The 57,671-nt window shown below is 39.4% G+C and carries 54 protein-coding genes, 2 pseudogenes and 1 other annotated feature (2 of these 57 cut by a window edge); of the genes and pseudogenes, 7 read left to right on the top strand and 49 right to left on the bottom strand.

Features of this window, described 5'->3' with window-relative positions:
* Nucleotides 1-67, top strand: partial view of a small, acid-soluble spore protein tlp gene (locus ACIQ0H_RS03145; RefSeq protein ID WP_403410782.1) — the 3' portion only. Its footprint begins 155 nt before the window's first position; 67 of the gene's 222 nt are visible here — the last part of the coding sequence; its start codon lies beyond the left edge, outside the window; its stop codon occupies nucleotides 65-67.
* Between the two features lie 278 nt (nucleotides 68-345).
* Here the strand turns inward: ACIQ0H_RS03145 and ACIQ0H_RS03140 are convergent, their stop codons facing one another.
* The 6 genes from ACIQ0H_RS03140 to ACIQ0H_RS03115 all read right to left on the bottom strand — a co-directional run bounded on the left by ACIQ0H_RS03140 (nucleotide 346) and on the right by ACIQ0H_RS03115 (nucleotide 8,799).
* A complete protein-coding gene (locus ACIQ0H_RS03140) occupies nucleotides 346-1,821 on the bottom strand; it encodes a protein adenylyltransferase SelO (protein ID WP_403410779.1) in 1,476 nt (491 codons plus the stop codon).
* A 292-nt stretch (nucleotides 1,822-2,113) separates the two neighbouring features.
* Entirely contained in the window at nucleotides 2,114-2,944 is an 831-nt protein-coding gene (locus ACIQ0H_RS03135) for a MerR family transcriptional regulator (RefSeq protein WP_403410776.1), read from the bottom strand.
* Nucleotides 2,945-3,364: 420 nt separating this feature from the next.
* The gene (gene speB, locus ACIQ0H_RS03130; RefSeq protein ID WP_403410773.1) at nucleotides 3,365-4,324 is read right to left on the bottom strand and encodes an agmatinase; all 960 of its coding nucleotides are present in this window, start codon (nucleotides 4,322-4,324) and stop codon (nucleotides 3,365-3,367) included.
* Between the two features lie 70 nt (nucleotides 4,325-4,394).
* Complete coding sequence (locus ACIQ0H_RS03125; protein WP_403410770.1) at nucleotides 4,395-5,573, bottom strand: iron-containing alcohol dehydrogenase; 1,179 nt, start codon at nucleotides 5,571-5,573, stop codon at nucleotides 4,395-4,397.
* A gap of 55 nt (nucleotides 5,574-5,628) precedes the next feature.
* Nucleotides 5,629-7,122 carry an aldehyde dehydrogenase family protein gene (locus ACIQ0H_RS03120; protein ID WP_403410767.1) on the bottom strand — a complete coding sequence of 498 codons (1,494 nt, stop codon included), beginning with the start codon at nucleotides 7,120-7,122 and terminating at the stop codon, nucleotides 5,629-5,631.
* A 288-nt stretch (nucleotides 7,123-7,410) separates the two neighbouring features.
* Nucleotides 7,411-8,799 (bottom strand): APC family permease, encoded by a 1,389-nt coding sequence (locus ACIQ0H_RS03115; protein WP_403410764.1) that lies wholly within the window; start codon nucleotides 8,797-8,799, stop codon nucleotides 7,411-7,413.
* A gap of 885 nt (nucleotides 8,800-9,684) precedes the next feature.
* Nucleotides 9,685-9,913, top strand: a binding site (T-box leader).
* A gap of 69 nt (nucleotides 9,914-9,982) precedes the next feature.
* On the opposite strand from ACIQ0H_RS03115, the gene ACIQ0H_RS03110 reads away from it, so the two are divergent.
* On the top strand, nucleotides 9,983-11,344 hold the full coding sequence (locus ACIQ0H_RS03110; RefSeq protein ID WP_403410761.1) for a sodium-dependent transporter: 1,362 nt from the start codon (nucleotides 9,983-9,985) through the stop codon (nucleotides 11,342-11,344).
* Nucleotides 11,345-11,419: 75 nt separating this feature from the next.
* Here ACIQ0H_RS03110 and ACIQ0H_RS03105 read toward each other — a convergent pair whose 3' ends face one another.
* The 4 genes and pseudogenes from ACIQ0H_RS03105 to ACIQ0H_RS03090 all read right to left on the bottom strand — a co-directional run bounded on the left by ACIQ0H_RS03105 (nucleotide 11,420) and on the right by ACIQ0H_RS03090 (nucleotide 15,966).
* On the bottom strand, nucleotides 11,420-11,944 hold the full coding sequence (locus tag ACIQ0H_RS03105; RefSeq protein WP_403412334.1) for an S-layer homology domain-containing protein: 525 nt from the start codon (nucleotides 11,942-11,944) through the stop codon (nucleotides 11,420-11,422).
* Nucleotides 11,945-11,983: 39 nt separating this feature from the next.
* A pseudogene (gene ggt, locus ACIQ0H_RS03100) lies at nucleotides 11,984-13,768 on the bottom strand (gamma-glutamyltransferase); the annotation flags it as partial.
* Nucleotides 13,769-14,326: 558 nt separating this feature from the next.
* A complete protein-coding gene (locus tag ACIQ0H_RS03095) occupies nucleotides 14,327-15,037 on the bottom strand; it encodes an NAD(P)H-dependent oxidoreductase (RefSeq protein WP_403410758.1) in 711 nt (236 codons plus the stop codon).
* Nucleotides 15,038-15,096: 59 nt separating this feature from the next.
* Nucleotides 15,097-15,966 (bottom strand): DMT family transporter, encoded by an 870-nt coding sequence (locus ACIQ0H_RS03090; RefSeq protein WP_403410755.1) that lies wholly within the window; start codon nucleotides 15,964-15,966, stop codon nucleotides 15,097-15,099.
* Between the two features lie 129 nt (nucleotides 15,967-16,095).
* On the opposite strand from ACIQ0H_RS03090, the gene ACIQ0H_RS03085 reads away from it, so the two are divergent.
* The gene (locus ACIQ0H_RS03085) at nucleotides 16,096-16,965 is read left to right on the top strand and encodes a LysR family transcriptional regulator (RefSeq protein WP_403410753.1); all 870 of its coding nucleotides are present in this window, start codon (nucleotides 16,096-16,098) and stop codon (nucleotides 16,963-16,965) included.
* Between the two features lie 210 nt (nucleotides 16,966-17,175).
* On the opposite strand, the gene ACIQ0H_RS03080 is transcribed toward ACIQ0H_RS03085, so the two are convergent.
* The 19 genes and pseudogenes from ACIQ0H_RS03080 to ACIQ0H_RS02990 all read right to left on the bottom strand — a co-directional run bounded on the left by ACIQ0H_RS03080 (nucleotide 17,176) and on the right by ACIQ0H_RS02990 (nucleotide 31,432).
* On the bottom strand, nucleotides 17,176-17,469 hold the full coding sequence (locus tag ACIQ0H_RS03080; RefSeq protein ID WP_403410750.1) for an RNA polymerase alpha subunit C-terminal domain-containing protein: 294 nt from the start codon (nucleotides 17,467-17,469) through the stop codon (nucleotides 17,176-17,178).
* A gap of 95 nt (nucleotides 17,470-17,564) precedes the next feature.
* Entirely contained in the window at nucleotides 17,565-17,894 is a 330-nt protein-coding gene (gene csaA / locus ACIQ0H_RS03075) for a chaperone CsaA (RefSeq protein WP_403410747.1), read from the bottom strand.
* Between the two features lie 50 nt (nucleotides 17,895-17,944).
* Nucleotides 17,945-18,547, bottom strand: coding sequence for a LysE/ArgO family amino acid transporter (locus ACIQ0H_RS03070; RefSeq protein ID WP_403410744.1), 603 nt, complete (start codon nucleotides 18,545-18,547; stop codon nucleotides 17,945-17,947).
* Nucleotides 18,547-19,185: an O-methyltransferase gene (locus tag ACIQ0H_RS03065; RefSeq protein ID WP_403410741.1), complete on the bottom strand. Its 639-nt coding sequence runs from the start codon at nucleotides 19,183-19,185 to the stop codon at nucleotides 18,547-18,549. The genes ACIQ0H_RS03070 and ACIQ0H_RS03065 overlap by 1 nt, the downstream gene beginning before the upstream one ends.
* Nucleotides 19,172-19,507 (bottom strand): hypothetical protein, encoded by a 336-nt coding sequence (locus tag ACIQ0H_RS03060; RefSeq protein ID WP_403410738.1) that lies wholly within the window; start codon nucleotides 19,505-19,507, stop codon nucleotides 19,172-19,174. Before ACIQ0H_RS03060 ends, ACIQ0H_RS03065 begins: the two co-directional genes overlap by 14 nt.
* Nucleotides 19,508-19,889: 382 nt before the next feature.
* Nucleotides 19,890-20,288, bottom strand: a complete 399-nt coding sequence (locus ACIQ0H_RS03055) for an Rrf2 family transcriptional regulator (protein WP_403410735.1) — start codon at nucleotides 20,286-20,288, stop codon at nucleotides 19,890-19,892.
* Nucleotides 20,289-20,529: 241 nt separating this feature from the next.
* Nucleotides 20,530-21,435 carry an NAD(P)/FAD-dependent oxidoreductase gene (locus tag ACIQ0H_RS03050; RefSeq protein ID WP_403410732.1) on the bottom strand — a complete coding sequence of 302 codons (906 nt, stop codon included), beginning with the start codon at nucleotides 21,433-21,435 and terminating at the stop codon, nucleotides 20,530-20,532.
* A 48-nt stretch (nucleotides 21,436-21,483) separates the two neighbouring features.
* Nucleotides 21,484-21,651: pseudogene (locus tag ACIQ0H_RS03045) on the bottom strand (transcriptional regulator); the annotation flags it as partial.
* A 230-nt stretch (nucleotides 21,652-21,881) separates the two neighbouring features.
* Nucleotides 21,882-22,262, bottom strand: coding sequence for a hypothetical protein (locus ACIQ0H_RS03040; protein WP_403410729.1), 381 nt, complete (start codon nucleotides 22,260-22,262; stop codon nucleotides 21,882-21,884).
* A gap of 65 nt (nucleotides 22,263-22,327) precedes the next feature.
* Nucleotides 22,328-22,843, bottom strand: a complete 516-nt coding sequence (locus ACIQ0H_RS03035; protein WP_403410726.1) for a DNA topology modulation protein — start codon at nucleotides 22,841-22,843, stop codon at nucleotides 22,328-22,330.
* A gap of 161 nt (nucleotides 22,844-23,004) precedes the next feature.
* On the bottom strand, nucleotides 23,005-23,250 hold the full coding sequence (locus ACIQ0H_RS03030; protein ID WP_403410723.1) for a hypothetical protein: 246 nt from the start codon (nucleotides 23,248-23,250) through the stop codon (nucleotides 23,005-23,007).
* A gap of 104 nt (nucleotides 23,251-23,354) precedes the next feature.
* On the bottom strand, nucleotides 23,355-23,615 hold the full coding sequence (locus tag ACIQ0H_RS03025; protein WP_403410720.1) for a hypothetical protein: 261 nt from the start codon (nucleotides 23,613-23,615) through the stop codon (nucleotides 23,355-23,357).
* A 312-nt stretch (nucleotides 23,616-23,927) separates the two neighbouring features.
* A complete protein-coding gene (locus tag ACIQ0H_RS03020; protein ID WP_403410717.1) occupies nucleotides 23,928-24,797 on the bottom strand; it encodes a cation diffusion facilitator family transporter in 870 nt (289 codons plus the stop codon).
* Nucleotides 24,798-25,203: 406 nt separating this feature from the next.
* Nucleotides 25,204-26,085: an aminoglycoside phosphotransferase family protein gene (locus ACIQ0H_RS03015; protein WP_403410714.1), complete on the bottom strand. Its 882-nt coding sequence runs from the start codon at nucleotides 26,083-26,085 to the stop codon at nucleotides 25,204-25,206.
* 347 nt (nucleotides 26,086-26,432) lie between these two features.
* Nucleotides 26,433-29,039: a cation-translocating P-type ATPase gene (locus ACIQ0H_RS03010; RefSeq protein ID WP_403410711.1), complete on the bottom strand. Its 2,607-nt coding sequence runs from the start codon at nucleotides 29,037-29,039 to the stop codon at nucleotides 26,433-26,435.
* A 341-nt stretch (nucleotides 29,040-29,380) separates the two neighbouring features.
* Entirely contained in the window at nucleotides 29,381-29,572 is a 192-nt protein-coding gene (locus ACIQ0H_RS03005) for a hypothetical protein (protein ID WP_403410708.1), read from the bottom strand.
* Between the two features lie 12 nt (nucleotides 29,573-29,584).
* Nucleotides 29,585-30,193: an ABC-2 transporter permease gene (locus ACIQ0H_RS03000; protein ID WP_403410705.1), complete on the bottom strand. Its 609-nt coding sequence runs from the start codon at nucleotides 30,191-30,193 to the stop codon at nucleotides 29,585-29,587.
* Nucleotides 30,186-31,055, bottom strand: coding sequence for an ABC transporter ATP-binding protein (locus ACIQ0H_RS02995; RefSeq protein ID WP_403410702.1), 870 nt, complete (start codon nucleotides 31,053-31,055; stop codon nucleotides 30,186-30,188). The genes ACIQ0H_RS03000 and ACIQ0H_RS02995 overlap by 8 nt, the downstream gene beginning before the upstream one ends.
* A complete protein-coding gene (locus ACIQ0H_RS02990; protein ID WP_403410700.1) occupies nucleotides 31,055-31,432 on the bottom strand; it encodes a GntR family transcriptional regulator in 378 nt (125 codons plus the stop codon). Before ACIQ0H_RS02990 ends, ACIQ0H_RS02995 begins: the two co-directional genes overlap by 1 nt.
* 608 nt (nucleotides 31,433-32,040) lie before the next feature.
* Here ACIQ0H_RS02990 and ACIQ0H_RS02985 point away from each other — a divergent pair.
* Both ACIQ0H_RS02985 and ACIQ0H_RS02980 read left to right on the top strand, forming a co-directional pair.
* A complete protein-coding gene (locus ACIQ0H_RS02985; RefSeq protein ID WP_403410697.1) occupies nucleotides 32,041-32,682 on the top strand; it encodes a FusB/FusC family EF-G-binding protein in 642 nt (213 codons plus the stop codon).
* 121 nt (nucleotides 32,683-32,803) lie between these two features.
* Nucleotides 32,804-32,995: a hypothetical protein gene (locus ACIQ0H_RS02980; RefSeq protein ID WP_403410694.1), complete on the top strand. Its 192-nt coding sequence runs from the start codon at nucleotides 32,804-32,806 to the stop codon at nucleotides 32,993-32,995.
* Nucleotides 32,996-33,007: 12 nt separating this feature from the next.
* Here ACIQ0H_RS02980 and ACIQ0H_RS02975 read toward each other — a convergent pair whose 3' ends face one another.
* Entirely contained in the window at nucleotides 33,008-33,889 is an 882-nt protein-coding gene (locus ACIQ0H_RS02975) for an alpha/beta fold hydrolase (protein ID WP_403410691.1), read from the bottom strand.
* A 150-nt stretch (nucleotides 33,890-34,039) separates the two neighbouring features.
* On the opposite strand from ACIQ0H_RS02975, the gene ACIQ0H_RS02970 reads away from it, so the two are divergent.
* Nucleotides 34,040-34,741: a MerR family DNA-binding transcriptional regulator gene (locus ACIQ0H_RS02970; protein ID WP_403410688.1), complete on the top strand. Its 702-nt coding sequence runs from the start codon at nucleotides 34,040-34,042 to the stop codon at nucleotides 34,739-34,741.
* 327 nt (nucleotides 34,742-35,068) lie between these two features.
* Here the strand turns inward: ACIQ0H_RS02970 and lpdA are convergent, their stop codons facing one another.
* The 7 genes from lpdA to ACIQ0H_RS02935 all read right to left on the bottom strand — a co-directional run bounded on the left by lpdA (nucleotide 35,069) and on the right by ACIQ0H_RS02935 (nucleotide 43,007).
* Nucleotides 35,069-36,466 (bottom strand): dihydrolipoyl dehydrogenase, encoded by a 1,398-nt coding sequence (gene lpdA / locus ACIQ0H_RS02965; RefSeq protein WP_403410685.1) that lies wholly within the window; start codon nucleotides 36,464-36,466, stop codon nucleotides 35,069-35,071.
* A 92-nt stretch (nucleotides 36,467-36,558) separates the two neighbouring features.
* Complete coding sequence (locus ACIQ0H_RS02960; protein ID WP_403410682.1) at nucleotides 36,559-37,161, bottom strand: TetR/AcrR family transcriptional regulator; 603 nt, start codon at nucleotides 37,159-37,161, stop codon at nucleotides 36,559-36,561.
* A gap of 135 nt (nucleotides 37,162-37,296) precedes the next feature.
* Nucleotides 37,297-37,935, bottom strand: a complete 639-nt coding sequence (locus tag ACIQ0H_RS02955) for a 2OG-Fe(II) oxygenase (RefSeq protein ID WP_403410679.1) — start codon at nucleotides 37,933-37,935, stop codon at nucleotides 37,297-37,299.
* A gap of 582 nt (nucleotides 37,936-38,517) precedes the next feature.
* A complete protein-coding gene (locus ACIQ0H_RS02950; protein WP_403410676.1) occupies nucleotides 38,518-39,471 on the bottom strand; it encodes an ROK family protein in 954 nt (317 codons plus the stop codon).
* Between the two features lie 25 nt (nucleotides 39,472-39,496).
* On the bottom strand, nucleotides 39,497-40,192 hold the full coding sequence (locus ACIQ0H_RS02945; RefSeq protein ID WP_403410673.1) for a copper homeostasis protein CutC: 696 nt from the start codon (nucleotides 40,190-40,192) through the stop codon (nucleotides 39,497-39,499).
* 83 nt (nucleotides 40,193-40,275) lie between these two features.
* Complete coding sequence (locus ACIQ0H_RS02940; RefSeq protein WP_403410670.1) at nucleotides 40,276-41,439, bottom strand: ROK family transcriptional regulator; 1,164 nt, start codon at nucleotides 41,437-41,439, stop codon at nucleotides 40,276-40,278.
* A gap of 191 nt (nucleotides 41,440-41,630) precedes the next feature.
* The gene (locus tag ACIQ0H_RS02935; protein WP_403410667.1) at nucleotides 41,631-43,007 is read right to left on the bottom strand and encodes a M17 family metallopeptidase; all 1,377 of its coding nucleotides are present in this window, start codon (nucleotides 43,005-43,007) and stop codon (nucleotides 41,631-41,633) included.
* Nucleotides 43,008-43,075: 68 nt separating this feature from the next.
* Between ACIQ0H_RS02935 and ACIQ0H_RS02930 the strand changes: the two genes are divergently transcribed.
* Nucleotides 43,076-43,444: a DUF3899 domain-containing protein gene (locus ACIQ0H_RS02930; protein WP_403410664.1), complete on the top strand. Its 369-nt coding sequence runs from the start codon at nucleotides 43,076-43,078 to the stop codon at nucleotides 43,442-43,444.
* 54 nt (nucleotides 43,445-43,498) lie between these two features.
* Here the strand turns inward: ACIQ0H_RS02930 and ACIQ0H_RS02925 are convergent, their stop codons facing one another.
* The 12 genes from ACIQ0H_RS02925 to ACIQ0H_RS02870 all read right to left on the bottom strand — a co-directional run.
* Nucleotides 43,499-44,371 (bottom strand): sugar phosphate isomerase/epimerase family protein, encoded by an 873-nt coding sequence (locus tag ACIQ0H_RS02925; protein ID WP_403410661.1) that lies wholly within the window; start codon nucleotides 44,369-44,371, stop codon nucleotides 43,499-43,501.
* 121 nt (nucleotides 44,372-44,492) lie between these two features.
* Entirely contained in the window at nucleotides 44,493-45,422 is a 930-nt protein-coding gene (locus tag ACIQ0H_RS02920; protein WP_403410658.1) for an ABC transporter ATP-binding protein, read from the bottom strand.
* On the bottom strand, nucleotides 45,419-46,486 hold the full coding sequence (locus ACIQ0H_RS02915; protein WP_403410655.1) for an ABC transporter ATP-binding protein: 1,068 nt from the start codon (nucleotides 46,484-46,486) through the stop codon (nucleotides 45,419-45,421). Before ACIQ0H_RS02915 ends, ACIQ0H_RS02920 begins: the two co-directional genes overlap by 4 nt.
* A gap of 18 nt (nucleotides 46,487-46,504) precedes the next feature.
* The gene (opp3C, locus tag ACIQ0H_RS02910; RefSeq protein ID WP_403410652.1) at nucleotides 46,505-47,650 is read right to left on the bottom strand and encodes an oligopeptide ABC transporter permease; all 1,146 of its coding nucleotides are present in this window, start codon (nucleotides 47,648-47,650) and stop codon (nucleotides 46,505-46,507) included.
* Nucleotides 47,650-48,582 (bottom strand): oligopeptide ABC transporter permease, encoded by a 933-nt coding sequence (opp3b, locus tag ACIQ0H_RS02905; RefSeq protein ID WP_403410649.1) that lies wholly within the window; start codon nucleotides 48,580-48,582, stop codon nucleotides 47,650-47,652. Before opp3b ends, opp3C begins: the two co-directional genes overlap by 1 nt.
* Before the next feature lie 237 nt (nucleotides 48,583-48,819).
* Nucleotides 48,820-50,490: a peptide ABC transporter substrate-binding protein gene (locus tag ACIQ0H_RS02900; RefSeq protein WP_403410646.1), complete on the bottom strand. Its 1,671-nt coding sequence runs from the start codon at nucleotides 50,488-50,490 to the stop codon at nucleotides 48,820-48,822.
* Between the two features lie 139 nt (nucleotides 50,491-50,629).
* On the bottom strand, nucleotides 50,630-51,622 hold the full coding sequence (locus tag ACIQ0H_RS02895) for an asparaginase (protein WP_403410643.1): 993 nt from the start codon (nucleotides 51,620-51,622) through the stop codon (nucleotides 50,630-50,632).
* A 321-nt stretch (nucleotides 51,623-51,943) separates the two neighbouring features.
* Nucleotides 51,944-52,984 carry a Gfo/Idh/MocA family protein gene (locus ACIQ0H_RS02890; RefSeq protein WP_403410640.1) on the bottom strand — a complete coding sequence of 347 codons (1,041 nt, stop codon included), beginning with the start codon at nucleotides 52,982-52,984 and terminating at the stop codon, nucleotides 51,944-51,946.
* Between the two features lie 66 nt (nucleotides 52,985-53,050).
* Nucleotides 53,051-53,212, bottom strand: a complete 162-nt coding sequence (locus ACIQ0H_RS02885) for a hypothetical protein (protein ID WP_403410637.1) — start codon at nucleotides 53,210-53,212, stop codon at nucleotides 53,051-53,053.
* 146 nt (nucleotides 53,213-53,358) lie between these two features.
* Complete coding sequence (locus tag ACIQ0H_RS02880; protein ID WP_403410634.1) at nucleotides 53,359-55,353, bottom strand: alpha-amylase family protein; 1,995 nt, start codon at nucleotides 55,351-55,353, stop codon at nucleotides 53,359-53,361.
* 459 nt (nucleotides 55,354-55,812) lie between these two features.
* The gene (locus tag ACIQ0H_RS02875; RefSeq protein ID WP_403410631.1) at nucleotides 55,813-56,796 is read right to left on the bottom strand and encodes a Gfo/Idh/MocA family protein; all 984 of its coding nucleotides are present in this window, start codon (nucleotides 56,794-56,796) and stop codon (nucleotides 55,813-55,815) included.
* A protein-coding gene (locus ACIQ0H_RS02870) for a Gfo/Idh/MocA family protein (RefSeq protein WP_403410628.1) crosses the window boundary here: on the bottom strand, nucleotides 56,793-57,671 show its 3' portion. The gene runs 120 nt beyond the window's last position; 879 of the gene's 999 nt are visible here — the last part of the coding sequence; its start codon lies beyond the right edge, outside the window; it ends in the stop codon at nucleotides 56,793-56,795. Before ACIQ0H_RS02870 ends, ACIQ0H_RS02875 begins: the two co-directional genes overlap by 4 nt.

The following is a 57,671-nucleotide window of genomic DNA, read 5'->3' as shown; positions in this document are numbered from 1 at the left end:
AGGAATCAAAAATTTAAAAGAGGAAATCCGTGAGAAAGATAAATCTCGTATTAACGGATATTTTTAACAATATGTTGACAGTCATGAATTCCCCTATTTCACTTTAATGCACTAGGTACGTCCAGCATAAGCCTGACTACTTCCCTATCAGGCTTATGGCTCCCCGTTGTTTGTCCCTCGTCCCTTGGAATTCCCCTCTCTTTCATTCATTTCTACGAAACGATACGCTCCTCATACGGACATGATAAAGTTAATTAAAAAATAAATAAAAAACGCCAAAAACCAGACAGGATTCCAACTGTCTGGTTTCTTTGATTGCTTTCGAGATAAACGAATAACAACCGATTATGTCCCACAATACGTTTGGTAAGGGCTGGCTGTAGGTGCAGGAGGCGTACAATACTCTACCTGCTCCAGTGAATGGGCGTATGGGTTTAAAAGAACAGCCTGTAGCTGCTCCATCACACTGTAGTCTCCGTGTTCCACTGCGGCTTCTAGTGCAGCTTCCACCCGATGGTTGCGAGGGATCACTGCTGGATTGCTATCACGCATAATTTGACGGGATGCTTCTTTAGTTATCGGTTGCCTGTCTAGCCTTTCTTGCCATAGTTCGTGCCACTGTACAAATTCCGGCGCTCCAAATAGGTCCTGTCCCTCCAACGTATCGAAAGTAAATGCACGGAATGTGTTGGTATAGTCTGCCTGATACTTTTCCATCATGCGAAGTAAATCCTCAATAAGGATTTTATCCCGTGGCTCTTCGTTGATGATTCCCAGTTTCTCCCTCATTCCCTTGAGCCAATTTACGTGAAACTGCTCCGGAAATTCTGAAAGGGCATCTTGGGCCAGTTCAGCCCCCTCTGAATACTCCTCATGTAGTAGCGATATAAGACTTTCAGCAAATCGTGCGAGATTCCAGCCGACAATGGACGGTTGATTACCATAAGCATAGCGACCTTGAACGTCAATCGAACTAAAGACCGTTGCCAGGTCATAAGTATCCATAAAAGCACAAGGACCATAATCGATCGTCTCTCCACTAATGGTCATATTATCGGTATTCATCACACCGTGGATAAAACCAACGAGTTGCCATTTTGCCACCAATGCGGCCTGTCGCTTAATCACTGCTTGAAGCAGCGCAAGGTACCGATTCTCATCCGCCACAACGTCTGGAAAATGGCGCTGCAATGCATAGTCAGCCAGTAGACGGAGCCCGTCATCCGTGCCCCATTTTGCAACGTATTGAAATGTCCCAAAGCGTAGATGACTGGATGCCACACGAGTCAGAATAGCTCCAGGGAGATACGTTTCGCGAACTATGGATTCACCCGTTGTCACCACCGCTAAACTACGGCTGGTTGGAATACCAAGCGCATGCATCGCTTCACTCATAATATATTCGCGTAACATCGGACCAAGTGCCGCCCGTCCATCTCCCCCACGGGAATAAGGCGTTCGACCTGATCCTTTTAGCTGGATATCAAATCGCTCACCTAAAGGAGTGATTTGTTCGCCAATCAGCATAGCCCTGCCGTCCCCTAGCATCGCAAAATGACCAAATTGATGCCCCGCATACGCTTGAGCCAGCGGCTTGGCACCTTCAGGAATCCGATTCCCGGCAAGTACCGCTATCCCTTCTTCACTTTGTAACGTTTGAATATCCAGTCCTAAAGATGTTGCTAAGGATTCATTGAGAATGATTAACTTCGGTGACTGAACAGGGTTTGGCGTCATCGTTGTAAAAAAGGATTCAGGCAGTTGTGCATAACTATTCGCCAAGTTCCATCCTGTTTCGTTTGGTTCTGTTCGCTTTTTCATTGGATCTCCTTTTTTGCTTATCATTTTCTTACATCATCATTCATGATACTTCGATTAGTGTCTGCTTCTACTAATTGATTATACCTTTTCTACGCATCAATGGTCGCTCTAGGGGTTGAAATCGGATTCGTATGCTAAAAAATCTCAATCATGAAGGGACTGTAAATGAATTAGAATAACCTTGCTAACGCTTGTTGTTTTGGACGTTTTGCTCATTAAAATTCTTCAACAACAAAAAGACCACCTTCAACTCTTAAAGGAAGCAGTCTAATCTTAACAATTTATTTTTGACTCATAGTTTTCGGACGGGCACTTGAATTTCAAAGATGATCTCATTCGGTTTATCTGTAATCGTGATATCTAGATGCATGATTTGTAATGCATCACCAATGATTTGATAACGGTTTGTTTCAAGGTGATTAAGGATTTTTCTTAAACTCTCACTTCGGCTCGACAACAACTCACCATTATAACGAATACATGCAAACACTCCGCCAGGAATTGTCATCTGATAGGTATTTGGTATACTTTCCTTGTTTTTTGCCACAATAAAAATTGTAGACGGCTCTTCAAAGCGTTCTAATCTAAGGTTTGATTCTTCAATAATGATTCCTAGTCTGTTACTAGCAAGAATTGGGGTCTTCTCCGTTAACATATTCTCCAAATTTAAGACACCATAGCAAAGCTCAAAATTGTTATTAATTTTCTCATTCAAAGTCAACAATTGCCTGGTTTTTATCTTACGAAATACGACTTGTTGAAGATCACTTTCTTTTTCCACTCGTTCTAGATAAATAATTTTCTCCCTAATGCTTTCTTCTAGTTCGTTCAATTCGTTTAGTTTTGCAACCAGTTCTTCATGTTTGTCTTTCAATATTTCCAACGATTTACTAAAATTCCGTTCATTAAGGTATTCCTTTATTTCATCCGTGGTCATCCTAAGCTGTCGAAGCTCTTTAATGGTACCCAAAATTTCATATTGAAAAATGGAGTAATATCGATAGCCAGAGTGAGGATCCACAAATTGCGGCTTGAACAAGTCAATCCGGTCATAATGACGCAACGCCTCCGCAGTTACCCCGCGTAGCTTTGCCATCTCACCAATGGTCAGTTTCTCTTTCAACTAGCTTACCTCCTCAATAATTATAGACTATCAACCTTGTTATATTAGGAATTTCAAAAAACTTACCGCCTTCAATATTTTTAAGTTTGATGAGTTTCTTAGACACTCAACAAGCTAAAAAGAAAGTGATAAGTTTTAACTTAAATTATTTTCTTACTTCTTTCAAATTCGTAAAAAACAAATTTACACGCCCTATTGACAAGGCTTATTAATAGCTATCCAAGGCCAATCTCCAAGTTTATCGTTATACGCTCCTATAAACAAAAGGGAGTAGATCGCTTAGTAGTGGGAAGAATAAGACTTTGCAGACTGAACCTTTAATACACACTATGCAATCTACTCTGACTATTTGTCAAGGACAATCCTTTAGGCTATTTCTGCGATTAACCAAAAGAGTGAATAAACCTAAATCATCTCGGCTTAACAATTATTCTCTTTCTCTTTTAAAACATAGCTGAGTAGATCCAACATAATACGAGCTGCTACTTGCCCTGTCATACCGGTAGGATCATAGGGAGGCGCTACTTCGACTAAATCGAAACCAATAACATCTCCCCTTTTCGCAATTCCTTCTAATAATTCGTTTACTTCATCGTAAAGGAGACCGCCTGGGGAAGGTGTGCCCGTCCCAGGAGCAATTGACGGATCCATTCCATCGATATCAATAGTCACATAATATTTTTCCCCTGCTGGTAGCTGCGCTAGCACTTCTTCAATCCCCATCTTGCGCATTTGGCGCGGAGATAGAATCACACTTCCATAATCTCTTGCAGCATCAACATCCTCTTTTTTACTACTGCTAATGCCACGGATACCAAATTGGAATATTTTCTGTACATGATCCAACTCCGATAAACGACGAATACAGTTGCCATGACCATAGCGCATGCCAGAGCGGTGATCCGCCCAATCCAGATGAGCATCAATTTGAATCACATGAAACGGACCTAAGTCTTCCAATCCTTTCCCCACTGCCGCTGTGATGGAATGGTCTCCACCTAACACGACTGGCATGGCACCTTTTGAGACGATTTTACGAATTGCTTGTTCTGTGTTGTGGTGGCATTGCATCAGGTCACCATGCACCATATCGACATCGCCGCAATCCACCACGTTCCAATCTGGTCCAAGATACGTAATATCATTTTCAATGTCATACGCACCCTCTAATCCAAAACTGTATAGCGTTGACCCTTCTCTAATTCCTCGTGGTCCCATTCTAGCACCCGACTTCCATTGGGTCCCCATGTCATTCGGCACGCCGATGACCGCTACATCGGCATCTAGCTGGTCCAAATCTGGGCAAATCGGATACTTGCCAAACGTACATATTCCTGTGAACGGTAAATTCAAAACTTGTTTCTCATCTAGACTCACCATCATTATTACCCCTTTGCTAGCTTAGATTCTCACGTATGCACAAGGAATTCACCTTTGCACTGTAAGTTTTTCATATACCTGTCACAAGTTGCTTTCCATACGTTTTTTGGAACAATGTCAAATAGTCATCTTTCGATAATTTTCGAGAATTGGTAATGGTACATAAATGATTAAAAGCCCCTTCAGCGAGGAATGGGAAATCTTCAGGATTAACATTAGCAAGATCTCGGAATTTTGGAATGCCAATTCTACTGGCGAGTTCATGCAGCAAAACAACACCTTCTTGGGCAATTTCCTCCACAGTTTTCCCTTCAGCTTTCGCACCCAGCTTTACAGCTACCGTCGCATGTTTTTCTGGATTGGAAGAAATATTATATTCAAATACATGCGGGAGGAAAATCGAGTTCGCCACTCCATGCGGTGTGTCATACAGCCCTCCAAGCGGTTCAGCCATTGCATGCACGGCACCAAGATCAGCGTTGTCAAATGCCATACCCGCAATCATACTTCCCACAAGCATGTTTTGCCTTGCCTCTATATCCTTACCGTTTTCTACAGCTACCGGTAGATATTTGGCGATTAACTCTATTGCATATAGACTAAGCGCATCAGAAATCGGTTCAGCAACATTAGCTGTATACGCTTCAATCGCATGTGTAAGTGCATCCATCCCAGTAGCAGCCGTAATCGACTTCGGCAATGTTAGCGTCAATTCAGGGTCCACAATTGCTAGTTTAGCAGCTAGTTGGATATCAAGAATCGCTTCTTTCTGCTTGGTGATTGTATCCGTAATGACAGAACCTGTCGTTACTTCACTTCCTGTTCCTGAAGTGGTTGGGATACAAATAAGCGGTGTGATTTTTCTTTCAAGCTTATCAAAACCATAATAATCTTTCAGCTCCCCATCGTGTGTGAAGAGTACGCCAATCGCTTTAGCTGTATCCATGGAGCTTCCGCCACCAAGGCCTATCAACAAATCGATATTGTCATCTCTGAACTTTTCGTATGCCTTGACGCAATCGACGTCTTTCGGGTTTGGTGTAATTTCATCATAAACGAGATACGAGACCCCTTCCTGATCCAAAGTATCTGTGATCCTGTCCAAAATCCCCGTTTGGGCAAGCCCTTTATCGGTAATGATAAGGACTTTTTCACCGCCAAGCTCTTTCGCTCTTTTCCCTACATTGTTAACAGTCCCATTTCCAAATTCAATAGAAGTCGGTACATTAAAATTAAATTCCCATCTCATAACGCATTTCCCCTTTCTATTTTTAAAGTCATTCTTACTAGTGAATATCTTCCTATCAATTACTTTGAACAGTTCGTGATCCCTCAAACCAGTTTGTTGGACAGACATCTAAGTTAATATTGATTTGCTTCACTTCCGAAAATTCATCCAAACCGAAAGTGCCCAATCCGCGGCCAAGTCCACTTTGCTTATAGCCTCCCCAAGGTGCTTCAGCGTAAGCAAGATTGAAGGCATTAATCGATGTAATACCTGCTCTAATTTTTTTAATAACCCGTAATGCTTTAGCATCATCTTGGGAGAACACGCCTGCTGCTAGACCATATGGAGTATCGTTTGCAAGTTCAATAGCCTCTGCTTCATCTTTGAACCTTTGGATAACCAGTACAGGACCAAAGATCTCTTCTCGCACGATTTGCATGTTAGGCGTTGTATTAATAAATATTGTTGGCTCAACAAAATACCCCTGTTCAAGTCCATCACTTGTAATCCGTTTACCACCACAAACCAATTCTGCACCTTCATCAATGCCGGCTTGGATATAGTTCAGTACTGTATTCATGTGGCCTTCACTAACAAGGGCACCCATGTCTGTCGCTGGATCGTCACCACGGCCGACCTGAATTTCCTTGGCTTTACGAATCAGGCTTTCAACGAATTTGTCATGAATACTGTCCTCAAGAAGCAAGCGGGATCCTGCATTACAGACTTGCCCAGCATTTACAAATATGCCGTAAAGTGCATAGTCAACCGCTGTCTCAAAGTCTGCATCTGCAAAGATGATATTTGGTGATTTACCTCCTAATTCAAGTGCCGTTTTCTTAATATTTTCTGATGCTGCTTTCATGATGGATCTGCCTGTCGCTGTGCTGCCAGTAAATGAAATCATATCGACTTTATTACTCTCGGCCAATTTATTACCGACAGTCGAACCTCCACCTGTCACCAAATTTACAACGCCGGCTGGAATGCCTACTTCTTCAAGAATTTCGAACAACTTAACAGTAGTAATTGGTGTTATCTCAGATGGCTTGAACACAATCGTATTTCCTGCTGCGAGTGCTGGCGCAATTTTCCACGCCCCTGTCAATAACGGGAAGTTCCAAGGGGCGATCATGCCGCATACACCTACAGGTTCACGGACAATCAGTCCCTGTACCGGATCGGCAACTGTATACGTTTGATCGCTTGGTTTTGTGACAAGGTCACCATAGTAACGAAAACAAGCGACGGCATCGGCAACATCAAACTCGGCTTCCCGTAGAGGTTTACCGACATTCATCATTTCAAGCGCACTCAGCTCTGCTGCATTTTCCTCAAGTTTATCTGCAATTTTAAATAAATATGAAGCTCGTTCAGAAGTAGGCAAATCTGACCAAATTCCGGAATCAAATGCACTTCGCGCAGCATCAATAGCATCCCGCGTTTCTTCCACACTTGCCCTTGTTGCTTCTGCAATCACTTCGTTATTGGCCGGATTGATAATCGTGCATGTTTCCTGATCAGTAGCATTTAACCATTCACCATTAATAAACATTTTCAACTCTAGCAATTTAGTAACCCCCTAATTAATTTTGAAGAATTTTTAAAACTATTATTTAACCTCTCCCATCAATCGAGCAACTACAATGAATGATAGAAGTGGAATAACATTACATATTTTCATTAAACTCTCGTATTACTATTAATTGTTTTTTAATAAAATTATTTATCCTATCGTTTTAAACGTTTCCATCCTTATATTTTCCGAACCAGCTGACTTCATTTTCGAAACCCAACCTTTTCGAATAGCATCACCCCTTTCAAGGGCCGCTCCTCACATCGTGAAAGCCCTTACATTTTATTGTACCTTTTCCATATAGACTTCCTCAGAGATCATCTCTTCCTCTGGAATAATCTCCTTATCGAAACTGAACTCGGGTAATTGCTGTTTGAAAAACTTCGTCATATGAAGGAGATAACCCAAACCACATGCCACCCAAATACCTCCAAGAATCATCGCGTCCAACTCTAAGTGCGACCATAACCAAAGCGTAAACCCTGCACCAAGTAAAGGCATAAATAGATAACGCATATGTTCGCTAATAGAAGAACGCCTACGATTTCTAATAAAATAGTGGAAGATGACAGACAAATTAACAGATGTGAATGCAATAAGCGCCCCAAAGTTAATAAACTTAATAACTTGATCAAGGGTTAGCACAATACCCAACAAAGAAATGGTCCCAATGACAATAATCCCTGTTGATGGAGTTTTAAAGCGTGAATGGATATGCCCAAATACTTTTTTAGGTAATACAGAATCCCGCCCCATTGCGTACAACACACGAGATGCGCTAGTAGTTGAAGCCACACCAGAAGAGAAATTACCTAAAATTACCGCGGTTACAAATACGGATTTGAACACATTCCCACCGACTAAATAAACTACTTCCATAGCTGCAGAATCCGTGTTTGCAAATGAAAAACCAGGGTGGACCAATTGTGCTAAATAAGCTGACCCGATATAGAGAATACCAATCGTCACAAGCATAATGATGATTGCTCTAGGAATTGTTTTTTCTGGATTGATTGTTTCTTCTGACAATGTAGTCAGGGAGTCAAAGCCAAGAAAGCTGAAACAAAGAATGGACGCTCCCGCCAGTATGACAGGCAATTCGATGTCGCTATTGAACAGAGGTTGGAGAGAGAAAAGCGTACCTGTTCCTACACCTGCCAATAAACTTTTAATCGTTAAGACCCAAAAAACACCAACAAACACTATTTGGGCTATCACGAAGATTTTCCCAGTCGATGCTGTGAACTTAACACCTAGAATACTAGGTAAAACAATCGATGCGGTTAACAAAATAATCCACAGGGCATGAGGGATTTCAGGGAATACAGCGCGTAAAAAAACAGTCGACATCAAGCAAGTAACCATCGGTGTCAGCATATAATCCAACATGATTGTCCAGCCGACAAGAAACCCTATCTGCGGATTAATCGACTTTTGTGTGAATGTATAAGCCGAACCAGCGATTGGAAATGCTTTTGCCATCTTTCCATAACTAAATGCGGTGAACAGGATTGCAAGAAAGGCGATGATATATGCCCCCATGATGACACCTTGCGAAGTGACTGTAGCAATCCCAAATGTATTGAAAAATACCATCGGATTATTCCATGCAATCCCCAAAAAGACAACTTGAGATAAGGTCAGCGTTCGAATTAACGTTTGTCTCTCCATGCTTCTTCCTCCATTCACCATAGTAATTTAAATCTTTCGAAGATTCACACTTGCGTTATTAATGACTATAAAGGTTTTTGTTACACAAAGGTCAAGAGCTAGATTACGATTATTTAGTGAATAAAAAATCCATAATTCCCCACAGTTTAGACACCCTAATTCCAACCAACTATTTCACACTATACTTAGCCGAACAAAACCTGCTTTTAATCTCAAAAAAGTAGTGCAAGCCATTGGGTTGCACTACTTTTTTTATTTGATTCTCCAACCATGTATTGATTATAAGTAGTCCAATTGCTTACAATATATATGTTTTCATCCATTACTAAGAAAACATACATGCAAAACCATCCATTCTCGGAAAGAGGAATTCATTAGGACTGTAATTAGCTCCACTTCACTACCCGAATATCGCTAGGACATAATAGGATTTTTGAATTTTCATTATCGGAGCGTTCCGCAATTGGTCGACCAACTTCAACAAAGAAATAATTTGTACTTTCTATGACAAAACATGAGACCGTATTTCGTTTATGATCGCTTTATTAGCAACACAAGACTTTCCATTGCCGCAGGTTTGTCGAGAAGCAGTGGAGTTTACAATATGTATACTTTGATAAAGTTTTCTACAAGTTTGAGCCAGTTAAAGTAACACACATGTCAAATGACCTAAATTTAAAAGAATAAGTAATCGGAATACCTCGTCTATACTGCGTGAATTCGAGCACAGCCATTTTCAAAAACATTCCCCTGGAAATGTCTTGTGTCATACTATCTGATAATCTGCGGCGGGCAGGAATGAGGTGAAATAATAGGAAAGTTTAAAAAGTAGGGCTTGACCTCTTTATTTAATCATGCTATAGTTCCGTCTATACTAAATAGATTACACGAGCGTTGAAAAGAACCTTATTAAGCCGGTCTCCCTGTTACTAGAGAATCAGTGGTTGGTGCAAACTGATACAAAGACTTGGTGAATTTCATTCTTGGAGCTTTTTTTATACTGCAGTATTGAAAACGTAGTATAAAACGGATTAAACCGTTATTTTAAACAAGTGGGAAACACATATGCTGTTTCCAATTAGGGTGGTACCGCGTGAAAAGCCACGTCCCTATCGTTAACGATAGAGATGTGGCTTTTTTTGTTCATCATAGAACACACTACAAATAGATTGGATGGAATTATATGCAAACATCAGAGCAATGGTCATCGAAGATTGGCTTTATTTTAGCCGCAGCAGGATCTGCCATAGGAGTTGGCGCCATTTGGAAACTTCCTTATGTCACGGGGATAAGCGGTGGGGGCGCATTCTTTCTACTATTTATTTTATTTTCTTTATTTATCGGTTTTCCATTATTATTGGCGGAGTTCGTCATTGGCCGCAGCACACAAAAGGAAGCGATCAGTGCCTATCGTAGTTTAGCACCAAACACCAATTGGCATTGGATTGGAAAGTTAGGAGTATTTACTTGTTTCCTTCTGCTGTCTTTTTACAGTGTTATTGGTGGTTGGATTGTCATTTATTTCTCCAAAGGATTGTTTGGCGGCATTATCCATGAGGGCGCCGATTACGCAGCGGTCTTTAACACAACCATTAGCAACCCACTGTTAGTGATTATTGCTCAATTAGGCTTTTTGGTCATTACTATATTGGTAGTCGCGAAAGGCGTTCAAAATGGCATTGAAAAAGCTAGTAAAATATTAATGCCCGCTTTATTCGCGTTATTCATTGTCCTGATTGTACGTTCGTTAACACTCGATAATGCAATGGAAGGTGTGAAATTCTTTTTAGCACCTGACTTTTCGAATATCACTTCTCAAAGCGTTTTGTTCGCGATGGGACAAGCCTTTTTCTCTTTAAGCGTTGGGGTATCGGTTATGGTAACCTATAGTTCTTATTTGTCAAAAAAGGAGAGCTTGATTCAACCAGCAATTTCTATCGTGTCGATGAACCTATTAATTGCTTTACTCGCAGGATTAGCTATCTTCCCAGCAGTCTTTTCACTTGGATTAGAACCCGCTGAAGGTCCTGGTTTATTGTTTGTTGTATTGCCTGCTGTATTCGACCAAATTATTTTTGGCGAAGCGTTCTTATTAGGATTTTTAGCATTATTTTTATTCGCGACATTAACCTCAGCCTTTTCGATGCTCGAAATCATTGTTGCTTCACTTATGAAAGGAAATGATGCGAAGCGTACAAAGTATGCATTTATTGTAGGTGCACTCATTTTTGTAGTAGGAGTCCCTTCCGCATTATCGTATAGTCTTTTGGATGATGTATTCATTTTCTCAAAGAATTTATTTGATACAGCCGATTATTTAGTGAGTAATATTTTAATGCCAGTTGGGGTGCTGTTAATCTCTATTTTCGTCTCACACAAAATTGAAAAAAGCACTTTGCGAAAAGAAATTCTTCAGCATTCTCGCTTGGGATCTATCGCATTCAACAGCTGGTTTTTCATCATGAAATACATTATTCCTTGTGTCATCATCATCGTATTCCTTGATATTACAGGAATTCTTGGTCTCATCGTGGATTTGTTTTAACTTCATTCAGCATGCATGATCCCCAAAGAAAAAGGGACAATTCGTTCACGTTTGAACGAATTGTCCCTTTTCTATTTACTTCACATTCCCCATGAAATTCACAAGTATTTTAGCTGCAGCTGCTCGGGTTGCTGGGTTGCTCGGACTAAATTTGCCCTCTGCACCTGTCGCAATACCGAGTTCGTGCAACATGGATATAGCAGCAACGGTTTCAGCATCATAATTTCCGAAATCAGTATACGGAGCTTTTTTTGATGGGATGTACTTCTTGCCTATTTTATAGTCGTACGCACGATGAATCATTAATGCCAGTTGTGCACGTGTAACTTGCTCCTCTGGCTTAAATTTACCGCCTTGTCCTTTCACAATGTTAAATTTATAAGCCGCATTTATTTCAGCTTTTGTCACGGCCGAATAGCCATCAATGTCTGCAAATGGTGCAGTCTCATCTGATTTTAAGTCGAGTGCACGAACCAACAAGGCTGCAGCTTGTACACGCGTTAAATGGTTGTTCGGTTTGAATGTTCCATCTGGATACCCTTTGATAATCCCTTGGTCGACAGCCTTTTCAATAAAACCTTTCGCCCAGCTATTCGAAATATCCGTGAACTTGATAGCTGGAAGATTAGGGTCAACTGGCTTCTTTACTTTCGCGACTCCAATTGCTGTACCTTCTCTAGTAGAATCTGCCGCTCCAATATATACGCCGTTTTTATCAATCAGAATACTATTTACGTTACCAATTTCTTGAGGTTTTTCTTCAAGCTTATGCCCCGCTTGAGCTAATTGATTGCGTACGTCTTTCGCAATACCTTGCTCCCACCTTATCGTTGGATAGTTATTACTGTAAATACGTGGTTCCTCAATCGCATCTTTAATATCCATTTCATAACCAATCACATTTAGTATAACTTGTGTGACGGAAGTGATAATGGTTGAACCTCCCGGTGAACCCGCTGTCATAAAAGGTTTGCCATCTTTAAATACAATGGTTGGTGTCATACTACTTAATGGACGTTTATGCGGTTGAACTTCATTTGCTCCACCTGGAGTTGCATCAAAATCAGTCAATTCATTGTTCAACAAAATCCCTGTTCCCGGTGCCATGATACCTGATCCAAATAACTGTTCAATGGTCGTAGTATATGAAACAAGATTTCCCCACTGATCAGCTACAGTAAAATGAGTCGTTTGGCCATCTATTTTATCGTCTTTTAGTTGAGTTGTTGTCACAGACGATTTACCATCTTGATAATCCCAAGGTTTTCCTGGTCGAACATTTGGATTGGCCTTCTCTTCATCTATCAGATCAACACGTTTACGAAGATAAGTCGGGTCAAGCAACCCTTTTGCTGGTACTTCAATATGTTCTGGATCACCCATATATGCGCCACGATCCGCGTAGGCGAGATGCATCGCTTCTGCCATTAGGTGGTATTTCGCCTTAGATGATACGTCATGTTTCGTAAGATCAAGCATTTCAATCTTCTTCAGTAACTGTAGCATTGTTAATCCACCAGAACTCGGAGGTGGCATTGTCGCTATATCATAGCCTTTGTACGCTCCCCATACAGGTATATCGTGTGTGACATCATAGCGCTTGAGATCATCTATTGTCATACTTCCCTTATACTCTTGTACCACATCTGCAATTGCAGCTCCTATTTCACCTTTATAAAAGACATCGGAACCTTTTTCCCCAATCAGTTTAAACGTATTAGCCAAGTCTTTTTGAACAAGAAGATCCCCTTCTAATAGGGGTTTCCCACCTGGCATAAATACTTCCTTTGCCACACTTTTAGATAGTTTCGACTGATTACTTTCTATAGCCCCCGCGAGTACCCAATTCACTTTTACACCTTGCTCGGCCATATCAACTGAAGGTTGAATAAGCTCTTTCATCGGGAACGTTCCCCACTTCTCCAAAGCAACTTCTAGTCCTTTGAGGGTACCTGGTACACCTACTGAAAGACCACTTTGTACTCTGTCGGAGAAAGGAATCGATTTACCCGCATTGTTACCCTTATCCATAAACATATCAGGGGTAGCTCCACCTGGTGCCCGCTCCCTACTATCAATAATGGAAACATCATGTTTGGCGGCATCGTAGTACATCAAAAATCCGCCTCCGCCAATACCAGACATCATAGGCTCAGCAACATTCAATGCAAACTGAATCGCAACAGCTGCATCAACGGCATTACCTCCTCGCTCAAGGATTTCTGCTCCTATCTTTGAGGCTAATGGGTGCGCTGTCACAACCATGCCCTTTTCACCCACTGCCATTTGTTCATCTTTAATCCCTGGATTCTCAGGTTCAAATTCAGTATCTTTCTTATCGGCGGCTTGTACCGCCGGAACTCCAAGATTAATCACTAGTACTAAGGTAAAAAGTATTGATAGTAGCTTATTATTTCTTTTCATACTTATCCCTCCTCTGATTAAATTAACTTGGCATTTACAACTTACAAACTAAAAGGAAGCCGTTTATTGTATACCGAAAATAAACAGCAGCTATAGCCTTTTTTCCATCTTTTCACTTCACAACACACGCCCCTTCGTTTTATAGTGGAATAATATTCATAAAAATCAAATTATTCCATACATGTCAACTATACACGAAATAGATTCATAGGGCTAGATTTGCAATCAAGTTTTCAACCGCTGACACTTGCATAACTATATTCCGTGAATGTATAGACATGAACCGGACATAAATGCGGCTTCATTATTAAGATACAAAAAGAAGTCATTTCGATACAAATGCATCAAAATGACCTCTTCAGATTTATGTTTCGTAATCTATAATTGCTGGGTAATACAATGTTACCCTTGATAGCTTACTTTACCTGTCACTACTAGTTCATTCAGTCCCATGAACATTAAGTTCCAACCATGTTCAGAGCTATGATTTTTTGCTTAAAAGAAAATATCAAGCAATTTTTTATGGTTTTATGATAACTGCAGGAAAGCCAGTAAGAACTATCTATACTCCTTCTTTAATTGATGATTTTCGTCATAGTGGGAAGTTGGATGATACGGGATAGATGGAATTTCCGAGAGCTTGTGTAAACGTTTTTTATATTCTTCTAGGTACCGCTTTCGGTCTTCTTCATCATGTGATGGCGTCCAAGCGACGAATGGTTCGACAGGTTCAAAGCCGGCAAAGTAAAGCATTCCATGATTAATATGAAAAAGGATCTTCTTATTCATATCACCATCCATTCCATACGGCGTATACGCATGTTTAGGTGATCCTGTTGTAGCTGACAACATTGCTTTCCTACCTTTAAGTCCGCCAGTATCATATCGATTATCTTTGGAATAAATAAAACCTGAAGCAAATACCCGATCAAACCAACCTTTTAAAATGGCAGGAACAGAATACCACCATAAAGGAAATTGGAAAATGACGAAATCCGCCCAAAGAAGTTTTTCTTGCTCTTCTTGAATATCCGGAGAAAAACTGCTCATCTCCGTTGCATGCTTTTGTTCCACTGCATATTTCAAAAAACTCTCGTTTTGAAGCGATTGAAAGTCATCCCGGTCAGCAACAGCTTTGAAATTCATCGCATACAAATCCGACACTTTGACTTGATGACCTAGAGTAGTTAATTCTGAAACGGCAAGGTCCTTTAAAGCACTATTGAATGATTTGGGTTCTGGGTGTGCGTAAATAATTAATATATTCATGATTTCAACTCCTATAGTTTAAGTACCTTTTTCATGAAGAATTTAAAAATCTATATTCATCAAAAATCTATTTCCAGTTGTTTTTTAGATGTAGAGTTTGCTATGAGTACACCAGCCAAAATAAGCATAGCGGCAAAATAGCCTTGTACCCCCATGTTTTCATGAAGAAAGATGAATGCAAGTATGGCTGAAAAAATGGGTTCAAGCGCAAAGAGAAAACCGGCGCTTTCAGGTGTCGTGTACTTCTGAGCAATAGGCTGCATAACAAAGCCATAAGCAGAGCAGACGAGTGCCAAACCAAGTATCGCGAACCACTGAATCGCACTAGCCGGCAAAACAGGTGTCTCAAATAGAAAGGTCCCAACGGTTGCAAACAGCGTAGCGAACCCTAGTTGATATATTCCTAGCTGCAAGGCATCAACCTCACGTACAAAGCGATTTGTAACGATAATATGGATTGCATAAAGGAGAGCAGCCACTAAACAATACAATGCTCCGGGTGCAACAGTAAAATCATCGCCGATTAGTAGTAATAATAAACCAGTAGTGACAATCAGAACGCCCCATACAATTTTTTCACTTGGCAGTTTACGTGTGATGACTGTTTGTAACACGGGAACGAGGATAACTGTTGTACTCGTCAAAAAACCAGCTGTAGAAGCAGTCGTGTTTTTCACACCATACATCAGAGCAATGAGAATCCCACATAACAGAGCCCCCACAATCGCACTGTATTTCAATGTCTTAGCATCTACACGGATGATTTTTTTGAAGAATATCGCTACCATAACGATAAACGCAATGCCAAATCGTAAAGCGATAATCATTAATGGGGGAATCTCATCCACAGCGAGCTTCATAAAAATATACGATGCTCCCCAAGCAAATGAAACCGTTGCTAACATCAGGTTTGCTTGTCGTTGTGTCAATCGCGTGGTCCTCCCCTTTCATCTGTTTCTCAAAAGCTTAGCTATATCGTATCACCTGCATTTGCATTAATAAAACGAATATTTATAATGGAACTATTAGAGTTACTAATGTAAAGGTGGTAAAAGAGGATGAATCCGTATGGTGCTTTTATCAAAATCATTGAAATAGGCAGTTTTACCAAAGCAGCTGAAGAGCTCGGCTATACGCAGTCCGCCATTAGCCAAATGGTCCATTCTTTGGAGAAGGAGCTTTCGACCACACTGATTTTGCGCTCCCGTAAAGGGATTACATTGACGCCAGATGGCGAGCAGTTTTTACCCTATATTCGAAATATCAGTAATTCACATCAGGAATTGATCGAAAAACATAATGAGATGCAAGGACTGCAGAGTGGGATTATCCGAATCGGAACGTTTTCAAGTGTTTCATGCAATTGGTTACCAGGATTGATGAAGGATTTTAAGGAACAATATCCAGCTGTTCACTTTGAATTACATCAAGGCGAATATACGAATATCTCTAATTGGATTAAAGATGGTAGCGTAGACTTCGGCTTTGTCAATCCAACAGCTGTATCGAATCTGACAACCATTCCGCTGCAAGAAGATGAAATGCTCGCTGTTTTACCAAGTGATCATCCGTTAGCTATGCATGACAATGTCTCCTTGAAAGAATTAACAAATGATCCCTACATTCTTTTGGACGAGGGAGAACTAAGTGAACCGTTAACCATTTTTAATCATAACAATCTGCAACCCAACATCCAATACCAGGTGCATGATGATTACTCGATTATGGCTATGGTTGAACAAGGACTTGGGCTAACTGTTTTACCTAAACTTGTCTTAAATAGATGCCCATATAACATTGTGACGAAAACGATTTCTCCATCTGTTTTCCGTACAATCAGTTTGGCATACAAGAACAAAAAAGTGCTTCCGATAGCGAGTAGACGTTTTATTGACTTTATTATCGAGAGGTATGGCAATCCTGTTTGAAGTATGTAATAACGCTCCCTAATCATACAGGTGAGTGACGTTATTTTATTACTTACCTCTACGTCATTCCAAGAGAGGAGTAACTTTTATTTTATGGAAAGCAAAAAGAATCCATCTTGAAAAAGATGAATTCTTTCTGCTAAATGATCTATAGATTATTTAAAAGGATGTTTAGCATCAAATAGCCCTAACCGCATTGAATGTTCCTTATTACTGCGTGAAGGATAGCCCACTTTCCTCCAAGGAAGCTCTAAGTATAGGCATCGAAGCTGGACCTATACCGTGAAATTGTAAAATTTCTTTTTCACTAAACGTAGCTAATTGTTGCAATGTCGTAATGTCATGATGCTCCAACGCCCTTCTTGCAGGAGCAGAAAGTTTTGCAAGGAATCCATCGATAGGCTTCCGTTCCTGTTCACATGTCGGACAGACGGGACACTCACTACTCTTGTAGTATTCGTGGCCGTTGCTGCATGTCCGCAAACTTCTTTTTGATGTTGTCATAGTCAGTTGTCCCCTTCCTTACAATCTATACTTCCCTTATTATATAATACTTCGACAAGATTTTTTATCAGCCGATATCTCAAAGTTGTTGGCTGTTAAGCAATTGACGTTCCATTTGCAACGGGCTGATCTGGTTTTAAGAGAACGACATCTCCCTCTTCTGGAATGCCGCCGATAACCAATACTTCCGATTTAAAACCTGCAATACGTCTAACTGGAAAATTGACGATGGCAACGACCTGCTGTCCAATCAGTTGTTCCGGAGCATATCTCTTTGTAATTTGCGCTGAAGAGTATTTCATGCCGAATTCACCAAAATCGATTAACATCTTAATAGCCGGAATCCGTGCTTTGTCAAATGGTTCTGCTTCTACTACCGTCCCCACGCGTATATCCAATTTCAAAAAATCTTCGATTGCTGCCAACATCATCATCCCCTTTGTTAGATATACAATCATTGTTCACAATCTTCACTTTAAAGTAAACTGATAAGCAAATAGAACGCTGTTCCCCATATAAATAGCGCCGAACATTTATTAAATACAATGAAGACTTTACTCGCTATCTTGATTTTCTTCAATGTTGCCCCTGCAATCGTTAAGCCAAGAAACCAAAGCCAGGATACAACAACGCAGGTAATCGCAAAGGCCAGTTGTTCCTGCCCACTATACTTCACTGCGCTCGTCCCAATCACACCTATGATATCCAATAGCGCATGTGGATTCAATAATGATACGGACAGAGCAAAAAGGATTTGTTTGTGAACAGGTAAAGCTTCTTTTCCCTCCATGTTCGCCGCGCCAGAAGACCAGATTACCTTCCCCATGTAGACGAGAAATAAGATACCCAACACTAACAAGCCGAATCGAAGCCATTCAAATTGCAAAACAATCACCGATAAACCCAAGATCGCCAAAATAATTAACAGCGTATCACAAATGGCAGCGGTTATCGCCGCAGGAAAAGCTCTTAACAGATGTGGTTGCGTCACGCCTTGTGTAAACACAAAAACGTTCTGGACACCTAATGGTAAAATCAGTCCAAATGCTAAAATGATACCGTGTAAAATTGGTTCCATTACCTCGTCACTCTTGAAACCGTCAACCCATCTCCAATAGGAATTAACAGTGATTCCAATTGCGGATGATTCGCTACTGTTTCATTAAATGCTTGCATGAATGCCGTATAGCGTTTTGGTTCCGCTTCCTGATCCGCTACACTTCCTCTAGCTAGTACATTATCCATGACGATTAACGCACCCGGTTCCGCAAGTCGAAGGCAAGCGTCTAAATAATTTTCATAGTTTTCTTTATCTGCATCAATGAAGAAAAAATCAAAGCTCTGCCCCTCACCTTCTAATTGTTCAAGGCTATGCAATGCAGGTCCCGTTCGATAGGACACTTGTTCACCAAAGCCTGCTTTTGCTAGATTGCTAGCCGCTAACGTTGCGTATTTCTCCTCTAATTCAAGGGACATCAATTTCCCTTCCATACCGAATCCTCTTGCAAGGCAAATTCCGCTATAGCCGCCAAGTGCACCGATTTCAAGCACGTTTTTCGCTCCTGAAATCGTCATCAGCATCGTTAATAATTTGCCAGAAGACGGCGACACCGATATGGCTGGCATGCCGTTTTCTTCAATGGACGAAATCACTTCATCCAACAAAGCATCTTGCTTTGTAAACACTGTATCGATATAACCGTTAATTTTTTTCATCTATTTCAATCCCTTCTTCTTTAGCATCTACTGACTTTTTACTTTCCACCATTTCGTCCTCATTGATGTCAAATAGTTGAATAAACTCACTGATGACCATATCAATCGCTTTTAATTCACCGACTAAAATGGGTTGAATGGATTGAAATTCTGGTTGATCTAACTGTTGCTTAATCGTTGAACGCTTCAGATGCATGCGCTCTAAAAAAGCAAGAGCCCTCCCCCGCCTAAAAGTCTTGGGACCACCTTGATGTGAACCTTCTTCCCCACCGTGGCGTCTACCGTGATGGCGCCCTTCTCTCTTCGCACGTTCTTCTCTCATAGTGAACCGCCCCCTTGCGTATACATATGTATACGCATCATTATATTTTATAGTGTATACATATGTATACGCATCGTCAATGTTTAATTGTTTGAATTCAATAAAAAAAAGCCTTCCTACACTTTTTATGCAGGAGGGCATTATAAAATTTTATTATTAAAATAAGCATTTATAGATACAGAACCCGAAAGACCTAGACTACCACTGCTTTATTGTCCTTTGGTTCCTTGTTAGCAAATGCTATACCAATTTTCAGCGTAAACACAATCATGACGCTCCATTCTATATAACAGCTATTAAAGAGCATTTATATCTATAATAAAACCAAAAGGATTTTACAACTGCAGACCATCATTTTTCTATCAACATACAGTAGCTCAACTTACACTTTCATGTGCTGTTGAGCCAAATCCGCTAATTTCATTTTTTTAAGATAACTATGCATTTTCTCTTCCGCCTCTTTCATGATAGCCTGAATGGAACATTCATCACCATGGACAAAATCACATTCAAATAACGAGGCTGTACCTTCAATCGCATGGATAATATCTAAAAATGTTATGTCGTCTTTTTTAGACGATAATCGATAGCCCCCATTGGCTCCTGAAATGGATTCGATCATCCCAGCTTTCACTAGCTTGGTTAAAATTTTGGAAAGATAAGTCGGAGAAACAGCCTGGGATTCTGCCAACTGCTGGACTCTGACCGGTTTAGCCTGCGAATCAGTAAAAAGCATAAGCATAGTATGGAGAGCATAATTCGTTGCTTTTGAAAATTTCATAGTACCACCCCTATAAAGACTAATAGGACCTATAATATCCTCGAAATAGATAAACTGTCAACTTGTTCGATTTGCTTCATGAGTCAGGGAGCTGTTACTTACTTACTTACTTACTTACTTACTTACTTACTTACTTACTTACTTACTTACTTACTTACTATCCATGTAAATTAATGCTGATCGTATTGCTCTTTACAGAATTGGAGGGGAGTCTTTCTGGACAGCCTCTCAATTTGAGATATTAGTTTTCAAATTCCTCATTTATCAAATCACCGATGACGCCGATTGCCACTTTACTTCCTTCAGCTGCAGCAATGATTAATTGAGAAGGGAGAGAATTGGAATTATCTCCACTGGCATAAACACCTGCGATATTCGTGCGTCCAAATGTATCGGTTTCGATGCCGCCCATCTTGTTCATGTTACAGCCTAAGGTTTGCGCGAATTGGGCCGCTTGTTGTAAACCAGTCGTCACAAAGCCCCCGTCTCTTGCGATTTCTTTTCCGTTCTTAAATCGAATTTTTTTCAAATAACCTCCTTCTCCTTCTAATTGTAGTATTTCATCTTCTATAACCGTTATATTTTTCTTTATTAATAACTCTTTCTGATCCTGAGAGAGAATGGTTTTTCCATTCGTACAAACGACCACATCTTGACTCCAATTATAAATCATTTTAGTCATATGAAATGCGCGCGGCTCTTCTGATATAACAACTATTGCACGGTTTTTTAATTCCCAACCATCACAAAACGGACAATTAAACAGGCTTGTCCCGTAGAATTCATGAATGCCCGCGATTTGAGGCATAATATCTGTAAGGCCCGTCGATAAAATCACCTTTTTTGCTTGGTATGTGTTCCCGTCCATTGTCCATATACCAAACACTTCATCTATTTTTTGTATATCAATCACTCGTTGCTTTTGAATAGCTAAGTTCGGATATTTCATCAAATCTGCTTGCGCAATTTTTTTAAATTCAGCTGGTTTGATCCCGTCTCTTGTTATAAACCCATGAGACTCCTGCGTGACACCGTTTCTCGGTTTATCTTCATCAAAGAGTATGACCTTTCTTCCAGACCTCGCCACAACAAGTGCTGCATTTAAACCTGCTGGTCCTCCACCAATAATTACGCAATCCAACAACATCTAACCGCTCCCTTTAAATTAAGTATATTCCAGACTTCCAATGTCTATAGTCGATGTAGCAAGTCCTGCCTTCACTAATATTGTTAAATGATCGGCAGGTGGGGACAGTTTTTGCACGCACACCAGCTGTTCCACCCCAACCGATTTACCCTTCGGCATTAACGTCAAATAGACCATCATATGCAAAGCATAATTTGACGCTATTGAATATGACATTCATCCCTACGCACAAACATCTATTACAGACCCTTAATGTCTGCAATTGATTGTAGAGGCTAAGCCGGAAAATAGCAAGCAGGTTGCATGCTTTTTTTGCGGATTGTCACTAGTTTTTCATAATCACCAAGGTGATTTTGGATAGATATGTAGCTCTGTTAAACAACATTTATGATCATCTACTCATAAAATAATAGGACCTATTTATGGTCCCTGTTCGGTATCCTTCTTCACTTAAAACTATTCTCGTATATTTCAAAAAAACTAGATATTTCAGCGCTCTGTTGATTAACATTTCTATCTCTACCTGTAGTTTGCCAACCTAACTTTTTATTATCATTAAAATTCTGATTACTGATAGGTTCCAAATCAAATTCAACAGCTATTGCGTCAAATCCGTCCTTATAATCTAATTTAGCTTGTTCTAACGCCTTCTTAGCATCTTGAAAAATGGGCATTCCATCAACATTAGCCCCGATTTCATAAGCCTCATTATCACCAAAATCAACATTTAATTTACTCACACCATAGTCATCCACAACTGTCGCTGCAGAATTATCACAGGAAACCAAAAAAATAACTGTAAGGATAATCAATAATGTTTTTCTCATGTTTCCTCCTTTTATTTTGTGGATTTTCTATTGGTTAATAATAAATCTCCCCCTCTTTGACAAGATTAAATCTCGTTTTTAACTCTATCTAAAAAAAGTTGTACTTCCCTTGGAGATGTTAAAATAATGACTTGCTTATCATTGGGTAATTGCTCTAATTTCTTTAAAACAACAGGTTTCTTTGTTTTCGGGTAATCCCAAACCCATTTCAGGAAATCAAAGTCCAGCCTCTCATTGACACCTTCCGCCATATCCGGTCTAGATTTTCCCCAGTATCGAATCATACGTTTAACAATTCGATAGATACAGATGACCCTATTAATATCAACGAAAATAATGGTATCCACTGCATTCAGTCTTATATCCATTGTTCCGTTATAATTCCCATCAATGATCCATTTATCTTTTTTCACCAATTCATTTTGCACTTTTCTTTGTTCGTCTTTCGGTGTTGGCGTCCAATTGGGCTTCCAAAACAATGCATCTAAATGATAAACTTCTATGTTCAACTTCTTACCTAATCTTCGTGCCAGAGTAGATTTCCCTGAACCACCTGATCCAATTAATGCAATCTTTTTCATAGTCCGCCACCCCTGTTGTATGCTTTTTATAATACTGAACCGCCTCGATAGCTGAAGAAGAACAGGGCGTTGTACCTTACTCGTCCTTTTCCGTAAGAATGCCTTATAAATCCTATAAACAAAATAAGAACGCCCGCTGTGGACGTCCCTTTATTCACTGTTTAATGCATGTTTTTTATATAGTCCATGCCTTGCGATGTAATCGCTAAAACTAGATTATCTGACCCCCGCCCACTATCTGTGGCATATTCTTTTTCGATCAGGTACTCAATCGCTAATTTACTCTTTACATCGGCATTTACCATTGCTTTAGGTAATGTATAACTTCCTCCATTATTAGCAAAATGATAATCATAGAGGCTCTGTAACAGTAGATCCGATAGGTTATTTCTTTCTTCATTCGTCATGAATGATCCCCTCCCCTGTTCAACATTCGACAAAAGTGGTAAGAATCCTTCTAAGACAAAATTCATTGCTGCACATGTTGCCTCATGACTGAACCTAAGCACCGTTAGTTTAATAAGCCCATGAGTAATGGTATGAAAATCATACCGACTACAATCCACACACTCAATTGATTATCAATCCGTTTATTTCCAATTTTAAAACGACCTTCAATCTTTTTGGATAAATAGGTAAGAGAGAAGAAAATAAGACCAAAAATCGAGTACTTGACTAATATCTGATCTTTTATCACAGGCTCAATACCATAAAAATAAACACCAAACGCAATCATGACCATCAATATTTGTATCAAGCTAGAAATTCTCATTGATTCGCTCCCAATTAACCCCAACTATTCTCTACGTTCGTTTAGATGGATCCCTTACCTATAGAGTGACTATCCTATCTTTGATGTAATTATATAGATAAATAAGATAAGCCCCTCTAGTATCAGCGTAACTCCCCAAACAATGATAAGCCAGTTAAACATTCTATATGCGTGTATCAGAACCCATTCCCAATGGGAATAGTCATCGATAGTCAGTTGTGCAAAAATAAAAATTAGAAGATGAAGGTTTTAAAATCATTCAGCGTTCAATAAGAACCTAGCAACTCACTCTGAGGCTGAGTCCTATAAGAGTCAATGTGGCTCTACATGTACCTGAACATCATAGACACCATAATCTTTCATCATGACTTTTTCAACATGCGTAGCGATGTCATGGGCTTCTTTAATACCTAACGTAGAATTAACAAGGATGACAACATCTATGACCTCATTACTACCGTAGTTTCTCCCTCTAATTTCTTTAATCCCCTTGATTCCATCTATATTTGAAATAACATGCCGATAAATCTCAATTTTATTGGCATCGAATCCATCAGAAAGCTCATGAGAAGCTTCTTTAAAGATATCCCAAGCTGTTTTACAAATTAATAAACCTACAATAATCGCAGTTAGCGTATCAAGCCATGGCATATTAAGTTGCGATCCGAATATACCTACCGCTGTCCCAATACTTACCCAAGCGTCTGATATGTTATCTTTTGCAGCTGCCATCACCGCTTTGCTATTTATTTGATTTGCCAATTTTTTATTATAGCGATAAACAAAATACATGACGATGGCTGAAAAAACACCTACATATGCAGCAAGAATATTAGGAGTCTCTTTCCCACCCTGAAACATGGAGCTAACAGCGTCATTCAGTACTTGTATACCAACCGCTAACATAATAAATGATGCAATCATTGATGCAATCGTTTCACTCTTCCAATGACCGTATCTGTGGTCTTTATCTGGTGGTCTTTGTGAAATTCTAAGTCCAATAAGTATTGCAATTGAAGCAACGATGTCAGTGGTGTTATTTAGACCATCTGCTTTTAGTGCAGCAGAATCACTCATATACGCAATCGCCAACTTCAAAATCGAAAGACATATATACGCAATGATACTTATTATTGCTCCACGCTCACCTAATTTAAGGTCATTGTACTTTTCATTATCCATATTCACCCTCCCTGCATACTCGAACAATTCAAACTAGATAGGTCGATTCTCCCATCTAGGATTCTTTCCTTGAAGCAACAAAAAACCTCGACTGATAGCAGTCGAGGTTTTGGTAGTAAAAAATATGTGATTTTAAATGAAGTTTTCCCCATATACGATCACCCGCAAAGTTTTGGCTTTTTTAAACTATACCATAAAAAGTATTAGGCATCAATTTTTTGTAGATTTATTCCAATCGAAGGTTTATGCCTTATGCGTTACTTTATAGCTGAAAATATTGCATTCAACTGTAAACAAAATTGATATTGCCAATCGCTGTATGGTCACTATGTACAGATTTAAGAATGTTGAAGTCAGCTTATTTTTTTACTGGACTAAAATGCACCGTTACTCGAGTAAGAAATATTTAAAATAATGTCTTGTGGTTTATCCAATCATCTATATCAACACTACCTTGAACAGATAATAAACGATATAAGTATCGATAAGCTGTCCTACATAATGTTAAGTTAGGAATTTCCATAACGCTTTCATAACCAGCTTTAAAACTCATTGCAGCTTTTTCATCTAAAACATATTCTAACGCGATAAAGTCTAACTCTCTAGGAGCTATAACATATGCCTCCGTATCTACTAGACCAGTAATTACTTTACTGTCGGCTAAAAATTGTGTAGGATCCATATCAACTAGCACAAAAGTAGACGATTCAGGAGCTGGTAATTTATCTAGTAAATCATTTATTTCAAGTAGCTTATCTTTTATCCGTTCTTGATCAAGGTAAAACATAGACACTAACTCAGCTATTATATCCTTTACATGTTGATGAAAGTCTTCCAATCTTACATTAAAACTTCCAGAGGGGTTGCCTATGTAATTTTCATTGTACGTATGAATTTTGGCCAAGCCTTCCCCTAAACTTTGTAACACCGAAGAGGGCTGATCGATAAATGATTGGACCACTTTTCCTTTTAGTTTTTCTACAACAACGAATTCTCTTTCGAATGCTTTCCCCTTATTTATCACTCTAGGAACTGGTATAGATGAAAGATCACTTAATTTATTATTTACGTGTTCTAATTCATGGACTTGTCTTGGGTCGATTCCAAAGAGCTTTCTACATCCCCACCAGAACTCATTATTAGATTCTTCTTTCAATCTTGAAGAACGAACTACTACTTCTTGATTATCTGTTTTAACCGACCAAACGTCACTAGCATGGTCTTCATAGCCAGGACTTAATTCAACAATTTCATTAATCGGTTCTTCAAACAAAAATTGTAGGTCCATCACACAATCCTACTTTCAGATATTTTTTAATTATAAATCTATAATAATGTAAGTTTTATCTAATCTTCAACAAAACTGTCGCCTTAGTTCAAAAAAAGCCGTATAAGCTGGCCAATGATTTTCAAGTAAAACATCCCGTACATTAAATAAGAAAAGATAACTAACCAATTCTTTTTAGAATTGTCGACAAGCCTCGAAAACTCCATACAAATTATCCACTCTCTCGCCCCATAAGCACAAAAAAGACGGTGCACAGTAGACTGCAACTGGGCACCGTTTTAAAAATCTAAAGTTTTTGGTTTGACCATTTCCACTCATTTCAACTGAAATCCAACATCAAACTAGCATCATTTACGTCTCACAAACAAAGCTTTATACCACTGATTCACCAAAAACGGCATGAAGGACAAGCTGTAGATAAAGCCTAATTGTGTGCCAGTTAATGGTGCAACTTCAAATACACCGGTCAGTGATGGCATAAATAATACGGCATGCAAACATACAAAACCGATTAAAAATGCGTACCACGTATATTTATTGGAAAAGACTCCAATTGTAAAGATTGATTCCTTCGATCTCGAGTTGAAACCATGGATTAATCTGGACAAGCATAATGTGGTAAATGCCATTGTGCTGGCAGTTTGCGCATCCCCCGCCTGTAGTCCCATTCGAAAGGCAATAATGGTGGCAATCGCGATTAACACCCCTTCGAGTATCACTTGCGTCGTAAATGATTTATTTAATAAAGAGGTGTGAATATCTCTAGGTTTATCTTTCATTATTTTTTTATTATGTGGCTCTAAACCGATGGCAATGGCTGGCAAACTATCGGTCAGTAAGTTGATAAATAGCAAATGCACGGGTGCAAAAGGAACAGATAAACCCATTACCGTGGCATATAAAACTACAAAAATGGCACCTGCATTTCCTGATAATAAGAAGAGAATGGCATTTTTAATGTTCGTATAGAGGCTTCTGCCATTCGAAATCGCTTTGACAATTGTTGAAAAATTATCATCCGTTAAGATCATAGAAGATGCATCTTTCGCCACTTCGGTACCTGTTATCCCCATTGCCACACCGATATCGGATTGTTTTAAGGCAGGGCCATCATTGACACCATCTCCTGTCATTGCAACGACATGACCTTTTTCCTGCCACGCTTTCACGATACGAATCTTATGCTCGGGTGTGACGCGGGCGTAGACGGAGAAATCTTGGACCTTGTCTTGTAGCTGTTCATCCGTTAACCCTTCAATTTCATATCCTTCAATCGCTTCTGCTGGATCTGTTAATATCCCAATTTGTCTGGCAATCGCAGTTGCTGTTATTTTATGGTCACCGGTAATCATAACGGGTTTAATGCCCGCTTTTATACAGCTTTCAACCGCTGCTTTTGACTCTTTTCTCGGAGGATCCATCATCGCTAATAAACCGAGGAAGATTAAATCTCTTTCACCCCAAGTATCGATGGGTTGATGTGCCGGGATCTCTTTATAAGTAATCGCCAATACTCTTAAACCATTCATCGAAAAATCACGATTCACTTCTTCGATTTTGTTACGCTGTTCTTGCGTAATCGCACGTACACCTGTAGACGTTTCGATTTTCACGATTTTAGGGAGTAGAACATCTACTGCGCCCTTTGTAATCATGATGGTTTGCTGATTGAACCGATTCACTGTCGTCATCAGCTTTCTGTCTGAATCAAACGGAATTTCCGCTAATCTTGGATAATGTTCTCTAGCGACTAATTCATCAAAATTGTACTGCTTTCCTAACTTCACAAGTGCAATTTCGGTAGGGTCACCGATTTCTTTTTTGTCTCTTTCCAAAGCATCATTACATAACAGTGCTTGTAGGATCAATTTTTTCTCTATATTATTTTCTAGATGCAATTGATCGTGTGGGATAACTTTTTGATCGACAAAAGCGTGTTGAACAACCATTTTATTTTCGGTCAACGTTCCCGTTTTGTCTGAACAAATAACAGATACACTACCCAAACTTTCAACAGCATAGAGCTTTCGGATAATGGCATTTTCCTTCGCCATTTTTTGCGTCCCAAAAGCCAGCACTATGGTGACAATAGAACTTAATGCTTCTGGAATGGCTGCCACTGCAAGCGAAACAGCAAACATAAACGATTCGACTAACTCGCGTCCCCTGAAGAGATCGATCGTGAATATGGCTAAACAGATCAGCGTAATGCCTAACGCTAGTTTTTCACCAAATTGATCGAGACTTACTTGTAGTGGGGTTCTCTTCTCTTTCGCGGTATTGAGTAGATTGGCGATTTCCCCGATTTCAGTTTCCATACCAATCGCGGTAACAGCGACAACGCCACGTCCATTGGTGACAAAGCTGCCAGTGAAAACCATATTCTTTTTATCCCCTATGGTGATATGATCCTCTTTGATGGGCTCGATACATTTAGCGACAGCCAACGATTCACCTGTCAGCGAACTTTCATTGACATGCAGATTATAACTTTCCACTAATCGACCATCTGCGCTTATATAATCACCAGCATCCAAATACAGAAGATCACCGACCACTATTTCATCTGAAGGAATCTCCATAATCTGATTATCGCGCATCACTTTCGCAACTGGAGAGGTCAAATTTTTCAGACTATCCAAAGACTGTTCTGCCTTCACATGCTGGACAGTGCCCAGAATTGAATTTAAAATAATAACTATCAAAATCACAATCGTACTTTCTACTTCCCCTAATAGAAATGAAATGGCAGCAGCAACCATTAAAATAATAACTAATAAATCCTTAAACTGCGCAAAGAAAACGGCAAATGTACTTGTCCTTTTTCCTTCCTCCAATTCATTATACCCGTATATTTCTTGTCTCTTTTGGACGTCATGATCACTCAATCCTTGATGGGTTACGCCCAACTTGTCCATGGCTTCAACTGTTGATTGTTGATGATAGTCTGACATTCAATTCCCCTTCCCATGTGTATTTGGTAGACTATCATGCGATCGAATAGGCCCTTTTGACTTGTCCTTTCTTATGCATGTAGTGCATTCATTTGCATCGTCAACCATTCAATTTGCGTATCTCCACGTCTTACTTAACACTTTACCAATTCTATTCCGTTACCAAGCTCAGTATGCTACCATTCGGGATAGAAATTTAAATCACTCGCACATTCCAATAGTTTGCTCGATTTCCTAGACTAGATGATGGTATTCCGATAGAATCCACCCCCGTTTTAACACTTACAATTACACCTAAAAAAACCCTCGCCACTATTCACGGCGAGGGTTTCTCCTTCTATTCACTTGTTACTAGATTTTCTATTTTGTCGAAGGCGCGATGCACCATAAATCATTACAAACAAGACAAAGCCTATTAGAATAAGGACATTCGACTGTGGGTCGCTATTTCGCGGGATGGAATCCTGAAATACTTTTAACAGAACTAACATGCCTATGCCTATCACAATGCTGACAACTGTTGCTATTCGCATAAGTTTCCCCCCTTAAAAAACCTTTCTTTCATATATACGAATCGACAGCAACCAGGAACCTACATAGAGCACCAAAACTGACAAGGCGATGAGCAAATAGAACTGAGTAGTTGGTAACGTTAATACCACTTGTACAAACTCCCTAATTTTGTCGTTCGAGTTCGGGATAATTAAAGGAATAACCACCATATAAATGACTAAAGAAACAAGCGCACCAATGAGCATATACTGGCTTTTGAATTTATACGAGAATGGGAACATCAATGAGATCCCTACCATCACAGGGCTAACAATAAATAGTACGTCTTTCCATATCGTTATTTCTCGATGGATGATTAAATTGCCAATAATAATGGTGACAACAACAATCCCCATGAAAACGAATGCACCCATGTATTTTGCACTGACAATTTCTTTTCGTGTATAAGGTAAAGAATTGAGCAGCATATGAATTGAGGCTTTTTCATCAACACTATAAGCATTCATGATGATTGCGATGCTAAATATAATGCCTCCCCAGATCGATGAATTTTCTAGAAATAAATAAACAACTAAAAGTGGTAACAAAAACATTATCGTTGTTTTTTGTAAGAGAACATCTTTACGTATTAAATTAAGCATACTGTTCAGCCCCTTTCTTTGTATAAAACATAATATCTTCAAGGGTTGCCTTCTCAATCAAAGCCATTTCTCCAAAAATAGTTTCGATTCGTGCCTTGTTATCCGTTAGTGCTACAAAGCCGTGGGCAGATTTTCGAATGCCTATAAACTCCTGCTCCGTATCCGCATCTAATAGCTCCATTCCGCCTTTTACAATGGCATACTCTTCTTCAACTTTATAAAATTCCTTTGTAAAAATATGCTCCCCATTATGAACAAATGTAATATAATCAGCAATGCGATCTAAATCAGTTGTGATATGCGTAGAAAAGAAAATTGTTTTTTCGCTATCCTGCATAAGTTCATGTAGGATATCTAACAACTCCCTACGAAAAACCGGGTCTAATCCGGACGTCGGTTCATCCATAATGATTAATTCCGCATGATGTGACAAAGCGATGGTTAGCGACGCTTTCATCATCATTCCTTTCGAAAATGTCTTAATCTTTTTATTCAGCGGCAGATCAAATGTTTGAACATAATAATTGAATAGATTGTCATCCCAATTTGAATAGGACGGTTTTATTATCCCTTTCATTTCCGCTAACGTTACATTTTCATAAAAAATATTTTCATCGAATACAAAACCAATGCGCTGTTTGATTTCTTTTTCATGCTCCTGATAATTCAAACCGAATATCGAAATTGTTCCGCTATCGGGTTTCAATAAATTCATTATCAGTTTAATCGTTGTTGATTTCCCTACACCATTTCCACCGATAAACCCCGTCACGAACCCTTTTTTTACCGTTAGATTAAAATCCTTTAGTTGAAAACCATCAAATGATTTTTGAACATGGCTTAATTCAATCACATTTTCCATTAGTCATCCTCCGTATACAAAAATGATAGCATTTCTTTAAGCTCGCCTAAGCTCAGTCCCATTTCCTTACCGTTTTGAATAGCGACCCCCAACTTTTCTTCAATCACTTTCATTTTTCTTTCCTTCATCATCTCCATGTTTTGTTCTGCCACAAACGAACCTTTGCCCACAATGGAATAGATAAAGCCATTTTTCTCAAGTTCTTCATAAGCGCGTTTCGTTGTAATGACACTAATCTCTATATCTTTCGCGAGTTGGCGCATTGAAGGAAGCGACTGTCCTTCCTGCAAGTCACCTGTCAAAATCAGCTTTTTAATTTGCGCATAGATCTGCCCATAAATCGGCTCTTTTGAACTGTTTGATATAATAATTTGCATGCAACTACCTCTTTACTGATTATTGTATATATACTATATACACACTATATACATAATATACCGATTTTGCAAGCAGTATTATTGTTAAAATCAAAAAAAACAGAAACCAAGAGATTTGCGATAGCATCACCTCCTGGTTTCTGTTTTGAATTATGTAATTACGTTTTCCTTTACTGGGGTGGGGCGAGTTCTTATAGGGAAATTAAGTCAAGCCCGATTTCCGCTATAAGTAGGTGAGTTCCGCCGGCTTGGCTTCGGCCACTTCAATCCACAACATCATAATCAATCATTCGTTTGTTCAATTGAAGTAGGTACTGATGAATGTAATCGTCACATATATTCATATCGAGATTTCATCGATACTTAAGTCAAATCGTATAGGAATAAGTCTTAGGTTATTCCCTTTTTAATAGGTTTTCAGATAGCTTTATTAGGTAATTGACTTTCATTTAATAGCAGTTACTATTAATGAAGGGGGGTGATAAGGGTGATTAAATCATCATTATCTGTATCCAAAGTATTGACATCTATTTTTTAATACTTTGGTAGGTGAATATTGTATTTTCCTCTAAAGTAGAAATTACTCTGAATGAGAGAAGGAAAATATAATGACATCACAAATGATACATCCATACGAATTTATATTTGTAAAAAAGCAAGTAGCAAACCTCGTAAATGCTTATAGGTCTGTAAATGATAGTAGTATAATTCAAACATTACAAGGACTTACACGCGAAAATGTGGAAATGGTTTTAAACGATGAAAGTCAGTTTTCCCACATCATTGACCAGTTTATGGATCAGAAATTAACGAAAACAAATGCTGAAAAAATTTTAAACGAACTAAAAGAATTTGTGATCCCTTTTAAGCAGCCATCCGAAAAACAATTAATTAAATCGTTTAAGAAGGTTAAAAAGTTCAAGCAACCGAATTGGCCTGAATATGATTTAAGAGATTTTAATTATTTTGGTTGGAACGATAAAGGCACACAGCGTAAATATATGGTTCTCTATCATAATGAACAGCTCGTTGGATTTTCGGGCATACTGTCGCCGAACACTCACAAAGGGGCTTGTGCAATTTGTAACGAAATATCAAATGTTTCTTTATTTTTAACTACAACGAAATTTTCTGGTGATGGAACTTACACGAAAAAAGGAAATTATATTTGCCACGATAGTGTACGCTGCAACCAGCAGATGTCAGATTTAAAGTTCTTAACGAATTTTATTAACATCATCAATCATTAAAAACAGAAGTTACTATCAGCTAACCTTGTCAGGCGTACCAGTGCGAAAGCATTCCTTTGAATTCTTGGTTGTCATGTTTGTTGGCTAACCAAAATGACTAATAAATAATTTGATCCAACACTTGGCGCACCGTGTACAATTGCTTTTGATTGAACGCATGCGCTACCATTACCGAGAAGTCTTGATGTGTGTAGGAATGCGAATTCATCGCGTTTCTACACACTTTTACAGTCATCGCATGGTGGTCTTTGATCCATTGCTCTACAAAGGCATAAAAGCAGAAGTGCCAATGCTCTTGGAGAAAAATGAATAGCAGGCTGCTTATTTATATAGTAAGCGTCGTATTGTTTCCTTCCAACCAACGCATTATCACCGGCAGAACCGTCACAGGCTGCATCGCTTTCGTGTGATCCATCCCATTTCCTTCTAAGATTTCTACATCCCATCCGAACTGTTCTAACTCTTGCTTATTGCTTTGGACTATACCAGCAATATCAACTGTCACACTGCCAAAGTTTTCTCCGTACACAATGGTGTCTTTCTCACCAGCAAACACCAACTTCGGAATTGCTAGTTTCTGTTGAATAGCTCGATCATCAAAGTCCTTCAAATGATTGTACATCGTCAAGAACTGTTTTGTTTGATCCATGCTGAGGTTCACCTCTATGTTATCCCAATCCAACTCTTCTGGTCTTACCTTGTCTTGTTCATCATAAACAAGGGCACTTTTATTTGCCGCAACCTGTTCGTGGGCTTTCTGGGTCACCGTTAACATTTCGTTATATGGACCCTCTAACGGAGGAAAACCACCCATGATTAAGCCTTTCAATCGATTTGTTCGAATGGCTAGTTGTAAGCCAACTAACGCTAACCAGGAGTAACCATAGTAACTAAAGTTTTGAACATTCATTGAATCGGCAATGACTAACAGATCATTGACGATGTTATCAGGTGTGAGATGCTCAGCGTTCGGATGCTTTAAACGATGTCCTTCATAGTCAAAATACAAAACTTGAATTGTATCTACAAACCCCTCAATAAAATGCCTTCCTAGTTCGGGGTCTACTCCCCACAACTTTAACTCTTCAGCTTGTTGCCCATACACGGATTCTTTGGCAACTGGCAGCATAATGGTTTGACCGTTTGGATTTCCGACCAACCCAACCTTCAATTCAGTTCCGTCCATCAGTTTTATGAATTTCTCCATTCCACTCACTCCTAAATAGTTTATACTGCTATCTTATAACATTCATGCAATCTTTCGGTTTTGTCCTTTTTTCTCTTTATCTAATGGGTTTTCATAAGAGGTATGTTATCGTAGCACTTGAAGGTTTTACTTGAAGGTAGGAGTGATACTATGGACATCTATAGTCCGAAGCAGATTGCGGATATGTTGCAGGTTAGCACAACAACTTTACGAAGATATGAAGAACAACGACTTCTGCCTGCCGTTCCAAGAACGAAAAGTAAGCACCGCTATTATACAGCGATCCACTTGCAAGCCTTTGTTACCATTAGAGCCTTATTGAAGGGATATGACATTCCCGTTGCCTATGAAGCCATGCGAATGATTAACAATGCAAACTTGGAAGAAGCACGTTGGTTACTCAATGAACAACAATTCCATATCCAAACAGAGAAGCAAAGAGTGGAAGAACTACTTACCCTGATTCAAAGTGCTGATTTCACGAAATATAACAATATAAAAGTAAAAGAACACATGAGCATCGGAGAAGTCGCAGAAATAGCAGGTGTAAAGACTTCCGCGATTCGACATTGGGAACTGGAAGGGCTCGTCCATTCAGAAAGGAATCCAGAAAACGGTTATCGAATGTTTACAATTCCTGAATTACGAAAAATACTGGTGATTAGCAGTTTGAGAAAAACCGTTTATTATATTGACAATATGAATCAGCTTTTGCACGATTTAGACACACAGGACTTTATTACAAACACGCCTTCTTTTCAACTGGCGCTGGAAAATCTGGACAACCAACTAGCCCTTCAATTTGTAGGAATAGCTGAGGTGGTGAAGTATGTGAGTTTTTTTAAGGCGTAAACACCTGTTTACTTTATTCTGTAAAATAACAGTAAAGTTAAAACCTTTTATTGAGCATCAAAAAATCAGCCATCCATGCAAGTATGGCTGATTCCACAACTAGATTTTCATACAGTACCTGCCACTCATCCTAACAGTGGCATATGTTTCACTGAAGTTAACCCTAATTTTTGTTTCTATTTCGATTCCATAGTCGTCTATAGAATGATGCCAGTATGTGAAGAAATACATAATCTTGCAAAAAACATCTCTTTAGATTACCTTATCCAAAGTGATAAAACGGCGCAACAAAAAAAACAGTTTAATCATTTCAGCATTTGAATTATATCATCTTGCTTTCACAACATGAATGGGTCTCCCTATCATTACTTCAGCAGCTTCCATTGTCATCTCACTTAAAGTTGGGTGAGCATGGATGGTTAATGCAATATCCGCCGCAGTCATACCTGCTTCTATTGCAAGACCCATTTCAGCAATCATATCAGATGCACCAGCACCTACGATTTGAGCGCCGATTAATAAACCATCTTCTTTACGTGCAACAAGTTTCACAAAACCTTCTGATTCGTTTAAAGCTAATGCACGACCGTTTGTTGAGAAAGGAACTCTCGCTGTTTTCACTTCAATACCTTCTGCTTTTGCTTGCTCTTCATTGTAACCAACCGTTGCAAGTTCTGGATCTGTGAAGCATACTGCGGGGATGGCTAAGTAATCTACGCTTGATTTTTCACCAGCAATTGCTTCTGCAGCTACTTTACCCTCATACGATGCTTTATGAGCAAGTTGGGGACCAGATACGATATCACCCACCGCATAAATGTGTGGTACTGAGGTACGGCATTGCTTATCTACTTTTAGTAAACCTCGTTCTGCGAATTCGATGCCTACTGCTTCAAGACCGATTTCATCTGTATTTGGCCGACGACCTACTGTTACTAATACATAGTTAGCTTCAACTGTTTTTTCTTCTCCGCCAACTTCATACGTTACCACTACGCGGTTGTCATGTTCTTTTACACCTTTAGCTGATGCGCCCACAATAACCTCTACGCCTTTATTCTTTAAGCCCCTTTTCACAACTTGCGTCATTTGCTTTTCAAAACCAGCTAAAATGTCTTTGCCGCCTTCGATGATGGTGACTTGAGAACCTAAGTTAGCGTAAGCAGAGCCTAGCTCAGTACCGATGTAACCACCACCAATGACAACTAATTTTTCTGGTACTTCTGGTAAAGAAAGTGCAACCGTTGAGCTGATTACGCGTTCAGTGAATTTGAATGTCGGAATTTCAACCGGACGAGAACCTGTTGCAAGAATGGCATTTTTGAATGTATACGTTTGTATGTTGTCTCCATCGATTACACGTACTGTGTTTGCATCTAAGAAATATGCTTCACCGTTCACAACGTCGATGTTGTTGCCTTTTAATAGACCTTTAACACCTCCTACTAACTTAGACACTACGCCTGTTTTGAATGCTTGCACTTTTGTCCAGTCAAGTTCTACTTTTTGTGCGATCACACCCAACTCATCTGAATGCTTGGCTTGCTCAAACCGGTGACCCACTGAAATCAGTACTTTCGATGGGATACAACCGACATTTGAGCAAACTCCTCCTACATACTCTCTCTCCACAATCGCTACATGTTGCCCCATTTGAGCAGCGCGAATAGCCGCCACATATCCTCCTGGACCTGCACCAACCACAAGTGTATCAACATACTTCATCGACTATTTCCCCCTTATTGCTTGCTATAAAATGAAAAACGGTACCCCAAAGGATACTAACCAGTCTCTTTTAAGTTGTAAAAAAGACGGCTTTATTGCCGCTCAGTCGCAATCATTGAAATATATTGCCTCAAATTATTGATGAGGATCTTCGTTAATTGTCCATCTTTCTTTAATCGATCTAACATGAGTCCACCTTCAAGTGTTGCCACAATATAGATCGCAGTGTCGTATGGCTGTACTGACTGCTTTAACTCCTGATGCCTAATCCCATCCTCAAGTATTTTCACCATCCAATTTATCATCATATCCATTGCGTCATTAATCGATGGCAGTAACGTATTTCTTTCTAAATCATCCATTTCTATTGCTGCATTAAAAATTGGACACCCTCCTACTATCGGCTCCCCCTCACTTAATTGTAAAAAGGCCTCCACAAATGCGATTAATTTATCTGCTGCATGCTCATGTTGTGAAACATTCGTCACTAAATGATCTCGCATGATTTCAGTAGAAAAATGAAAAGACTCGAGCATCAGTTGCTCTTTATCTTTAAAGTGTCGGTATATCCCCCCTTTTTGAATATTGGTTTCTTGAATAATGTCACTCATCGTTGTTGTCATATACCCTTTTTGGTTAAAAATCGTAGCTGATTTCCGAATAATATTTAGCCTTGTTAGCTCACCTTTTTTCATTTTCATCCTCCAAAAGATACCTTTTAGTCTCTTTTAATATATAGAAAGTCAGATACAAATGCAAGAATTTTTCTGCAAAATAAAAAGCACCCCAATTGAGCGCTTTTCAAGTTATACAAATAATTCAATTCGGGTTCATCTTACTTTTTGTTTTCTCATCCATTGAGTGGCGACCCATTTTTCCCCTGCTATTACAGGTGCCCCACCATGTAAAGTTAACTCATTTAACTCGGTATCAGTATAGAAGTACTCAAAATAAACAGCCATACCCTTTTGTGGAGATACGGAAAGATTTAGTTTAGGGAAAAATGTTTCCCCGCCTTCTTCTACATCATTTAAGTACATCACTAGCGTACTAATTCTATTATTGTTGGCGGCTTTACTTGTTGATGAGAAAAAGTCATAATGCGCTTTATACTCTTGGCCAGGCGTATACTTCAGGATTTGAATACCTTCTGCGTGTTCAATCGGTATATTCATAATAGTGGAAATTCTATTCTCAACCTTAGCTACTAATTCGGTTTCATTTTCTTCGAGGAACATGCTACTACTTGTTCTCAGTTCATTTACTTCACGTGTTGCACCAATTTTTGAACGTTGCATTTTGTCAATAGACAATCTGATCAGTTCATCGCATTCTTCATCACTTAACACATTCCCTAACACCACAACCAATGGTTCTTCAACCTTAGAAATGATAGTAATGTCTCTATCTGTTTTGATTGTATTGCCAACATGATCAAATATCGTTTGTTCTTTATTCTCCGTTATCAACTTTAGGCAACCCCTTACACTATTCATTTTTTTAGTACGAGTACGTTTTTCTCGGTCGTGATTATACGTGTGTTAACAGTCTTCTTTCGTTTGACATACTCGATGATTAGGGGATGCCCTCTCCTTTCGTTTTCGTTTTTTATTTTATCACGCGCTTTTTAGTTATCGCAAATTTGAAAAGAGTACTAGTATTAGTTATTTTTAAAAATCGTTAAATTGAATACCTCCCCTCAATTGGTTAAGCATATTAATTACTATGAAGCTTGTAACCTGTCCGGAGGAAGTAAAGAAAACAGGTTTTCCAATCGGTGTTCCTGACCATATTTGGCCTGAGTTTTTAAAACTCTAGCATTGGATGATTCAAAAAACAGGGAAGGAATTGAGCTACATTCCTCCTTACTCAGCAGGAGTTTGAACCTCCACTGATTTATAGGCATTTTAGCATTCATCCACCCACTACTCGCAATCCTCTATGTATAAAACAAGAAATCCTCAGTTCTGAAAAGAATCGGAACTGAGGATCAACCGTTTTAACGATCACAAGTTGAACTATGTGTTTTCATAAAGGTTCACTCAAGATATTCAAGCAAAGCACAGCGTCGCAGCTCCTACAACACCCACATCATCGCCTAACTTTGCTGGAGCTATTCGGAACGTTTCACGGTAAGGTTCCATAACAAGTTTTTTTGTTTTTTTCAGCACTGGAGAAAATAATTCATCACCCGCTAGACTGACTCCACCGCCGATCACAATACAGTCTGGGTTAAACGTATGCACGACATTCTTCAATCCTAAAGCAATCGCAGAAGTCACTTCATCCACTACTGCACTGGCAACCTCATCACCAAGACTAGCCGCTTGGAAGACATGTTTCGCTCCAATCGCTGTGCCGTCTTGTGCCGCCAATTCTGTCATCAATGACTTCTTGCTGCCCACGGCTTCTGCTGCAAGCCTCGCAATGGAAGTACCAGATGCATAGGCTTCCCAACAACCAACCTGTCCGCAACTACATAGCGGTCCCTCTTGGCCTATTATGGTATGGCCGAGTTCACCCGCAAAACCATTGCTGCCCACTAGTAGCTTCCCATCCAAGACAATCCCGGAACCGATGCCTGTACTAATTGTGACATAAACCATGGTCTTCGAATTTTTCCCAGCCCCTGCATAATACTCACCCCAAGCAGCTACATTCGCATCATTGGCCACTTTCACAGGTATCCCTAGTCGAGTCTCCATTTCTTGCTGGAGTGGAATTTCAACCCACTCCGGCAAGTTGGTCCCGTTTAAAATAATGCCCCGTTCTGTATCGACGGCCCCTGGTGAAGCCACTCCTATTCCTACAATCGGGAAATCTCCCCGTACTTCATTGACCGATTCGACTAAGGAATCAATTACCTCAGCCGCACTTTTAAGCGGAGCCGTCTCATATCGAACCCGGCGTAATACCTTTCCATTTCGGTCCAGTAATGCTGTCGCTATTTTCGTTCCACCTAAATCTACTCCAACAACATATTCCATGTTCTTTTCTATTGTCATTTCTGATTCCTCGAATTCTACTAATCTATTCGCTCAATTGCTTAAGATTGCGTTTTATGTCTGTAATAACCGCAGGATCTATCGGATACATGAAGCTTCGCTTGAAGCGAACAGCCGATCCAAAATGAACCTCTTCCAACCCTGTTGCAGAAACCAATGATGATAGCGATTCGGGAGTCATGCCATTACCAGCTAGAATGCGAACCGATGTGTCTTGAGACTTCTCAACCAACTGTTTCAGCTGCTCGACAGCCTCCGGTGCAGGCGCTTGTCCTCCTGATGTTAAAATTCGCTGAATTTGAGGGTAACTAGCGATTACTTCTAATGCCTCAAGCTGATCAACAATCTCATCAAAAGCACGATGGAAAGTCACATTCATATCCCCTGCTTCCTCTAACAGTCGGGAAAGAGCTTCCGTATTCACTTTGTTCTCCTCGTTTAGTACACCAATTACAATTCCAGCAGCTCCAGCCTGTTTAATATGGCGAATATCTGCCAACATTACGGAGATATCATACTCATCGTATTGAAAAGTGCGACTATGCGGCCGGACGATGATATGAACTGGAATATCGACACTGCTCACCACAGCTTTAATAAGTCCTAAACTTGGCGTTAGTCCACCTTCTGACAAGGCCGCGCAAAGTTCCAGCCTTTCAGCACCACTCTGCTCTGCAGCAATCGCATCCGCTACACTTGTTGCAATAATTTCCAACTTCACTTTATGACCCCCTTTATTCTTAATTTCTACTTCCTTCTATAAAATAACAGCATTTCTCACAACAGATACAACCAACCAATTCCTCAAATTTCAATACTTAAAAATGTATCCTGAGCCAATAAACTTGCCCCAATTACAACACCATTGCTGCCTAGATTTGACAAGACGAGTTGATAAGAATCTCTTAACGGTTCCCATACGTATTGCTGTAACTCGTCCCGCTCAATGATTGAGCGAATTTCCTCATACTTCTCAACCAAATTCCCGCTCACAATGACGGTGCTTGGATTGTACATGCTAATGACATTGGCAATTGTAATGCCTATAAAAGCAATAGCTCTATCGATAATCGTGGCCGCCCATAATTGACCTTGACGGCGTTCTTCAAACAATTCATCTAGTGAGGAAATCGGTCTTACTTTGTTTGCTTCACTAATTAAAGAACTCTCGGCAATGTACGTTTGAAGACAGCCAATTTTACCACATGCACACAAGACGCCATTTGGATCGACAATCGTATGACCAATCTCCCCAGCACTATTCGTATCCCCTCGGTAAATCTCGCCATTTATCACTAATGCAGAACCGACACCACTACCAAATCCAATCAGAGCCGTACGACTTGACCCTTTCGCTGCCCCATAACTATGCTCTGCTAGTGCTTTTACTTTAAGCTCGTTATCAATCGCAACGTCGTAACCCGTGATCTTTTTTAGTTTTTCCACAACGTTGATGCGACTCCATCCTAGTTGGGCAGACAGGATCACTTCACCGCTTTTTGTATCTACGAGACCTGGTATTCCGATGCCAATACCAATAATTTTCTTAGCATCAATTTTCTGTTGTTCAATGATTGCTTGTAACTCTCTACCAATTTGCGCCAATGTTTCATCTGGCGTTCCGACTAATTCTCGGTCCACGTTGCCGACAAAAACCATCCGTCCTTCGAAATCAACAATACCTATTTTAAATTTTGATCTATCTAATTCAATTCCCACAGTCAAAACGGAAGTTTGATCGAGCTCAAGCAAGATGGCTCTCCGCCCAGGAGTCGACGCCGTTTGCAATTCCATCTCCTTCACAAACCCCTGATCTTTCAACTCTTGCACAATGCGACTAATTGTCGTTGGACTCATTTTGGTTGTCCTTGCAATGTCGGCGCGAGAGATTGGTGCGCTCGACCGAATCATCTGAAAAACAGCGGCTTTATTCTTTCTTCTTATGTAATCTTGATCATGTTTTTGCATGATACACAAACACCCACCCCTCTTATATTTTTATGGTAGCAGGTATAAGATTAATAATCACTCTTTTCCGATAACTATTCCAATTATGCTACATCGTCAATTTGCAAATGACAGGAATTTTACTAGGTATCCCTATCTGATACCCTTTCCAAATACAAGCTCTCGCCACCGGAGCGTTAGACCAAATCAGACTACTTATTTTCACTGTGAACGATTTCTGCGAGCAATCGTACCCCAAATCCAGATGCACCAGTTACGTAATATCCTTCCACTTTCCATGGACGTACTGTGTTTGCCATGTCGATATGAATCCATTTTTTATCCTTCTCCACAAAATTTTGTAGAAATACTGCAGCGGTAATTGCGCCGCCAAATGGGGATGTACTCATATTATTGACGTCCGCTGTATGACTGGCAATATAGGTTTGATAGTCGAGTGTCGTTGGCATTGGCCAGACATAATCACCTATCTGTTCGCCGAGTTTTTTGTAAGCCCACAAGTTTTCTTCATGGTTACTAAATATACCCGCTGTTTTAAGACCCAATGCTTGCCCAATTGTGCCCGTTAACGTTGCAATATCGATAATTGTTTCTGCGCCGATTTCTTGTGCATAGAGAATTCCATCTGCTAAAACCAAGCGCCCTTCTGCATCTGTATTGCCGATTTCTACCGTCATTCCATTTCGATATGTTATGACATCTGATGGTAGATAGGAATCTTTTCCTGCCACATTTGTTGCGAGTGGTAGGATTGCTGTGACATAAACTGGGCTATCCGAGTCTGCCAGTAGTTTCATCGCTCCTACGACTGCAGCTGATCCACCCATATCCATTTTCATTTCTCCGATATCGCTGCCTGTTTTGACATTTGTTCCACCAGAATCGAATGTGATACCTTTACCGACAAATGCGATATGCTTTGTATCTTTATTTTTGAGAGTTAGTATCACTACTTTGGGTGGGTATTTACTGCCTGCACCTACGATTGCAGTTGGCTCAAATCCTCTTTGGATTAACTGATCGGTATCGATGATTTCTACATCAACATTTGTTTCATGGAATAACCGCTTTAATTTATCGGCATATATTGCAGGTGTTAGTTTGTTTGCAGGTTCATTACAGAAATCACGTGCCACACCTACTGCGGTCGCTCTTAATTCGCCTTTTCTAGCAGCTGCCCCGTATTTTTTAAGTTCAAAATGTAAAATTGGCGCTGTTTTTGTAGCTTCTTTTTTATAGGATAAAAATTCATATCCACCGAGATGCCATCCCTCAACAAAGGCAGTAACAACCTCGTCTTCTTGAAAATCGCTACAATATGAATGGAGTGCTTCAAACATGATTGTGGCGTTTGTATATAATGCGTACTTTTGAACTTCTTTTCTAATCTTTCCACCCAAGAAGCGAATGTTTTCTAATGTAATTTGTTCCTTCTTTACACCAACAACTAAATACACTTGCCCTTCTACTTGGATATTCGTGATTTCACCGAATTCAATCATTTCTTCATGAACAATGTATCCAACATCTGCATCAATGTCATTCATAGGAATAATAGCTATATTCATCAAAAATTCCACCTACTCTATTCTTTTTTTGATATAATTATTAGTAATCTTTCGAAAGGTGAGTTATCATGTCTATACTTAAAAATAAATGGTTTATCTTAATACTCAATTTCTGCTTGAGTCTCATGTTATTTTTCATATTTGCTTCACAGTATAATCTAGTCCATTTTATTAATATTTTGTTTTATGTAAGTAGTGTTTATTTAATAGTATTCCTTATCCTTTTTATTGCAAATGGTCGTTTTTTCGATGGGGTCACATTTTCGTTTAGACGGTTCCGACGCTCCATGTCAAAACAAAAGGATCATCTACATGAAGTTGAAGTTCAACGACTTCCTTCGGAAATGATCAACAAATCATTTTACCGTTTCACCCTATTTCAGGGTATTTCGTTACTGATTATACTAATCATCCTACTCATCATCTATTATTCTTAAAATTTCACCTCAGAGTCGCATCATGCGATCTCTGAGGTGATTTTTCATTACTTCTTACGCTTCAGCCCAAAAACGTTTAATATTATCCATCCCTATTTTTGATGCCTCTCGACATTCTTCCATACCTTCGAACTCCAAAGTAATATTGCCATCATATCCTGAGTCTTTGATGAGCTTGATTATTTCTCTTATATTGATATCACCTTGTCCGACGATTGAACCGCGAAGGTAGTTATCATTTGATGTTCTAAACCATTTCCCAGCACCAGGATCTTGGTAAAATGGACGGACATAAAAATCCTTAAAGTGTACAAGAGATGCATACGGTAAGTTCTTCTTCACGCCCACAATTGGATCTTCATCAACACAGAGGAAATTACCAATATCTAATGTTGTTTTAAAGTTAGGTCTATCAACCGCTTCGATGACGCGCTGGACTCTATCGCTATGTTGTACGGCAGAACCATGATTTTCAATTGTTGTCGTAATGCCAAACTGTGCTGCATAGTCCGCAATTCGGCGGCTACCTTCAACAATCTTTGGTAAGCTCTTTTCAAAGTGGGCAATAGTTCTTTTTTCTGGTGGTAGTGTAAATGCAATGACATCATGACGCATATGTTTGATTCCCATTCGGTTAATGAGGTCAACATGTTCTTTAAGCCGTTCAACTTCAGCCTCAAATTCTTCCTCAGTGTCGTGAACAAAGTTTCCTGGCAACGAGTAATTTGACAGTTCAATGCCAACTTCTTTTGCTTTCTCACGTACTGCATCTGCCAGTTCTAAATTATCAACTAATGTAAAACCATATGGCACAATTTCCATATGTTCTCCACCATTATCAGCAATCCACTGGACAACATCGAGTACATCCATTTCACCTGCATTAATTGCATTTAATAAGCTATACGTACTTAATCCAATTTTCATCGTTTCATTCTCCCTTTTATGTTTTTTGTCATGTCTGGACGTTATTTGAAGACCAAGATACTTCGAAAATAACATCGTTTTATATTCAGATCGGTTTCTGGTGAACCTTCACCTTTCTACATCACACGCCATGTTCAGCTTTATATTGCTCGAACTCAGATGGCGTACATCTTACCCAGTGTCTAGGTTTAATCTCTCTAAACTCCGCTGGTTCATCTGCATTATGAATCGAAGGATCATAGGCAATTCTTTTACGGCTTTTTTCATAAATAGGGTCTGGTAATGGAATCGCAGATAAAAGTGATTTCGTATATGGGTGAATTGGATTTCGATACAATTCATCACTATCTGCTAGTTCGACCATGTTTCCAAAATACATGACACCAATACGATCACTTAAATATTTCACCATTGATAAATCGTGGGCAATAAATAAGTAGGTTAATCCGAAGTCTCGCTGTAATTTTTTTAGTAGATTGACAACTTGTGCTTGGATAGATACATCTAGCGCCGAAATCGGTTCATCGGCAATAATAAATTTTGGTTCTACAGCTAATGCACGAGCAATACCGATTCGTTGCCTTTGCCCACCACTAAATTCATGAGGGAAACGGTTTGCATGTTCTTTATTTAAGCCAACAATTTCAAGTAGTTCCTCTACACGTGCTTGACGTTCTTTAGCGTTATTCACCAATTTATGATTGTCTAAGCCTTCAGCAATAATATCAAGTACAGTCATACGTGGATTTAGTGATGAAGAAGGATCTTGGAAAATCATTTGCATTTTCCGATTGAATGCTCTGAGTTCACTGGTAGACTTTTTCCCGTGTACATCTTCGCCATCGAATTTAACTTGTCCACTTGTCGCTTCATAAAGACGGATAATTGTTCTTCCGGTTGTTGATTTCCCACACCCGGACTCCCCAACTAATCCAAATGTTTCGCCTTTGTAAATATCAAATGTCAGGCCGTCAACTGCTTTGAGAACACCTTTTCTACCGGAATTAAAGTGACGTTTTAAATCTTTCACTTCTAACAATTTTTCATTCACTCTTCTTCACCTCCACTAACAATCCTAGGTGCACCAGTAGGCGTCAAGCCTTTCATGCGCTGTTTCACTGCAGCTGGCGGTTCCATTTTCGGCGCGTTTTCATGCAATAACCAGGTTGCAGCATAATGTGTCTCTGACACTTTGAACATTGGTGGCTCTAGTTCTTCATCAATCTTTAATGCGTAGGCATTTCTTGGTGCAAATGCATCGCCTTTTGGTGGATTCTTCATGTCTGGTGGTGTTCCTGGAATTGTAACTAAATCTTCTTCACTTTCATCAAGTGAAGGCATTGAACCTAGTAATCCCCATGTATACGGATGCTTTGCATTATAAAAAATCTCTTCAGTCAAACCGATTTCGACAATCTTTCCTGCATACATCACGGCTACTCTGTCTGCTATATTTGCCACAACACCGAGATCGTGTGTAATAAAGATGATCGCACTCTCTGTTTTCTTTTGTATGTCTTTCATCAACTCTAAAATTTGTGCTTGAATGGTTACATCAAGTGCCGTTGTTGGCTCATCAGCAATTAATAGTTTTGGATTACAAGCAAGTGCAATCGCTATGACCACACGTTGACGCATTCCACCTGAAAATTGGTGCGGATACTGGTGAATACGCTCTTCCGCATCTGATATACCGACAAGTTCAAGTAACTCTATTGCTTTACTTTTTGCATCTTTACTTTTCATTTTTTGATGTTCGATTAACCCTTCCATGATCTGATTACCAATTTTCATTGTCGGATTAAGTGAAGTCATCGGATCCTGGAAAATCATCGAAATATCTTTTCCACGAATTTCACGCATCTCTTTTTGTGATTTCTCCACCAAATCATTACCTTCGAAAATGATTTGTCCTTCTTTGATAACAGATTGAGGAGATGGGAGAAGGCGCATAATTGCTTTTGTAGCGACAGACTTCCCTGAACCTGACTCACCAACAATTGCAAGCGTTTCCCCTTTATTGATATCAAATGTAACACCTCTTACTGCTTGGACTTCACCGTTAAAAGTGTTAAATGACACTTTAAGGTTCTTTACTTCAAGTAATTTACTCATTTTCGAACAACTGCCTTCCTATTTATGCATTTTCGGATCGAATGCATCACGTAATCCATCAGCTAAAAGATTAAACGCAATCATGATTACTGAAATAACGATCGCAGGATATAACAGTAAGTACGGATATGATCTCAGTGAAGCAAAGCCCCCGTTAATCAATGTTCCGAGTGATGCTGCTGGTGGCGCTAAACCAAGACCGATAAAACTTAGAAATGCTTCAAAAAATATCGCACTCGGTATTGTAAACATCGTATTGATAATGATGATTCCGCTAATGTTGGGCAATAAGTGTTTTGTAATAATCTTCAAATTCACTGTCCCTAATGTTCTTGCGGCTAAAACAAATTCTTGACTCTTCAGCTTTAAAACTTCTCCCCTGACAAGTCGAGCCATTCCTATCCATCCCGTAATTGTCAAAGCAACTATGATTGATATAATACCCGGTTTTAAAATGACAACCATTAATAAAATGACAATCAAGTTAGGAATTCCGATAAGGACCTCGATAATTCGTTGCATGACAGTGTCAACACGACCGCCATAAAACGCGGAAATACCTCCATACGCAACACCAATCACCAAGTCAATGGCCGCCGCCACAATCGCGATCATCAGTGAAATTTGCGTCCCTTCCCAGAGGCGTGTCCACTGATCACGTCCTAAATTATCCGTACCCAACCAAAAGTAAGTATCTTGCATTCCTTTTGCTTCATAAATATGATAGGTCGCTTTTACTTTTGCAGGAATATCATCGCCATTGCCCTCATTGATGACTTTGATATCAATAAAATCCTCTTGATTTTCAAAACGTAACACAGCTTTTGCAGTTGCAGCTTCAACTGTTTTCCCTTCAAACTTTCCACTTAACGTCCCGTTAAAGCCCAACCACGAAACATCCTTAAGTGCTTTTACATGCGGAGGCATTTTAGATCTGTTTAAATCTTGATCATCATAGCCGTACTCATTCATTCCAGGCCCAAGTAAACTTAGTAAGCCAAAGCCAATTAATATAAATAGCGAAATCATTGCTATTTTATTTTTAAATAATGTTCTTCTAGCATTTTGTCCAAATGTCCGACTAGGCGTTGAAATCCTATCACTACTATCTTCCTTTTTCACAAGGGGTTCAAACAGATTTTTTGGTAGATTATTCTTATCCATTACGAGCCTTCACCTCCATTAATCCTAATTCGAGGATCAATCAATCCATACATGAGGTCGATGACTAAGATAATTGCAATGAACAGGAAAGCGAGTAGTAATGTCGTTCCCATTATTGTCGGGTAATCATTCACCATGACAGACATAACAAATTGCTCTCCCAAACCAGGTATTGCAAAAATTTGTTCAATAACCAATGTTCCAGTCATTAAACTAGCAGCCATAGGACCAATAACAGTAATCAACGGAATTAATGCATTCCTAAGTCCATGTTTAAAAACAATAGCATTTTCACTAATTCCTTTTGCTCTTGCAGTCAAGATATAGTCTGATCCTAGTACCTCGATCATTTCAGTTCGTGTAAATCTGGCAGCAGTTGCTAGAGGGAAAATCATTAAAGCGAGCGTTGGTAAGATGGAATACTCAAAACCACCCCAGAGTGCGACAGGAAACCAACCTAGATTTACCGCAAATACCCATTGCAATAGACCAGCAATTACAAATGAGGGAACTGATTTACCTAATACGGCAAGTGTTGTCGACCCGTAATCAAGGACTCCATTATGAAAAGCGGCAGCAATTAAGCCAAGCCCTATGCCTATTAATGTCCCTATGACTAATGATTGAGCACCTAACTGCATTGAAGGGCCAATTCGATCTTTTATTATTTTCGTAACAGGTGTGTTTGAAAAATGAAATGAAATACCTAAATCACCCTTTACAAGACCCCCCATGTATTTCAGATACTGGACTGGAACAGGATCATTCAATCCGTATTTCTCAAGAATCATTTCTTCCTGTGCCTTCGAAAGATCTTGCGTATCTTTAAGAGGACTACCTGGCAACATTTTCATAAGGAAAAATGTGATGGAAGCAATTAAAAATAACGTGAATGCCATATACATCAATCGTTGTAAAATATATCGAGTCACACTTGCACCTCCTAAATTTCTAAATGAATTTATATGTAATGGAAAGAGAGAGTATATATACTCTCTCTTAGAAATTAAAATCGATAGCGCCTGTTCAGCAACGTAAGGCTAAACTGACCTGTTTAAGATAAAGGATAGCTATAAGGATTTTTCATTTTTGAGCTCGTCTTATCGGATTCACAAGGCAGAAAACCCATTAATATCGAAGCTTCACTACGCTTTCAACTAAACTACTTTTTATTCAGTAACAGATGCCCATTTGTATTCGTAATCCTTAGCAAATGGCATTGGATATACATCTTTCAATTTCGGTGAAATCAATTGAGCTTTTGAACGTTGATACATTGGCGCAAGTGCTGAATCGCCCATTAAAACTTTTTCAGCTTCTAAGAAAGCTTCGAAGCGTTTCACTGGATCTAACGCATACTCATTCATCGCTAGACCAATCAATTCATCAAACTTTTCGCTAGAATAACCCATATTGTTTCCACCATTAGTGACAAAGTGATTTAACCAGCTATATGGATCAAGGTAAGAAGCACCCGCACCAGTAATTTCAATGTCATAATCCATGTTTTTATCTAGTTCAATCCGCTGTTCAAATGGAACCATTCTTACAGAAATACTTAAACCTTCAAGATTAGTTTCGAGTTGGTTTGCAAGATACTCAGTCATAATTTTGTACATTTCAGTATCATCCGCTAATAGTTCAATTTCAACCTTGTCAGTACCTAATTCTTTAAGTCCTTTTTCCCATGACGCTTTAGCAGCTTCTACATCGTATTCCGCTAATTTTCCGTTAATTTCACGGAAATCTTCACCAGTTTTAGGGTGTTTTGAATAGTTGTCTGGTACAGCACCATACGAAACTCTAGAACCGTTGTTCAAAATTTTATCAACCAATGCTTGCTTATCGAAAGCGCTAATAATAGCTGCACGGACATTCTGATTTGCTAATGCTTCATTACGCGTTTGGTTCAAGCGTAAATAAAATAAAGCATTTTCAGTAAATGCAGTGAAATCATCATGTGAAAGATATTCATCCACTAAATCAGAGGAAATATCTGCACGGTCAATTTTACCTTTTCCATATAAGTCAACAGCTACTTGTGGATCTTTAACAACGTTGTATGTCATTTTTTCAATTTGGACGACATCTGCATCCCAGTAATCTTCGTTTTTCTCCATTGTCCAAGAACTTGCCGTACTGTCCCATTCAGTCATTTTGAATGGTCCGTTTGATAGTAAAGTATCATAGCTAGTTGCGAATTTATCGCCATGTTCTTCAACGAACTTCTGATTCTGTGGAAGAAATGCTGTTGTTACAATCAATGATTCAAAATATGGTACTGGTTTTTCTAGTGTAACGACAAATGTATAATCCCCATCAGCTTTTACACCCAATTCTCCCAAAGGCATTTCCCCGGCGTTTACAGCCTTACCATTTTTAAGCACTTCACTTACTGTATACAAACCAGTGACTGATGCTGTGACAGGATCTACTGCACGTGTCCAGCCATACACAAAGTCATGAGCTGTAACAGGTTCTCCATTTGCCCAAACTGCATCTTCACGGAGGTTGAATGTCCATGTTAGACCGTCAGCACTAATTTCATGATCTAATGCAATTCCTGGCATATATTCCGCATTTTCACCAAGGCGATATAAACCTTCAGTTGTATCATTTAAATACTGTGCTGCAAGACGGTCTGTCGCTTTTGCAGAATCCATTGATGGAATTGTAGCGGAAGCTGTTAAGTTAATAACTTGTTCTATTTCACCGTCTCCAGATTTCGCTGAATCGCCATTCGATTTACCTGTTCCTGCGTCATCACTTGAACAAGCTGCAACAAATACACTTAGCAATAGTCCCAGCATGATCAAGAGCGTTTTCTTTGAAAGTTTCATTATTTGTTTCCTCCTTTTGTTGTAAGTTTCTTAGATGGTTTTCATGACAACTATCTAAGAATCTGGTTTACACATCTTCTATTTCCACTATTTTTTTGATTATAATTTGTTGCACATCACTCCTTTAACTTTAGGATTTTCACAAGAGTACTTTTGTTTCACCTATAGGAATACCGCTGTCATTCAAGATGGCACTTGAACGAATGGCCAGTAAGCGGTCAATTGTTTCCTGATTACTATAGTTTAATTTTTTCAGTATTTCTGCGACTAATACAGGCCATACCAGTTCAGAACCACTTAAAACTTTTAGCGCTATACTCATTCGTTCTTTCTTGAGTGCAAGACAATAAACCCCTTGCGCGCCGCCTTTTGCAATAATGTTCGGGTCTTCCAACAATGCCGTACAGATAAAGTTATGAGAGGCCACAATTTCTGGATGTGCATTCATTACTTCACCTATTTGAATAACTGCCTGTTCTGTCTGTGGGTCTCCGATTAATTCCGGTGCCACAAATTTCAAATAAGAGATCGCCATGTTTTTGAGTGGTACACCGTAAACTGGAGCTCCACATCCATCCATCCCGCGATTGATATTATCGATTGGGGTTTCGGACAAGTTGGCAACTTGTCGTAGGATTTCCTTTTGTAAAAGATGTTCCGGGTCATCATAGTTCCCTAGCTCATGCCCTTTTTCTTGTGCGTACGCCAAAAATCCTAAATGTTTACCTGCACAGTTATGTAGTAATTTACGTTGCGGCTTACGATCCCAAAAATACTGTTTTTTCGGCTCATCGTTCAATGGATAACTAGCCCCACAAACAAGCAATTCCTCTGATAAGCCAAGTTTGTTCATCAAACTTTCAAGCGCTTCCTGATGATACTGTTCACCACGTTGGGAAGCGGTGAACAATGCGGCTTCTTGTTGAGTCAATTGATGTTTTTCAATAATATCAGTCATAAAGACAGGTAGTGCCTGGATCGGCTTCATCGCAGATCGATAATACACATAACTTTCAATATTTCCTTTTTCATAAATCACTTCTTTTTGATCATTGATCACGCAAATAATTCCTTGGTGCACGTTCTCTACTTTTCCACCTCTATACTCTTCTACAACTACTGGATTTATCATTTATTGCACCTCTTTTGTTTACAAGAATCACTTCAATGAATTCGCCCTAATTTAATCGCTTTCACAAAATGCCGACGTACGTTCAAGTCAATTCCTCAGAATCTGGAACCCTATCTACAATCTGGCAATTCCTAGCATTAAGTTAGTTTCTCCTCTGAAGTTATTAATATTATAAAATAGAGAAAATTACAAGTCAACTTGTTATTTAGTATATTTATAACATTACTCATATTATAAAAGTTGATTCCATAGAATTTGAAAGCGCTTTACATATTGTTCAAGATTTTCATTCGTGTGATGGTTTCATCCATTAATCATTTTTTAAAATTGGATGGCTTTCCCCGTCTCTGCGGATTCATAAATAGCATTCACGATTTTTTGGATGATCAGCCCTTCTTCTGGTGTACAAATTGGAGGTTTACCTCCCAAACAACTATCCACAAATGCAGTTATTTCACGGTTGTGTCCATCTACTCGTGGTACATATGCTGGAGTTAGATCCATTAATGTATTGTGTTTTTCCTGAAACATTTTTAAGGGGAAAATATCTGCTCCACCTTCATTTCCCATTAAAGAAACTTGCATCGTTTCTTTCTTTTCAACATTTGCAGCAAATGCAGCTTCCAATGTCAATGTAGCCCCGTTTTTAAATGCCACCATGCCTACAGCCATATCTTCTACTGTGTAGTTTTCATAGTCCCAATCCCCCATCAATCCGACACCTTTTTTGTGGCCCATTTGTTGGTGGGTTTTCCCCAGGACGATGGCAGGCTCTGGATACCCCATGAGATATAGTGCGGTATCTAACATATGAACACCAATATCGATCAATGGCCCTCCGCCTTGTAATTCCTTATTCGTAAAAACACCCCACCCTGGAATGCCTCTCCGACGAATCGCTTGCACACGAGCGGAGTAAATCTCTCCCAGCTCCCCTGCATCAATAAACGCCTTCGCGATTTGTACTTCGGAACTATAACGGAAGTTAAAGCCATACGTTAAAAATCTCCCTGCCTTTTTCGCTGCCCTCATCATCCGTTCCGCTTCCTCTACAGTCATCGCGGGTGGTTTTTCACATAGCACATGACAACCTGCTTCGAGGGCAGCAATCGTCGCTTCCACATGAAATTTGTTTGGCACACAAACGCTGACAGCATCTAATTCTACTTCCGCTAGCATCTCCTGATAAGAAACAAATGCATGTGGAATCTTAAATGTTTCCGCAACTTCTCGGGCACGTTCAACAGCAACATCTGCGATTGCAGAGATTTCAACCTTACTGCCATTCGTAAGATAATTAGGGATATGTACATCTCTTGCGATTGCTCCAGCACCAATTATTCCGACTCTTACTTTACTCATGCAGAACACTCTTTTCTGTTTGATTTATTTATCTCTCTTGGCGAAACAGCCATTTCTATCACACTGTTACATTAATAGTTGCAGTTCAATTGGTAGAAACACTTTTACTTGCCGATTTACCTGTCCTCCCCCTGTAACTAGCGAGATTAGCCAAATGCCCACTTTCACTTGACTAATCTCGCTGGATACAGGATGTCCCCTCAATGAAGACTGATGGCTTTCATCCATTCTTCATTTCTACTTTTCAAAAGGAATCTCCGACCGAATATGCTTCTGGTCACATATTCAATCGGAGACTGTCATACAAACAAACAATTTCCTAATCCATTTATGCTAGTCTTATCAACAACACATTCGCTATTGAGTCCCCATACTCACTCGATCAACAGCATGAAATGCCCTTCGATTTTATCAATCGTAATGGTGACATAATTGTCCTTCACGTCAAATTGTAAAGGCGTTAACTCAGGAATGACTTTTACAGATTTCACATTTGCATCTCCAATAAAGACCTTTAATTCAATCTGATGAAGTGGAATAACATCTTCAATCGTATAAATATCTGCTGAACGCTTTTCAGTAATGTAGTGAAGGGCATGTAAAACTTTTGCATTTGAATCCGTTTTTTCTCTCAAACTCGTTAATAGAGTAGAGGGACCATTATGCTGAACGAGCTTATGATCTAGTAGATGTTCTATCGCATCTTTCATCATTGCTTTACACCAAGCAGGGCTGTTTTTTCGATACAGCGTAAAAATTGGATGAGAGAAATAAATCACATGCTCATTTTTTGTAACAGCCGGACACCCGAATTCTTTCGAGGATGGGGCATGTTGATGAGAACAGAACGTCTTCCCTTCCCTATTGAAATAAGGCTTCACTGTCTGCATTAGCACTTTAGATGTTAATGATTCAATCTCTGCACCTTTTACATACATTACATATTCTTCTTTGTATAAGTCTTTCCCGATTGTGTCGTTTGGCAGGACAAAATCTCGATCGTATGAGGAGTCGCCTATATATTCATTTCCGTATAATTTGCTTACCGCATTGTTTTTATCAATTAGTGATTCATATGTGCCGATCACTTTCCCGCCACGCTTCGTATATTCTTCGAGTTTTTGCTCCAGTCGCGGAATGTAATCGATGACATCCGGTAACACGATGACCTTATACTTATCAAAGTCCATTTGACTATCAATAATGTCAAACTGATAAGACAGTTCCTGCAACATTCTAACCGCACCAATTAGCGCAGGATGGATACCTGGATTTGGTTCCCCTGGAATATAAAATTCTTCAGGTGTTAATACACCAATTTCCGATATAGTAGTTGTATTCCTACAATACTCTTCTACAGCTTTAACTCTGCCATACACATGCCCGATGAGATCATAGGCCGCTTCAGACAATTTCCCATTCGGATGAAGCTGATCTCCAATCGAACACGCCGCTCCCAATGCCAGCATATTGAAGCACTCAAACTCTAATGCTGCTTTATTTTTCAAAGAATGGAAGTCTCCCCAATACGTATGGAACTTCCCAGTCATGCCAATGATATCTTTGCCTAAGTTACGAGAATACCTCATTGTTGCAGGGAAATGATCATACCCCCAGCCCCCACTTGGCAACGATTCCAACTCTAAATGTGAAAAACTTTCCAAACTTTTTTTAGCTGTCGGTCCAATGTGTGAACTATTGTAAAAAACACCAGCTGACGGCACTCTTTCATTGATGAAAGCACTGATTTCTGCTCTAAACTCATCGAGCATAATGAGTGAATATGCAACTCGATCTTTTTTAATTGCCGTATTTAGCCCTTTTAGGTGCATTTGTTCAAAACAATTTTCACAATGACAATCGACTTTAAATAAAATATCCAAGAAGAATCCGTCGATTCGTTCACTACCCACTACGTCGATAATATCTTGTAAATGCTCTTTTAAATATTGTCGGTAGCCGCTGTTTAAACAAATCGTATAATAGAAATGCGGAGCAGGAACTCCTTGGCTATTTATATATTCTCCATTTTCATCAATCGAGAGCCACTCAGGATGATGTTCCATCACATAGGCATCCCACTGCACAGTTGTATAGATGGGAACTTTGATATCATTCTTATGGCAAACATCGATTTGTTCTAACAAGAGATTTTTATTGTAAATATTTGGATGAATGAGATCAGGTCTATTTTTAGAAGGATAATAGAGCCACCCGTGATGACACCTAGCAAAACAAGTAATCGAATCGACACTGGCTACTTTTAACGTTTCCACAAACTCCTCGGCATCAAAATCACTCCCCACATTAGGAATGTATTCACTCGTATGAAAATCTAAATGTACTTGTCTATACTTTAATTCACTCAATCTATAAACCTCCATGTATGTAAAATATCAATAATTCCTATATGTATGTGTTACCGCTTACATAATAACTATTAAGGATTAGTAAAAATCAGTTGCGCTACTGCTGTGTTTTTCAGCGTAAACTAGCACATTATGAAAAAAATCTACAGAATGGATCAATTCTTTTCTTCATCGGTGTTATTAATTCAAGATCAATAACAACATATTAGCAATGTCAAAACTGTGTGTCAACAAGAATAATTAGAATTTTTAGAAGTTCTTGCCTACCCTCGGTGATTGGAAGCTTTATCTGATGACACATGAATTATCACTCAACAACTTTGCAAAGTATGCCGAGAAAGAAGCGATATTGGAGATAGCCACTCGTGGCGAATCGACTATTTGATTGAAAAAGGCCAATAAAAAATGATAGGGGAAGCTCTGCCCCTATCATTTCGTGCTGCTAAGTCTACTATTTTTTTATATACGCTCTAACAGTATTGTCTTTTTTAATTCATTGGATTGATAAGCGGCTTTCACCACTTCTAATGTTCGCAACCCATCCAAACCAGAGATGGATGGAGTTCCATTAGACTTCACACAGTCAATAAAATCTATAAGTAAGCCTTCATCCATATCTTCTGACCAAGGCAATTCCTGTATTTTTTCTTCATGATCATTATAGTAAAGTGAATGTTGTTTGAATGCATCGACACTTATGTTCCCTTTTGTCCCAACAAAGTGCATCACAACATTCCCCCATGTTGGGAATGTTTTAGGTCTGGACCAACTCGGATCAATGGAAACGATCATCCCAGATTCAAGCTCAAGTGTGACCATGCCACAATCTTCTACATCGATATCATAAAATCTAGTATCAAGTTCCGCATAGACACTTTTCACTTCATCTTTGAAAATCCAACGAATGACATCCATGATATGCACAATATGGTCAGTAGCCGATCCACCACCAGAAAGCTCCTTCTCGATAAACCAGCCTCCAGGCATTAACCCGTTATTTGTTGCATTGATGGCAAGGACGTCTCCGATTGCACCGTCTTGAATCATTGATTTTACATTTTCCATCACAGGTGCAAACCGGACCGGATAAGCAATTTGTAAAATTACGCCCGCTTCTTCACATGCATGAATCATTTCTTCGGCATCTTTCACTTCAGTCGCTATCGGTTTTTCGCAGAGGATATGTTTTTTAGCCTTTGCCGCTTTGACCACATGCTCTTTGTGATTCACATTTTCAGAACAAATAACGACTGCATTTATATCACTTCTTAAAAACTCATCTAGATCAGCTATATATTCACAATCATATTTGTCTGCCATGGCTTGTCCTCTTGCTTCATCCCCATCCCAAATAAAGGATAATTCTACATCAGCATGATCGCATAGTATTCCTGCATAGCTTAGCGCATGCATATGCGCAAAACTAATGATTCCAATTTTCATAGCACTTTTCCCCCTTCCAGCAACGTGATAGGTTGTCCCTCAATCGCAGATTTCTTGGCAGCTTCTGCAATTCGAATCGCAGCTACCGCATCCGCAGCGGAAACAACGGGATCCAATTTCCCCGTAAGACAAGCGACAAAATGCTCTAGTTGGCGTACAAAGGGGTCTCTTTTTAACATACTTTTTGGCAGTACATCTGTAGACTCATTCTGATGACGCTCAAGTTTTACTGGTGTGGCTTCAGCATGATTATACGTAATCATTCCTTTGTCACCTGTTAATTCAAACGAGGAACGGAACGATGTTTCCGCCCAAGAAAGTTCAATATGAACAATTGTTCCATCCGTTATTCTCAACGTTACAAGTCCATACTCCACTGACTTCCCATCTGGATCTGCATGTTTCACAAGCTTAGCCATGACTCGTTGAACATCCCCAAACGTCGATTGAATCCATTCAAATTCATGAACGCCTAAATCTAGGAAAAGTCCACCGCTTCTTTTTTCATCTGCATACCAACCCCTATCCTTTGATGGATATGGCACTCCTCTAGACATCCGAATAACCCCAGGGCGACCAATCGCACCCTTTTCAACCTGTTCTTTCGCATTTGCATATTCCGGAAAGAACCGGAGCGTATGGCTCACCAGCAATTGGACGTTATTTTGCTGGCAAATAGTTATCATTTCCTCTGCATCATGACTCGTTAATGCAAGAGGCTTTGCACAAATAATATGTTTCTGAGCTTGGGCAATTTGGTTGACTAACTCTAAGTGCGTGTCGGTTGGCGTACAAATATCAAAAGCATCTACATTCTTCTGTGAGAGCAAGTCTTCAACACTTGTAAATGCTGCTGTTCCAAATCGATCACAGAC

The organism is Sporosarcina sp. NPDC096371, from assembly GCF_044762865.1.
Taxonomy (GTDB): Bacteria; Bacillota; Bacilli; order Bacillales_A; family Planococcaceae; genus Sporosarcina.
This window is presented reverse-complemented; position numbering and strand designations above follow the sequence as displayed.

What these genes read in the sequence shown, in the direction of transcription:
- ACIQ0H_RS03140 (WP_403410779.1), bottom strand. Translation starts at nt 1,821, where the DNA reads ATGAAAAAGCGAACAGAACCAAACGAAACAGGATGGAACTTGGCGAAT.
- speB (WP_403410773.1), bottom strand. Translation starts at nt 4,324, where the DNA reads ATGGTGAGTCTAGATGAGAAACAAGTTTTGAATTTACCGTTCACAGGA.
- ACIQ0H_RS03125 (WP_403410770.1), bottom strand. Translation starts at nt 5,573, where the DNA reads ATGAGATGGGAATTTAATTTTAATGTACCGACTTCTATTGAATTTGGA.
- ACIQ0H_RS03115 (WP_403410764.1), bottom strand. Translation starts at nt 8,799, where the DNA reads ATGGAGAGACAAACGTTAATTCGAACGCTGACCTTATCTCAAGTTGTC.
- ACIQ0H_RS03110 (WP_403410761.1), top strand. Translation starts at nt 9,983, where the DNA reads ATGCAAACATCAGAGCAATGGTCATCGAAGATTGGCTTTATTTTAGCC.
- ACIQ0H_RS03095 (WP_403410758.1), bottom strand. Translation starts at nt 15,037, where the DNA reads ATGAATATATTAATTATTTACGCACACCCAGAACCCAAATCATTCAAT.
- ACIQ0H_RS03085 (WP_403410753.1), top strand. Translation starts at nt 16,096, where the DNA reads ATGAATCCGTATGGTGCTTTTATCAAAATCATTGAAATAGGCAGTTTT.
- ACIQ0H_RS03080 (WP_403410750.1), bottom strand. Translation starts at nt 17,469, where the DNA reads ATGACAACATCAAAAAGAAGTTTGCGGACATGCAGCAACGGCCACGAA.
- ACIQ0H_RS03070 (WP_403410744.1), bottom strand. Translation starts at nt 18,547, where the DNA reads ATGGAACCAATTTTACACGGTATCATTTTAGCATTTGGACTGATTTTA.
- ACIQ0H_RS03065 (WP_403410741.1), bottom strand. Translation starts at nt 19,185, where the DNA reads ATGAAAAAAATTAACGGTTATATCGATACAGTGTTTACAAAGCAAGAT.
- ACIQ0H_RS03060 (WP_403410738.1), bottom strand. Translation starts at nt 19,507, where the DNA reads ATGAGAGAAGAACGTGCGAAGAGAGAAGGGCGCCATCACGGTAGACGC.
- ACIQ0H_RS03055 (WP_403410735.1), bottom strand. Translation starts at nt 20,288, where the DNA reads ATGAAATTTTCAAAAGCAACGAATTATGCTCTCCATACTATGCTTATG.
- ACIQ0H_RS03050 (WP_403410732.1), bottom strand. Translation starts at nt 21,435, where the DNA reads ATGTTGTTGGATTGCGTAATTATTGGTGGAGGACCAGCAGGTTTAAAT.
- ACIQ0H_RS03040 (WP_403410729.1), bottom strand. Translation starts at nt 22,262, where the DNA reads ATGAGAAAAACATTATTGATTATCCTTACAGTTATTTTTTTGGTTTCC.
- ACIQ0H_RS03035 (WP_403410726.1), bottom strand. Translation starts at nt 22,843, where the DNA reads ATGAAAAAGATTGCATTAATTGGATCAGGTGGTTCAGGGAAATCTACT.
- ACIQ0H_RS03030 (WP_403410723.1), bottom strand. Translation starts at nt 23,250, where the DNA reads ATGACGAATGAAGAAAGAAATAACCTATCGGATCTACTGTTACAGAGC.
- ACIQ0H_RS03025 (WP_403410720.1), bottom strand. Translation starts at nt 23,615, where the DNA reads ATGAGAATTTCTAGCTTGATACAAATATTGATGGTCATGATTGCGTTT.
- ACIQ0H_RS03020 (WP_403410717.1), bottom strand. Translation starts at nt 24,797, where the DNA reads ATGGATAATGAAAAGTACAATGACCTTAAATTAGGTGAGCGTGGAGCA.
- ACIQ0H_RS03015 (WP_403410714.1), bottom strand. Translation starts at nt 26,085, where the DNA reads ATGGACCTACAATTTTTGTTTGAAGAACCGATTAATGAAATTGTTGAA.
- ACIQ0H_RS03010 (WP_403410711.1), bottom strand. Translation starts at nt 29,039, where the DNA reads ATGTCAGACTATCATCAACAATCAACAGTTGAAGCCATGGACAAGTTG.
- ACIQ0H_RS03005 (WP_403410708.1), bottom strand. Translation starts at nt 29,572, where the DNA reads ATGCGAATAGCAACAGTTGTCAGCATTGTGATAGGCATAGGCATGTTA.
- ACIQ0H_RS03000 (WP_403410705.1), bottom strand. Translation starts at nt 30,193, where the DNA reads ATGCTTAATTTAATACGTAAAGATGTTCTCTTACAAAAAACAACGATA.
- ACIQ0H_RS02995 (WP_403410702.1), bottom strand. Translation starts at nt 31,055, where the DNA reads ATGGAAAATGTGATTGAATTAAGCCATGTTCAAAAATCATTTGATGGT.
- ACIQ0H_RS02990 (WP_403410700.1), bottom strand. Translation starts at nt 31,432, where the DNA reads ATGCAAATTATTATATCAAACAGTTCAAAAGAGCCGATTTATGGGCAG.
- ACIQ0H_RS02985 (WP_403410697.1), top strand. Translation starts at nt 32,041, where the DNA reads ATGACATCACAAATGATACATCCATACGAATTTATATTTGTAAAAAAG.
- ACIQ0H_RS02975 (WP_403410691.1), bottom strand. Translation starts at nt 33,889, where the DNA reads ATGGAGAAATTCATAAAACTGATGGACGGAACTGAATTGAAGGTTGGG.
- ACIQ0H_RS02970 (WP_403410688.1), top strand. Translation starts at nt 34,040, where the DNA reads ATGGACATCTATAGTCCGAAGCAGATTGCGGATATGTTGCAGGTTAGC.
- lpdA (WP_403410685.1), bottom strand. Translation starts at nt 36,466, where the DNA reads ATGAAGTATGTTGATACACTTGTGGTTGGTGCAGGTCCAGGAGGATAT.
- ACIQ0H_RS02960 (WP_403410682.1), bottom strand. Translation starts at nt 37,161, where the DNA reads ATGAAAAAAGGTGAGCTAACAAGGCTAAATATTATTCGGAAATCAGCT.
- ACIQ0H_RS02950 (WP_403410676.1), bottom strand. Translation starts at nt 39,471, where the DNA reads ATGACAATAGAAAAGAACATGGAATATGTTGTTGGAGTAGATTTAGGT.
- ACIQ0H_RS02940 (WP_403410670.1), bottom strand. Translation starts at nt 41,439, where the DNA reads ATGCAAAAACATGATCAAGATTACATAAGAAGAAAGAATAAAGCCGCT.
- ACIQ0H_RS02935 (WP_403410667.1), bottom strand. Translation starts at nt 43,007, where the DNA reads ATGAATATAGCTATTATTCCTATGAATGACATTGATGCAGATGTTGGA.
- ACIQ0H_RS02930 (WP_403410664.1), top strand. Translation starts at nt 43,076, where the DNA reads ATGTCTATACTTAAAAATAAATGGTTTATCTTAATACTCAATTTCTGC.
- ACIQ0H_RS02925 (WP_403410661.1), bottom strand. Translation starts at nt 44,371, where the DNA reads ATGAAAATTGGATTAAGTACGTATAGCTTATTAAATGCAATTAATGCA.
- ACIQ0H_RS02915 (WP_403410655.1), bottom strand. Translation starts at nt 46,486, where the DNA reads ATGAGTAAATTACTTGAAGTAAAGAACCTTAAAGTGTCATTTAACACT.
- opp3C (WP_403410652.1), bottom strand. Translation starts at nt 47,650, where the DNA reads ATGGATAAGAATAATCTACCAAAAAATCTGTTTGAACCCCTTGTGAAA.
- ACIQ0H_RS02900 (WP_403410646.1), bottom strand. Translation starts at nt 50,490, where the DNA reads ATGAAACTTTCAAAGAAAACGCTCTTGATCATGCTGGGACTATTGCTA.
- ACIQ0H_RS02895 (WP_403410643.1), bottom strand. Translation starts at nt 51,622, where the DNA reads ATGATAAATCCAGTAGTTGTAGAAGAGTATAGAGGTGGAAAAGTAGAG.
- ACIQ0H_RS02890 (WP_403410640.1), bottom strand. Translation starts at nt 52,984, where the DNA reads ATGAGTAAAGTAAGAGTCGGAATAATTGGTGCTGGAGCAATCGCAAGA.
- ACIQ0H_RS02885 (WP_403410637.1), bottom strand. Translation starts at nt 53,212, where the DNA reads ATGGATGAAAGCCATCAGTCTTCATTGAGGGGACATCCTGTATCCAGC.
- ACIQ0H_RS02875 (WP_403410631.1), bottom strand. Translation starts at nt 56,796, where the DNA reads ATGAAAATTGGAATCATTAGTTTTGCGCATATGCATGCGCTAAGCTAT.